This is a genomic window from Mycolicibacter algericus DSM 45454, assembly GCF_002086455.1.
GTDB classification, from domain to species: Bacteria; Actinomycetota; Actinomycetes; order Mycobacteriales; family Mycobacteriaceae; genus Mycobacterium; species Mycobacterium algericum.
This window is the reverse complement of sequence record NZ_MVHC01000004.1, coordinates 171843-226934: the sequence shown is the minus strand read 5'-3', so window position 1 is coordinate 226934 and position 55092 is coordinate 171843. Positions and strand designations below refer to the sequence as shown.

Here is a 55092-nt window from a genome sequence, read left to right as displayed (position 1 = left end):
CGTTGCGCATCAGGTTGGCGGTCAGGTTGCCGGCGAACACCAGCGGGGCGAACGGGCCGGCCAGCAGCGGGAACGCGACGTAGTCCTTGAGGGTCTGGCGACGCACCTTCTGCCAGGTCTCCCGCAGCATTTCGCGTTTGTCGGCCAATCCGATCTCCCCGGCGCGGATGCGCTCGGTCTCCAACTCATGCACCGCCACCCCGTACTGGAACAGCACCATCAGCAGGAAGGCGTAGAGCGGGTTGCCCAGGAAGTAGGGCTCCCAAGGCTGCTTCTCGCTCATTCGCAGGATCCCGTAGCCGACGTCGCGGTCCATCCCGACGATGTTGGTGTAGGTGTGGTGCATGTAGTTGTGCGAGTGCCGCCACTGGTCGGCGGGGCAGGCGGTGTCCCACTCGAAGTGCTTGCCGTACAACGCCGGTTCACCCATCCAGTCGTACTGGCCGTGCATGACGTTGTGGCCGATCTCCATGTTGTCGAGGATCTTCGACAGCCCCAGCATCACCGTGCCGGCCAGCCAGGCCGGCGGGATGATGCTGAAGAACAGCAGCGCGCGCCCGCCGACCTCCAGCGTGCGCTGCGCCTTGATGATCTGGTGGATGTAGTCGGCGTCGCGTTCGCCGAGGTCGTCGAGCACACCCTGGCGGATGGCGTCGAGTTCGGCGCCGAAGGCGTCGAGGTTGGCCGGGAGGCCTGGGCGATCGCCGGCCTGCGGCTGTTCGGTCTGCGGCCGCTCGAGGACTGACTGCGTCATGGTTGGCTCCTTTACTGGTCGTTTCCCGCGACTCGGAATCTCCCGACGCAACACTCGGTGGTGGCGTCGTGTGATTCCCACTCACGGATGGTCATTGGTCCTACAGATCGATTTCGACGTCGCCGACGGGCACCGACACGCAGATCTGGATGTCTTCGCTCTCGGCGGTCGAGAGCGCCCCGGTGATCAGGTTTCGCACCGTGCCACCGGCTTTGCGGCAGGTGCAGCTGTGGCAGATGCCCATCCGGCATCCGCTGGCCGGTTGCAGTCCGGCCGATTCGGCCTGCTCCAGCAGTGACCGCCCGTCGTCGACCACCGCGATGGTGCTGCCGAGGAAGGTGACCCGGCCACCGGACGGGTCGGCGGTGAATTGCGGCGGCACGAAGCTCTCCGAGATCGCGTCGGGCCGCTCCTCGCGCACCGCGGCCACGAGTGCCGGCGGGCCGCACACGTACACCGCATCCGGCTCCGGTCCGGCCGCCCGCAGATGCTCGCCGTCGAAGTAGCCCCGCAGATCGCCGGCGTCCGGTGCGCGGGTGTAGCCGTGCAGCACCTGCACCCGCGGCATCCGGGCGAGTTCGTCGCGGTAGCAGGTCTCCTCGGGAGTGCGCGCGTAATGGATGAACGTCACCCGGCCCGCATAGCGTTCGGCGAGCAGGGTGCGCAGCATCGACATCACCGGCGTGATGCCGCTGCCGCCGGAGACCAACAGGATGCGCCGCGGGCGGATCGCCGGCAGCACGAAGTCGCCGCCGACGTTGTCCAGGCCGACGACCATGCCGGGCCGGGCGTTGCGGTAGAGGTACTCGGAGACCAGCCCGCCCTCGTGGCGCCCGATGGTGAGCTCGATGAGCCGCTGCCCTTCGGGGCTGGCCGGCGAGTAACACCGGGTGCGCCGCCGCCCGTCGATCTCGACGGACAGGTTGATGTGCTGGCCCGCCTTGAAACCGCCGAACGCGTCGTTGGGTTCCAGCAGCAGGGTCACACTGCGTGGGGTGGCGCGCCGCACGGCGACGACCCGGGCGCGGGCGTCGTTGCGGGTCCAGGTCGGAGACACCAGTTCGGTGTAGCGGTCGACCCCGTGGGGACCGGTGAGCAGGTCGACCAGGCCGGAGCCCAGTACCCGCCGCGTCAACGTTTGAGTGAACATATGTACACAGTGAACATCTGTTTACGATGCGTCAAGTGCTATCGGCCGGTTGTGTTACGCTTCACATCCAGTGAACAGTCGTACGCCCAATTCACGGTCGGGGAGAACAAGGCCACCGCGGCCGCCCCGTCCCGAGCGTCCAGCCCGGCCCGAACGGCCGGAGCGGATGTCGCGCGAGGAGCGCAAAGAGGCCACCCGCCGCGCCATCATCAGCGCGGCGCTGACGCTGCTGGAGGAACGCAGCTTCAGCGCGCTGAGCCTGCGCGAGGTGACCCGGGCCGCCCACATCGTGCCCGCGGCGTTCTACCGCCATTTCGAGTCGATGGACGCGCTGGGGCTGGTGCTCATCGACGAGTCCTTCGGGGCGCTGCGCGATACGCTGCGCGACGCCCGCACCGGCGGGGTCGACCCCAACCGGGTCATCGAGTCCTCCGTGGAGGTACTGGCCGACAGCGTCGCGTCGCGCCGCGAGCACTGGCGGTTCATCAACCGGGAGCGGTTCAGCGGAATGACAGTGCTGCGCTACGCGATCCGCACCGAGATCCGCTTGATCACCGCTGAGCTGGCCACCGACCTGGCGCGCTTCCCGGCGTTGAGCGCGTGGAGCACCGAGGATCTGAACATCCTGGCGGGGCTGTTCGTCAACGCGATGACCGTCACCGCCGAGGCCATCGAGGAGGCCCCTGACGCCGAGACCCTCGCCGAGATCAAACAAGTCGCCGTCAAACAACTCCGGATGATCGCGCTGGCTGTCGGCGGCTGGCGCAGCAAGCCCTGAGCGGTGAGCCTCGCAGCACGCCATGTTCCCGGCAAGCTGGCCGACGTCACCGGTCCGGGCATCACCGACCAGTGGGGCGTGACGTGTGCAGACCTGGGCGCCTCGGTGCTGGCACCCGACGGCTCGCTGGTATCGGTGTTCGGCGACACCTTCGCCGGCGACAAAGTCGGCCGAGGTGATTGGCGCTCCCCGGTGATCCTTATCGGCACCGGCGACGCCGGCCACCGGATTCGCTACCGGCGCGCGGGCGGCCCAGACGGCGACTACGCCCGGCAGCTGTGGCACTACCGGCACCGCGAGCCGGTCTCGCGACTGGACCGCAGCTCGATCAGCACGGTGATCCCCTCCGATCTGTTGCGGGTGGACCAGATGCTCTACTTGCACGCGATCGTCAACCGCGGCTTCGGCAACGTCGCCTGGACCGAGATCTGGCAGTCCGCCGACAGCGGGACCACCTGGCACAACATCGGGACGCGGTTTCCGGCGCGGCGACACCGCGGGCACGCGCAGTGCTGGTCCTGGGACTACGACCCCGACGACGGCTGGGTGTATGTGGTCTCAACCGGGTTTCAGCGCAACAAGGGCGTCATCTTGCGGCGGGTGCGCCCCGCCGACATCGGCAACCCCGCCAAGTACTCCGGCTGGGGATATCGAGGCGGCCGGCGGGCCTGGGGCCGCACCCCGGTGCCGATCACCCCGCCCGGCGAGACCTGGGGCGAGCTGTCGTTGCGGCGGCTGGCGGCCGGAACCTGGGTGCTCGGCGGGTTCGTGTCCTCGCGCTATGCGCTGGGTTACCGGGTGCTGGACTCCCCCGCCCCCGAATTAGCTTCTGTGCCATTGCAACTGCCGGTGATCGGCAGCAGCTGGGATCGCGAGGACCACGCCGGCTCCCGGGTCGCCCAGCTCTACGGCGGCTATGTCCTACCGGGTTCACGGGTGGACCGTACCGGAGGGGTGGGCCTGCTGGTGTCGCAGTGGAACACCGCGGCGGGCTGGCCCTACCGGGTGATGCAGTTCCGGGCGACGTTGGTCAGTGGCGAGGAGATTCGCTAGTCCCGGACGGCTGGTTCGGTGGCTTCAACCCGCGGCCATTCCACAGAATACTCAGTAACATCCTGGGTAAATAAGCGAACGAACCGGGAAATCTGAGTTTTTCCTGGGCTTCTGCTAGTGTCTCGCGCAACTGACCTGCGCAACTTCGACGAGGGACACCGAACGTGACGACAATCAAGCAGTTCCTGTGTGGTGCAACCGTCGCCGGCATGGTCGCCGCGACCGGAGCGGCCGTCGGCGCGCCGGCCGGGTTGTCCGCGGTGACCGCCGACTGGCTGCTCGCCGCCGAGCACGTGCTGCTGATCGGCCTCGACGGCGTCAACCTCTCCAAGGTCCTGGAGTACGCCTACGACGACGACAGCGGCTTCAAGACGGCGATGGACCAGGGCATCACCGGAGCGGCGAGCCTGACCAATCACACGACGCTATCCGGGCCGTCATGGTCGACGGTCCTCACCGGCGTGTGGGACGACAAGCACGGTGTCTTCAACAACCTGTTCCGGCCCGAGCCGTACAACCAGTGGCCGACGGTGTTCAACCTCATCGAGTACAACAAGCCGGAGGTCGACACCACGATCATCAGCAACTGGGAGTACCTCAACCAATTGGCCGGCGCGGGCGGCTACTCGGTCGACAACAACATCTTCGTCCCGGCGGGGGACAGCCCGGCCGACTCTGACGCGCTGGTCACCGCGCTCACCATTGCTCAGATCCTGGGCACGGAGGACAATCCGGATGACATCTCGAGTTTCCTGTTCTCCTACCAGTCGCAGGCCGACCACGCGGGACACTCGTTCGCCGGCGGGTCGGAAGAATACATGCAATCCATCATCAACCTCGGGGCCAATATCCAACAGATCCTGGCCGCGATCGCCCACGTGCAGTCGATCACCGGCGACGACTGGTCGATCATCCTCACCACCGACCACGGCCACCAGCAGACGGTGACCCTGCCCGGCCTCAGCATCGGCCACGGCTTCCAATCGCCCAATGAGACATCGTCGTTCGTCATCTTCGACCAGGCCGGCGATGACGCGAACGACGGCAGCCAAAGCTTGGGGTACTCCACGGTGGACATCACCCCGACGATCCTGTCGCTGTTCGGCATCCCGCTGCGCTCAGACTTCGACGGGGTCTCGCTGGTGAACGACCCGGCCGTGTTGGATGGCATCGTCGAGCCCACCGATCTCAAGCAGTCGCTGCTCGACGCTCTCGCGATGTACGGCTACCCGAACATCGGCAACGACATCACGCTGGCCATCCGGACGGTGATCGGGTCCGTGCCGTACTTCCTCGACAAGTTTGTGACCGAGATCGACACCTTCCTACAGTCGATCGTCGACCAGGACATCTTCCTGATCAGCGGGCTGGCCGAGGTCGCCCAGCAGATCAACGAGTTCTTCGGCGGTCTGACGGTGAACGTGACCAACACGGTGGCACACGGATTCGCGTATCTGCTCGGGTCGGGCGTGATCGCCCCGACCGACGCACCGCTGCCGCTGCCGGGGGCCGCCGAGTTCACCGGATCGTTGGAGTCGCTGTTGGCCGGCGACACCTTTACCGCCCCCGACATCGGGGACCTCGACCTGTCGCTGCTGCTCGACGTCGACGCGCTGCTGGGCTGACGCACCATGACAACGCTCAAGCAGATCCTGTGTGGTACCGCCGTCGCCGGCCTGGTAGCCGGAGCCGGCGCGGCGGTGGGGACGCAGGTGGGCTTGTCGACCGTAACCGCCGATTGGCTGCTTGCCGCCGAACATGTGCTGCTGCTGGGCACCGATGGCACCAACCTCGACAAGATCCTCGAGTACGCCTATAACGACGACAGCGGATTCAAGATGCTGATGGATCGGGGCGTCACCGCCGCCACGACCATCGCCGGCCATCAAACGATGTCGACGCCGTCGTGGTCGACGATCCTCACCGGGGTCTGGGACGACAAACACGGGGTGGTCAGCAACGTCTACCGGCCCGAGCCCTACACCACCTGGCCGTCGGTGTTCAACCTGATCGAGTACCACAAGCCGGAGGTCGACACCACGGTCATCTCCGGTCGGGGCCTGTTCACCGAGATGGCCTCCACGGGCGGCTATCCCGCCGACAACATCATCGGCATCACCGGTGGTTCCACCTCGGCGGAGATGGACGCGCTGGTCACCGACGAGACCGTCGCCAGGATTCTGGCGACCACGGAGAACCCGGACACCTCGACGTTCATGTTCTCCTACCAGTCCCAGGTCGACCACGCCGGACACTCCTACAGCGGCGGGTCGGAGGAGTACAAGGAAGCCGTCATCAACGTCGGCGCCAACTTCAAGCAGATCCTGGAGGCGGTAGCCCAGGCCGAGGCGGCCACCGGTGACCGCTGGACGATCATCGCCGTGACCGACCACGGCCACCAGCAGACGGTGACCCTGCCGGGTTTCAGCCTCGGCCACGGCTTCCAGACGCCCAACGAGACATCGAGTTTCGTCATGTTCTCGCTGGCCGGAAATGACGACCAGGCCGGAGGCCAGAACCTCAGTTACCAGACCGTCGACATCACGCCCACGATCCTGCAGGCCTTCGGAATCCAGATGCGCTCGGACTTCGACGGCGTCCCGATGCAAACCGACCCGGAGATTCTGAACGGCTTCATCATGCCGGTCGATCTCAAGCAATCCCTCACCGATGCGATCAACAGCTACGGCTACCCCGACATCGGCACCAACATCATGTTGAGCATCCGTGCGCTGGCCGGCGGAGCCGGTTTCTTCATCGGCAGCTACCTGCTTCCGCCCATCAGCAACTTCCTGCAGACGATCATCGACCAGGACATCTTCCTGATCAGCGGGCTGGCTCAGGGCGCCCAGTGGCTGCTCAACACCGTCGGAGGTGTGGTCGCAGACGTCGCGACGGACTTGGGCAGAGCGGTGGCCTACCTGACCGGGGCCGGCGTCATCCCGCCGGAAGACGCACCGCTGCCGCTGCCGGGCAGCGCCGAGTTCTCCGATTCGGTGGCGGCGCTGTTGGCCGGCCACACGGTCGCCGTCCCCGACCTGGTCGACGCCGACCTGCCGCTGCTGGTCGACATCGACGCGCTGGTGGGCTGATACGGACCCGTTTCGTGCACCGGGCACTGCAAAGCCTACGCGTGATATCGTGTAACTGATATCGCGTTGGAGGTTCCGTGAATCTAGAACAGATCCTTATCCGGAATCTGCCCGCCGGCACCAAAGCCGCACTGCGGGAACGCGCCCGGCAACACCGCCGCTCCGTTGAGGCAGAGGCCCGGGCGATCCTCAGTCAAGCACTCGAGCAATCAGGCGCCACGATGGTCGACATGCTCAGCAGCGACGAAGGCTCGGAGATCGAGTTCGAGCCGCAACGCTTGCCCCTCACTGCGCGCACACCCGACCTATGAGATACGTCCTCGACACGAACGTGGTGTCCGCGCTACGGGTCCGTGGCCGCAATCCGTCGGTCGAGGCGTGGGCGATTTCCGTGCCGGTGGGCGATCAGTTCGTGGCGGCGGTGTCCATCGCCGAGATCGAGCGCGGTGTGGTGGCCAAGGAGCGGTCGGACCCGGCGCAGGGACAGGTTCTTCGACGATGGTTCGAGAACCGTGTGCTTCCTGCCTTCGCCGATCGGGTGTTGGCCTTCGATCTACGGGCGGCGCGCATTCTTGCTGCGTACCCGGTTCCCGAGCGGGCACCCCTGGATGACGCTCTTATTGCGGCGGTTGCAGAGTCGACCGGCATGGTCGTGGTGACGCGAAACATCAAGCATTTCCGGGAGCTGGGCGTCCCCTGTATTGACCCCTGGGCAGTGGGGGCGACCAGCGAGTCCCGAGGCCCCGAGTGACCATGCCCAACGAAGGAGCGGACCCGTGAAGACTCCCATTTGCGAGCAGTACGGCATCGACTTCCCGCTGTTCGCCTTCAGCCACTGCCGCGACGTCGTGGCCGCCGTGACGAATGCGGGCGGTTTCGGCGTCCTCGGCGGTGCCGCCTACACCCCTGAGCAACTCGATCAGGAGTTGAGCTGGATCGACGAGCAGGTGAAGGGCAAGCCTTACGGCATCGACATCATCGTGCCCGCCAAGTTCGAAGGCAAGGGCGAGAGCTTGTCCGGCCGTCAACTGTCTGACCGGATCCCCGATGAGTACCAGACGTTCATCGCAAACCTGTTGGCCGAGCACGACATCGAACCCGATGACAAGCCACGTTTGGGGCCGGCCATGCTCGCCGGCAGCGCCGGAGAGCAGTTGCTCGAGGTCGCCGTCGCTCATCCCATCAGGCTGATGGCCAACGCACTCGGCGTGCCGCCGGACTACATGATCAAGTCCGGTCGGGACCACGGCATCCCGGTCGCGGCCCTGATCGGTGCCAAGGAACACGCCCTCAAGCAGGTGACTCACGGTGTCGACCTCATCGTCGCCCAGGGCACCGAGGCCGGCGGCCACTGCGGCGAGGTCTCCACGTTGGTGCTGGTACCCGAAGTCATCGACGCCATCGACGACGCCGTCCCCGTGCTCGCCGCCGGCGGGATCGTCACCGGCCGGCAGATGGCCGCGTGTGTGGCCCTGGGTGCGGCCGGAGCCTGGACGGGTTCGGTCTGGCTGACCACCGAGGAAGCCGAAACCGCCCCGCACACCAAGCAGAAGATGCTCGCGGCGACCTCGCGCGACACCATCCGCTCAACCGGGCGCACCGGCAAGCCTGCCCGGCAGCTGGTCTCGGAGTGGACCGACGCCTGGCGACCCAACGAAGCCGGCCACCCGACACTGCCGCTACCGCTGCAATCCATGCTGGCCGAGCCCGCGCTTCGCCGCGTCGACGCCCTCGCCGCCGCCGGGCACCCCGGCGCGCAAGCCCTGGCCACGTATTTCGTCGGCCAGGGTGTCGGCCTGATGAACAAGGTCAAGCCCGCGCGCGAGGTGGTGTTCGAGTTCGCGCAGGACTACCTCGCGGCCGCCGAGCGGCTCGGCGACTCGGTCGGGGAGTGACTACTACGGGTTCTGGGGCGCCCGCCACATCTTCCACAGCGTCGGCCCGCCGTTGGGCAAGGTGATCTCCCCGATCACCCGGAAGCCGAACCGCTCGTAATACGGCACGTTTTCTTCCTTGCTGGACTCCAGATACGCCGGGCAGGACTCGGCGTCGCAGCGCTCCAGCCGCGGCTGCATGACGGCCTGCCCGAAGCCGCGCCCCCGCACCGATGGGTCACTGCCGATCACCGCCAGATACCAGTGCGGCTCCTCAGGGTGGTTGGCATCCAACAGATCCGACAGCGCCCGGCCCTGCGACAGGCGGAAGCCGAAGGACCGGATCAGCGACGGCACCATCCGCAGCTGCGACCAGGTGGACTGCTTCCAGCGGTTGGGCGGATCCCACAGCGCTGCCGCCCCCACGGTCGCACCGTCGTAGGCCACCTCGACCCCACCGCCGGACAGATGGTGCACCCGGGTCGAGGTGCCGAAGAACGCCGTCAGCTGCGCGGTGCGAGAGGCGTCGTCGGGCAGCATCCACATCGACACCGGGTCGTCATAGAACGCCCGTCCCAACGTCTGCGCCAGCGGTGCGATGTCGGGCTTGTTCGCGGGCCGTACGTCAATCAACATCTGGCCAGATTAGTGGCGCCCGCAACGGCAGGTTCGGTGGCTATGAGCAGCTTGCTGTGGGACCAGCACAGCCTGGCGCGGGATATGAGCCTTATGACCCTGTGGCGGCGCGGCGCTTCGGCTTAGGCTGCAAGGGACGTCCGACGACAGGAGTCCACCGTGAGCGACCACGACATTCGGATGATCGTCTTGTCCACCGACGACCTGGATGAATCGATCCAGTTCTACAGCGAGACGCTGGGCATGCCGTTGAAGTTTCGCGACGGCACCCACTTCGCCGCCCTCGACGGCGGGTCGGTGACGCTGGCGTTGGCCACCGCGGTCGATCATCCCATCCACGGCCAGGTCGTCGTCGGCATCAAGACCGACGACGTCGATGGCGCCGCCAAGGCCATCGAGGCCAGTGGCGGTGGGATCGTCAAGGGCCCCTACGACGACGCACACGAGCGTCGCGCCGTGGTCTATGACAACAAGGGCAACGGGCTGGTGTTCTACAAGCCGCTGGCACGGTAGGGGTCAGCGTCGCGCACCGGGGGATCTCGCCTGCCGGCGACACCGACTCGGTAGCCTTTCCCGCTATGCGGCGGTACACAGGCGACGCCGATGACCGACGGGGGTGGCGATGTTCACCGCCGGGCAGGTAGTCGCCGGGTACCGCATCGAGCGGGTACTCGGCACCGGCGGCATGGGGACGGTGTACCTCGCGGCCAATCCGACACTTCCCCGCCGCGAGGCGCTGAAGATCCTTTCCGCCGAGCTGTCCCGCAACCCTGATTTCCGCGCCCGTTTCGTTCGCGAAGCCGAAGTAGCCGCCGGCCTGGACCACCCCCACATCGTCTCGGTCTACAACCGCGGGCAGACCGCCGACGGCCAGTTGTGGATCGCCATGCAGTTCGTCGACGGCACCGACGCCGACGCGGCCCAACTCGGCGGCACCATGACACCGCAGCGTGCGGTGCACATCGTCAGCGATGTCGCCAACGCCCTCGACTACGCCCACGCCCGCAACGTCATTCACCGCGACGTCAAGCCCGCCAACTTCTTGTTGACGGGCACACCCGGCGCAGACGAGCGCGCCCTGCTGGCTGATTTCGGTATCGCGCGGGCCCTCGACGACGTCGGGCTGACCGCGACCGGATCAGTGCTGGCGACCATCGCCTACGCGGCACCGGAAGTCCTGTCCGGCACCCACCTCGACGGCCGTGCCGATATCTACTCGCTGGGTTGCACGCTGTTTTCCCTGCTGACCGGCTACGCGCCGTTCTCGTCGGCCAACGGGATGGCCGCGGTGATGATGGCCCACCTGCATCAGCCGCCGCCGCGGCCCACTGATTTTGTCCCCAGTCTGCCGCCGGCACTCGACGTCGTCATCGCCACGGCCATGTCCAAGGACCCTGCTGCTCGGTTCCCCTCGGCAAGCGCGCTCGCCCAGGCGGCGCGGGCCGCACTGTCCAACCAGTTGCCGGCCGGGTTGCACTACGCCACCCCGCAGTCGACTCCGGTGCGCCAACCTGAGCGGCCGTCCTCGCCGCGGCGGCGTACGTGGGTGCTGGCCGGCGGCGCCGCGGCAGTTCTGGTGGTGGCCGGATCGATAGCCGCCGCCACGATGGCGGGCCGAGAGCGCCCCCCTGAGCCGACCACCGTCGTCACGTCGGATGCACCGGCGCACTCCACGATTCCCCTTGCCGGGGCCGAGCCCGGTGCCCCGCAGGGAGCGGCGTCCGACGACGTGCAACCGGAAGCGTTGCGTCCGATTCTGTTGCCGGCCGGCCAACTCCGCAGCACCGAACACGAGTTGGTTCTCGAAGAAGACGTCAGCACCCTGCTCGATGACGCTGCTGCCGTCTCTGCCCCGGACTGCGTCGGCACCTGGGCTCCCGTGCAGGAGCGCGCTATGGGCGGTCACGGACAGACCGGGGTCGCCGTGCAGGTTCTTCGCGCGATGAACCGCAAGGCCACCGAGGAAGGCGTGGTGCAGGCCGTGGTGTCCTATCCGACGCACATGGCGGCGGTGCAGTCGCTGCAACGACAGCAGCGGCAATGGCAGGGCTGCGCCGGCCAGTCGATAACCGTCGCCGCCCCCGGCAGCGGGCCGCAGACGTGGGACTTCGACCAATCGCAGACCTTCGCCGGTACCGTCACCTCGGCCGCCAGGCTGCGCGACGGCACCGCGGTCTGCCAGCACGGGATCAACGTGCGCGGCAATGTGCTCATCGATATCCGGCAGTGCCTTCCACGTGGCGGCAACGATGTATCCGCGCTGGTCAACGCTACCGGCGACCGCGTGCCCCGCCGATAGGCCGCCGGGAATAGCCTGAATTGCTACTACCCACCAGGAGGTCCAGTGATCGCATCCAGGCGCTGGTATGCGGGCATCGGTTCGTTACTGGTCACCAGCGTGCTGGCGACGTCGTGCAGCTCATCGCTGACCGCGGGAACTCCGGTTGCCGAGCACTCCGCCTCCCCCGCACCATCGGCCGTCGCACCGCCTGCCCCGCCGGCTCCGGAACCGCCTCCTCCGCCCTCCGATGAAGACCAGATCCGCCAGACCATGCAGGCGTTTCAAGACGCCTACAACACGCAGAATTGGGATGCCTACAAAGAGCAGATGTGTCCGGCGATGCGTGACCAATTCACCGATGGCCCGGTCATGGACCTGCTGAAGAAAACCCGAGCCGATGGTGGGCTGACCCGCGCCACGGTCAGCGCGGTCGACATCGACGGCGACGTCGCCACGGTGACCCTCGATTCGCAGAATGAGGCGTCGGGAAACCTCGCTCCCACACTGCGACTGGAGCGTGGCGACGGCTGGAAGATCTGCGTGCGATAACGCTCCTGCGCGGTTCAGCCCGGGCTCTTCAGGTGGGGTTCTATGATTTTGTTGTTCACTAGGACGGCAACCCACCGCTCACACAGTCTACGACTGGGATTCTGAAAACCGTTGGCGTTGGGGGTCAAGATCGAGTCGGAAAGGCCTCGGGACGGGCTACCCGTAGCTTGTCGGCGGTCAGATGGACCTCCCTGATCTTGACGTCGAACCTGCCGCTCGCCCGCTGGCACCTAGTACCGGGTGCGGCACTCCACACCCGCAATCCGATTATCCGCGCGGACCGGCCCCGACATGGTGGAGGCGTTATGAACAAGACCCAGCGGCATCACGCCTGCCGCAGCTCAGCCGATGAAGCAGCAGTGTAAGCGAAGAACTGCCCCACGGGTCTACCATCCGCAAGGTGACCATGACACAGCCCTGGCCAATACCGCCGCCTGTTCAGCCGCACCGTCGGACCGCGATAACACCCGCGGCAGTAACTGGCTTGCTGGCTCTGGCTGCCTTGATTGTGGCGATCGTTGCGCTCGTCCGCCCGTCGCCCCGACCCGACTATACGGCGGCTGAGAAAGCCGCTGCCCAGGCACAACTGTGCGACAACTACAAGCTCGCATCACGCGCTGCTCACATCGAGACTGCGCCGGACGGCGACACTGCACTGGCAAGAATCTCAATGATCAACGGGGCACTCATGCTCGAAACCGCGGCCCGAGACCCGGCGCTAGCTGGGGAGTATCGCGATGCTGCGCGCGCTTTAGCGGCCGCTTATCAGAACATGGCAGCTACGGGAAGCTTGGCGGATCCCGCAAAATACCAAGTCGCTATCGACGCAACGAACGCCAAGGTTGGAAAGATGGAAGAGCTCTGCGGTGAGTGACCTTCCGCCCGGGAAATGGTCAGCCTGGCTGGTGGGTGCAGCGTGGCCCGCGCCGCCGACTCAACCGACGTTCGGAATCGGCTTCTGGTCCGGCCATGCCGACGTCAAAGAACAAGAAGCTAGCGAGTTAGACAAAGTCCTCACATTCTTTGGGCAAAACAACAGCGGCCATACCGCTGATGACATGATTGCCAAGCTGCGGACGGGCATAAAGCGGCTAAGGAAAGTTCGTGACGACTGCCGCGCCAAAAGCGCCGCCAACAGCAGAGTTGCCGACGCTGTGAATAATCTCCGTGACCGCCTGACCGAGATTGCCCGTCAAGGCAACCAAGAGATCAATAATATACTCTCCCGCCAAGGCTCGGTGGAATCCAAACTGCCTGAGATTAACCGGGTGGTCGCCGAAGCCAACGCCTTGGCGACGAGTGCCAGCATTGACGCCAATGGTGCGATCGTCAGCGCAACCCAGGCGATGTTCAACGGTATGGACGTCGACGAAGACGCCCAGGAGTGGCTTGAGAAGCACGGCGCAAGCTTTGGCACACCGCCGACACCGCACATCAGCGCGGACGACGTGAACCGGACACGGCGTAAGGGCGGCGGTTCCGACGGCGGAGCAGGCGCAGCAGGAACCACCGGCGACAGAACAGGCGAGACCGGCTCTCCTGGGGGAGTCGGCCCGACCGGCACCGCACCCGCCGACTCCAAAACCGCACCCGGCGGCGGCACGGTCGGCCCAGCAGGCGCCACACCCAGCGGAGTCGGCCCAGCAGCCCCCACGCCCGCCGGCTCCAAAACCCCACCCGGCGGCGGCACGGTCGGCCCAGCAGGCGCCACACCCAGCGGAGTCGGCCCAGCAGCCGCCACGCCCGCCGGCTCCAAAACCGCACCCGGCGGCGGCACGGTCGGCCCAGCAGGCGCCACACCCGGTGGCACCACTACACCCGCCGGAGGCGCCCCAACCGGTGGCACAGCGACTGCCAGCGGCGGAAGCACCGGCAGCGGCGACCCGGGCGCCACAGTCGGCAGCGGCGGAAACGGCGGAGGTAACGGCGGCCCGAGCGGCGGCGCTAACGGTGGCTCAGGCGCCACAGTCGGCAGCGGCGGAAACGGCGGCCCGAGCGGCGGTGCTAACGGTGGCTCAGGCGCCACTGTCGGGGGTGGCGGAAACGGCGGAGCCCACGTCCTCGCCGGCGGCAGCAACGGCGGAGGTGGTGGGCCGCTCAACGGTGCGGCAACAACCGCCGGAAGCAACACGGGCTTCGGAGTTCCCTCCACGCCTTCAGGGGGAGGCGGCGGATCGTCAGCTCTGTCATCCATGCCTGGCCTCGGCGGGGGAAGCGGTGGCTCCATGCCGCCCGGACTCCAAGGCGGTGGCCTGAGCCAACCTTTCGGCTCCGGCATGCCAGGCGGCCCGTCTGGGCCGGGCGCGCTGGGCGGACCGCAATCACCGTTGTCACACAGCGGGATGGATGGCTCCGGGCTCTCCCAGTCCTCTGCTCCGCAAGTTCCGCCGTCCCCGTCGTCGACGCCGATGGCAGGCGGCCTACTCGGCAACCTGGGTCACTTGGCCGGCTCAAGCCAAGAAGTGGCCCCAACGGCCCCGACCACGGGCGCGACGCCCACTCCAGCGCCACCATCCGTGACCACCGGGCCGGCCGCGGCGCCATCGGCGCCGATCAGCGCCGCTCCTGCTGCACCCTCGGGGCCGTTGCCCGGCTACGGAGCGGATCTACGCCCGGCGACCGGCACAGCCCCGGGAGTTCCCGCAGCGACTGCTGGTGCGCCGGCGGCGCCGACGTCGCCGCCGCCGGGTGGCCCCACCACCCCGGCTTCTAGTGGAACGACGGTGGCTTCCTCAAGCGATCGCTCGACCCCGGGGAGACCATCTCCCGGTCCCGCCGGGCAGTCGGGCGCGGCGATGGCCGGCGGTATGGCTGCCGGGGGTACCGCCGGCGCCGGGGCCGGCACCGCCGCTAAGCGTTTGGCCGAACACCAGGATCTGCAGCGCAAGGTTGACGCCGTCGCCCGCCAGGCACCGAACCTCGCGTGGGCGGCCGGATTACGTGATGACGAGACCACGACGGTGGTGGTGACCGATTTGGCCGGCGGCTGGATTCCCTCCACCGTCACGCTTCCGCCCGGGGTCACTCTGCTTGATCCGGCGCACCGCCGCAGTGGCACGAGCGCGGTCGATCTACTCGGGGCAGTGATTGCAGCGGCGACTCATGAGCCGAATACCTACATCACCGAGGCCGATCCGCACGATCCGCCGGTTCCCGGGACCGGGGAACGTGCCCGCTACGGCCAGCATGTCGACGAACTGGGCCCGACCTTGATCGATGTCGCCGGGTCCAGTACCCGGTTGCCACGCATCGTGCAGACCGTCGCGCAAGCGATGGCCCGTAGATCCGGCGTCGCCGACAACGAGGTCGAGCTGTTCCGGCAGGTAGTCGCCGACACCGCTGCGCGGGTACTGTCGGCCTATCCCGAGCACGCCCCCAGAGATGTCGCCGACTGGATGCTGCTGGCCGCCGTCGACGCCCTCATCGACGGGAGCGAGGAACTGGCCCGCTATCACCTGGCGTGGCATGAAACGGTGGCGGTGCGGCATGGAGGTGTACTGCGATGACGGGCGACAAAATCGAAGTCAACCCCATGGACTATTGGGACATTCTGCGTGGCCTGCCCCCTGAACCGATCCCGACAGGTCCGGCGCACTTGGGTGGACAAAGCCCGGTCGACTTGACCGCCGCCGCGTTCGGTTTCACGACTAATACGGACCTGCCCGAAACCAACACTCAAATCGCCACTGACACCACCGAACGCAAAGCTGGTGCTAGCGACGCCGCGCGCAAGTTCGCCACCAACGAAGCCGACGCGGTATCGAAGTTCGAGGGCGTCGCCGGCGAAGGCGACGCCGCCATGGCGCAGCAGGGATCGCAGGAAGCGATGGGCGGAGCGATGCAGGGCATGACCGGCGCGATGCAGGGCATCACCGGCGCACTAAGCGGTGCGCTCGGCGCGGCGAGCAGGTTGCCGCAGGGGCTGATGCAGGCCGGCCAAGGCGCGTTGTCACCGCTGATGGGCGCAGCGCAATCCTTGGCAAAGGGGGGCCTCGGCGGCACCACCCTCGCCTCGGACATCAGCCCGGACCCCGGATTGGGTGGCGGTGACTTCGGCTCTGGTGGAGCTGGCGGCGGCGGTCTGGGCATGGGCACCACCCCCGCCAGCAACCTCGGTCCGCCCCCGGTGCCGGGCACCTCGACACCGACGACTCCCGCCAGTTCGCTGGCGAACACCGGCGCCGCCGGTCCCAGCGGTGGCACGCCCGCCACCGGCGGTGCGGGCGGCGGCGGGATGATGCCGATGATGCCGGGCGGCGCCGCTGCCGGCGGCAAGGGCGGCAAGGACGACAAGGCCGGCGAGAAGCGGATCGCCGCCCCCGGCGTTCCCAACGGCCAGCCCGTCAAGGGCCGCACCACAGCCCCGCCGAACGTGCCCGTGACGAAGTCCGTCGCGAAGGACACCGGCCCGACCGGTCTGACACCGCTGAGACGCATCGTGGACAAGGACGACTCGTCGAAGTAGCGCCGTAGCACCGCCCCGGACGCATGTGTGTATATTTGTGTGTATGGCTCGGCTGAACGTGTACGTCCCGGACGACTTGGCGGAGCGAGCCAGGGCGCGCGGGCTGAACGTATCGGCGCTGACCCAGGCTGCCATCACCGCCGAGTTGGAGAATTCTGCAACTGATACCTGGCTTGGCGGCTTGGAGACCAGGACCACCGGCGCTCACCACGACGCCGTGCTGGATGCGCTCGACGCTGCCCGCGATGAGTTCGGAGGGTGAGGAGCTCCGCCGCTTCACCGGCCGATCAGGTAGTCCTCGACGCCAGTGCCATGGTGGACTTACTTGCCCGCACCGATCGGTTCCCGGCGGTGCGTGCGCGACTGATCGGCACGGTGATGCACACGCCGGCACACTTTGACGCCGAGGTGTTGTCAGCACTCGGGCGCATGCATCGTGGCGGTGTCCTCACCGCTGCGGAGGTGGAGGCGGCGTTGGATGAGCTTGGGCGGGCACCGGTGACTCGACACGCGCTCTCTCCGTTGCTTGCTGGAGCCTGGGCCCGCCACGATGTTCTGCGCCTCACCGATGCCCTCTACGTGGAACTCGCCGACACCGCGAACCTGGTGTTGATCACCACCGACCAGCGGCTCGCGCGTGCCTGGCCCGCGGCCGACGCCATCGGCTGATTACCGAGCCTCAACTCTTCTTGGCCGGATCGGCGGTACACGTCGCCAAGAAGGTTCTGCCGTCCTGCGCAGCCACCTGCGCGGGGTTGAGCCAGCCGACATCCTGGAACCAAAAGGTGTCCTCGGGGTGGGTCCCGGATCCCTCGATGACTTCGGTCAGATCCGTGCTCGTGCCCCAGCGGCTAGATCCGCCGTAGGTGGAGAAGCCCATGGTCTTCTCGTTGCGCCATTCAAAGTCGGCGGGCAAGGGCTGGGACTCGGTCATGCCCACCGGGTACGGTCCGCCGAGCGTGAGGCGCTCGATATCGACGCCTTCCGGCGAGGTCAGTGTCAACTCGGCCGTACCGGGGCCGAAGTAGAGCGCAATACGAGTGACGCCGACGCAGGGTGAGCCCGTCCAGATCTGTAGCTTTCCGTTGGTTACCCGGGCGCCGAAGGCCGGCGGCAGCGACGGGGCCCACGGGGCTTTGGCCGGGCATCCGGCCAACAGGGCTACGACCAACGTGCCCAGTGCGCCAAGCCGGCGAATCATTCGTATCCGCCGTCGTGTAGGCCCGCGTTCTTCTCAAACCAGTTGTCTCCGCCGAAAATCCGCGTCCGGATCGCTTCCTCACCGTAGGCGACGCCCATGCGAACTGGCCCGAGTTTTGCGTATTGCTGAGAATGCCGCTCCTCGTGGTGAAGCAACCGATCAAGATCTAGTTGCGCGTTTTGGACGGGATCACCGTTGCTGTCGGGACCCCAGGCCACACCGGAGTGGACGATTTTGCGAAGTTGCTCGGCCGGATCGGCGGATCGATCGATGTTGACCATGAAGACGTCGCCATAGGTGGTGCCGCCCTGGCAGCTCAACGTGTCCTGAACCTTGCCCCCGAGACCCATCAACATCCCGTTGGGCGCCGTGACGACGCTCCCGCCGCTGACCTCGGATGCCCACGCGGCGCCGTAGCTCCAGAGGTTTTCCGCTTCCCGCGCCCGCGCCGCGTCGGCGAACGCCCCCATCACCTCCGGCATAGCGCAAAACTACGCGCACCGGCGTCATCGCGTATTCCACACCGACTGGTTCCCGCGCTGGCTAACGTCGTCGACCACCCGGCGCGGCACCACCGCACCGACGAACGTGCGGTGACCAAGTTCGTGGCCTGGAACCCTTGCGGGGAGCTACGCTCCCGCCGATGGCAACGTCAGCTGCAGATACCCGCCACAACACGGTTGCAGCATCACGTCGGCGGGCCAACTCACGCGATGGTCCTGCCCACGTAGGTAGTCGGCGGCAATACCGACGGCCTTGACGGGCTTCCCGTGGTCCTCGAAGACCAACAGACTGGCTTTGGATTCAAAGAAATTCGACCGGATCACCGGCGCGCCGACGGTTTTCTCGATGAACTCCCGCTCGGTGTATTCATGAAACAGATGCACCTCATCCCAGGGCCACGAGGTGAAGTCACTCAGTCTGCCCGACTTGCCTTGATGCAGAAGGTTTGCCAAGCCCTCGTTGAGTCGTTGATCGTTGTAGTCGATGTCCATCGATTGCCTCATTAGCCCGCAGCTCGTCACCAACATGCACAGCAATAGGACACTAAGCGCACTGCGTATCGGCGCTGCTCTGCTCACCACGTTCAGTACCCTCCTGCCGACGTTCCGTAGCCGCCGGGTTGACCGGGGTCGTAGACCCCACCGGGCCCCGCACCGGTTGGCGTTGGCGTCTGACCCGGTAGCGTCGCATTCGTCGTCGTGCCTGCCTCACCCCAGGCGATGCTGTTGCTCCAGGCCAGCTTCTCGCCGCCGGGCGCGACCACGACGGTGTCGCCACTGTCGACGGCCCGTTGCACCAGGTCCGCTAGCTGCGCCGGAGTGGCGCGTGGGTTAGCTGTTGCGATTTCTCGGCCAAGTTCGTTGTTGTACAGATCCATCGCCTCGGCGGTGGCGTGGTTGTTGGGCAGCCGTTCGTGCGCGGTCGCAAAGTCGCGGGTCCAGTTCTCGCCGAATCGTTGCGTCATAAGGGCATTCCAGTATGCGTGCCGGAAGGCGTCGGTGTGGTTGTCGGCTGTGTCGTTGGGACCATTCTGGGGCGGAAAACGCACCTTGGCTTCGGTTGCGGCGGCTTCTTTGATTTGGTTCAGATCCCGCAGCGCAAACGGTGAAAGGTCTTCGAGCATGCGCGCCTCGCCCGCGGTCACGTGTACTGGGTCGGTGGCCAAGCTGAGCGGCCACGGCGGCTCCCAATCGAGTTCGCCATCGGGATCCTCCGATACCTGGTATGTCTTCAAGATCTGTTCAAGCGGGTCGACGGGCGGCGGGCCCTGTTGCGGGAAATCGACTGATTGGATGGTTCGGTCCCCACGAAGCGGATACCGCCCGGTCAGTGCCTGCACCTGCGCCGCCCGCTGCTGACTGTCGGCGGCGGCATCGGCGACGACCTTGTGAATCTCGCGGGTCTTGCCGGTCAGGTACGCCTGGAACTGTCGCGCGTTGGCCGGGGTGTTCAGGGCCGGCCAAGCGGCGGCGGCCTGGCGGATCTCGGCTTCAAGCGCATCCAGTCGCTGCCGCGACTGCGCGTTGAACTGGTGGGCGCCGCGCAGGATCTCCTGGAAAGACCGGTCGAGTTCCACCGACGTCGCCAACCGCCGCGTCAATTCCGCTTCCCGCGCCCGCGCCGCGTTCGCGAATACCCCCATCACCTCCGGCATAGCCCAAAAGCTACGCGCACCGGCGTCATCACGTCACCGCTGGTGACTGGTTCCCGCAGGCCGGCGCCAGTATTGTCGTCGGGTGCGGTTGTCGATCAAAGGAGCAGCCAGCTCATGCCGCTGAGTCTGTCGAACCGGGACCAGAACTCCGGGCACCTGTTCTACAACCGCCGGTTGCGTGCGGCCACCACCAAGTTCTCGGTGCGAATGAAGCACGAGTTCTATTCACTCGTGGAACGCCACCAGGACGGGACACCCGACATGATCGGCATGGAGGCCGTCAACCAGCTGCTGATCGCGCTGGAGAAACACCGCTTCGACTTCTGTTTCCTCGCCGCCGGTTACGAGGACCAGGTCGATGAGTTCCTCACCGTCAACCCCGGCCTGGCGAGCCGTTTCAACCGCAAGATCCGGTTCGAGTCCTACTCGCCGGAAGAGATCGTCGAGATCGGTGAGCGCTACGGCTCCAGCCGCGCCACCGAGCTGAACCCTGAGGCGCGGCAACGCTTCCTGGAGATGGCGACCGCCATCAGAAACTATTTCAGTCCGCGCGGCGAGCACGGCATCAACATCATGCACAACGGCCGGTTCGCGCGGAACGTGATCGAGGAAGCCGAATTGGCCCGCGACACCCGGGTGGCTGCCCAGAAGCGCGCCGGTCACCCGGTGACGATCGACGACCTCAAGACCATCACCGCCGTCGACATCGACGCCGCGGTGCGTGCGGTGTGCGACACCAAGCGCGAGATGGCCGCCATCAGCTGGTAGGTCGCCTCAGCGGTGGCTGCTGCCGTATCTGGCCTCGAAGTCGGACTCGGCCTCTTCGCGCAGCGCGGTGAAGACGACGTTGAGCCGCTCCGACAGTTCGCTGTAGGTGTAGTCGCTGACCACGCACGGATGCAATGTCAGCTCGAGCAGTCGGCCGTCCGAATTCGCGACGGCCCGGACGTCTCCGAGATCGACGCTGTAGGTGGTGTTCTCGGCCTCGGCGACCAGGGCTTCCCATTTCTCGGCGGCCTCACGCAGATCCCGCAGGACGGACTCAACGAGGTCCTTATCGCTGAGTTCCGCGCGGCTATCCGGCCCCGACATTGGCTAAGTATGTCGAGCCGGTGTGAGCAGCGTCAATTCATCATCGCCCGTTAGGCCTGCGGATCCCATTGGCTGGCCGGCGGCGCGCTGAGCGCCCGGAACCAGCTGTAGTGGTAGTTGGCCGATACCGTGTCGCCGGTCGCGACGCCTTCGGTGGCAGCCAACAGCATGCAGTTCAGCACCAACGTGAGGTCGGTGTCGGGGTACTGCGCCAGCAACTGGTAACGCAACGTGTCCAGATGAACCCGGAGCAGGTCTATTTCGGCGTCGAGCACGCCGGTTCCGGCGGATCCGGCCTTGGCCAGGGTGTTGGCCATCCGCGGCAGCCCGTCACGCCAGTGCGTGGCCTCGGTGAGCTGCCAGCCGAGGTCGTCGATGGGCTCCAACTCGCGAGGCTGTACCGAAGCGTCCGTCGCACCGAAGTCGCTGGCCCAGCCCAGTCGGTCGCCGGGGCTGTAGGAGGCCGAATCCGCCGGGGCGCCCAGCATCGCGGTGGCGGTCCCGCTCCGGCGGCCGGGCTCCAGCAGGTGCACGCCGGCCGGTACCTCGATCCCGGACGGGACCCAGCCGTTGGCGACATCGGTGACCAGAAGCGTTCTTCCGTCGGCGAAGGTGCCGATGGCCCAGCGCAGGCCGGGTTCCTGACGGGCGACGAAGGCCAGCAGGCGCTGCAACCGCTGCTCGCTGGACTCGGTGACCGCCGGCGGAGCGGGTGTCGCCGGAATGGGTTCGGCGGGCACGGGTTCCGGAGACGACGCCGCAGTGCCCAGTTCGGGGGCCGCAGGAACGGCGGCGGTCACGGCGTCCACCTCGGCCAGCGGTACGACGCCGGGTTCAACCGGCGAGACGACGACAGGCTCAGCCGGGACAGCCGGTTCCGCCGCGAACCCGGTGATGCTCGACGATTCCTGCTCGCCACCGCCGACGCCCAGCGCAGCGGGCCGAAACGAAGTTGCGGGCCGCTCCGGCTCGACCGTGTCGAACATCCCAGCGGACTCGGGAACTGATGGCGATGGTGGAGGTGGAGTTGGAGGCGGTGGCGGCGGTGCGGGCGGCAGCACTTCCGGGGTCGGCGGTGTCACGTCGGTCGGCGCGTCCACGACGACCGGTTCGGGCATTCGATGGCGTGCCCGTCCGCCGCGTTTGCCCGCGATGTCGCGGGGCGGCTCGGCGGAGCGGGCCGGCTCGGCGGAGCGGGACTGCTCGGGCTTCGCCGGAATCCGCTCGGGCGCCTCGACGGCCACCGGTGCCGCGTTCAGGCTGACGTACTCAGTGCCGAACTCCAGGGCTTCCTTGTGAAGTTGCCGAACGGTCGACTCCACCCGAAGGACCGCGAACGCCCGGGCGACGTTGATGACCCTGGCCTCCGCGGTCTGTCGTGCCTGCCCGACAAGGTCGGATCGACCGATCGCATGCAGTTTCTCGTTCGCCGAATTCGCGATGCGCTGCAGATCCGCGCTCAGGTAATCGGCGAGCGGGGCCGTCTCCGGGGTGATCGTCGCCAATTCGGCCGGCCACAGCCCCCCGAGTACCCAAGCACTACAGTCGACCGGAGCGCTGAAGGCCGGGATCGCCAGTGCTTCCCGAGCCGCGTTCCGGAGGCGCTGACGCGCCGACCGCCGACCGAAGATAGCCACCGCGCAAGCCTACCGTTGCCCGCCCAACCGCCCTGCCGGAATTCGGCGCGCGTCGAACCCGCCGCGCAACACCGCGCGGCGCTCATCAACAACCTCGTTGCGTCGTGAATTGTCAGCCCCACAGCAGGTCGGTAGCGTGCAAACCATGGCCGACGCCGGGTCCCCCGCAACGGGGTGTGCAGCGCAGCTCCGCGAAGTGCTCGCGCTGCTCGAGCGAGCACGAAACCTCTTCGGCGACATGGTCGTTGATCCGCCAGCCGACATCGCGCCGCGGACCGACGCCGCCGGCCGCTGGGTGGTTTAACGTCCGGTGCCGTCCTCGGCCCGGTGGCCGGCGTGCAATCGGTGGTTCAGCAGCCGCTCGGTGGCCACCCGGAGATCGTCGGTGGTCGGCACCGCCGCCGACGGGGAGTGGCCCGTGCTGACGATCTCGCCGCGGATCTCCAACGCGGCCTTGAGATACGACACGTCCGCGGCCAGCACGATGGCCTCCGCCAGCCGGTCGGCGTCGGCTGTCATGGCCGCCTCGCTGAGCGCCACACTGTGCAGATACCCGCCGCGGCAAGACCGGAACAGCACATCACCGCTCGGGTGGGTGGTGTCGAACGCGGGGTTCGGCTCAGTCATCAGCGCCCGTCGGTGAGACGCCGGAAGGACGTGGCGGCGTCGTCTTCATGCTGGTTCCACGTTGTCACGGCCAGGTTCAGGTTGTCCGACATCTCGGCATGTTCGTTCGACTGGTCGTCGTAACAGTTCTTCCGGGCGTCGAGCAAGGCGCCGGCCGCCCGGCGAAAGTCGCCGTAGATCGGCCCGAGTGCACTCAGCGTGGTCTGGATCGCCTCGTGAGATGCCGGGACGGTGGCAAGGTAGTCCGACGCTTCCCGGTGGTTCCCGGCGGCGTTGGTCAGAACGCCCTGATCGACGTGGATGTTCTCTGGCATCTGGTACCTCCCTGGCTAGTCGACGATGACGGTTGCAACGCGGATTTTCAAGCTCACGGGCCCCGAACCGACATCGCGGGCCTGGTGGGGGCCGGTTCGCCGGCCGCGGTGGGCTCCGCGATGCGCACCGGCGGATGCTGCCAGCCCAGGAAGCCCGGCCCGCGCAGGTTGGCGGCGAGGTGGAGTTGCCCGTCGAGCAACGCTTTGCCGTTCCCGACCGACAGGGCATGGCGGTCGGTGAACACCCCGATGTCCCCCGGCCGCAGCTGTGCCTGGTCGACCGGTGACATCACCGGTGTTCCGGCGGGCGGGATGTCAATCCCCTGGCGGCGGAACGCCTCTGCCACGGGCGTCCCGTCGGCGGCGGCCTGCATCGCGGCGGCCAACTGGGGATCAACAACGGTGGTGGTCGCGCCGTCGGGCAGTGTCACGGTGACGGGGCCGTCGGGCGGGGGCTCCGCTGCCGCGTCATCGCGGTCATCGTCGCGGTCGCCCCCTGCCGGGGCGGTGTCGTCATCGGCCGGTGCCACCGCATCCGGCAGCCCCTCGTCGTCGACGGGTTCGGTGCCGTAGCCGGGCCCCGACAGTGATCCGGCCGGCGGCATCCCTGCCACGGGCGGCATCGCACCGAAGCCGGGGCCCTCGCCCCCGAAACCTGGGAACGCGGGCATCGGTGGCGCCGCTGACGGCCGCTGGGCGGAGATCCGGTAATCGTCTTCCGGTTCCTCGTCCGGCAGTGCATCGAGGTAGCCGTCCTCGGCAACGCTCGGGGCAGCCTCGGCAAGGCTCGGGGCGACGGGTGTCGGGGACGGGCCGCCGTCGGGTTCCGGATTCTGTTCGACCGGTGCGGGATCGTCGCGTTGCGCCGCGGGTGCCGCATACAGCGCGGTCAACGCGGTGGTCAGTTCCTGCTTGGAGGTGTCGTCGTCGTTGGCCTCTTCGACCACCCCGATGATCTCGCCGAGTTTGACGATCAGGAATCGCTGGAACTCCCGCGCGCCCGCGGCGGTGCTCAGGTCCCAGTGTTGCGTGGCGCCGACGATCTCCGTCTGCACGTTGTCGAGGCGCCGCCGGCCCTCCAGGGTGGTCTTGTGCGCATGCCGCAGTGCGGCGATGATCTGTCGATCGAATTCCGCCGTCGCCGACAACTGTTGCGCCAGAGCTGATTCAGCAGTCCTCATGGCCCGCACGGCGCTGCCCTGCTGCGTATCGGCCGGCGCCAGCCGGTGCAGAACCCGGTCGTAGCCGTCCGGCGGCAGCGGAAGGGTCAGCGCCGCCTGCGCGGCGCGGGTCGCTTCGCCCGCACCACCGGTGTTTTCGATACGATGGATCGCGTCCAGCACCTCGTCGCGGGTCGCCATTCCTTCAGCCCAACATCGTTGCGCCGGCCCGGCGTTCATGCGCTGACCGCTCCATGGCCGGTGACTGTACCGACGGCGCTCGGAGCCGACAATTCACCTGACGTCCCGGTGGGGACACCCGGGTCATGGCACCGGGCGCCGGATCGCCACGTTGGCGCCCAGCGGGCTGATCTGGACCGTTGCCCCGGCGTGTGGTGCCTCGACCACCATATTGTTGCCGATCGCCAGCTGGACGTGGCCGATGCTGGGGAACACCAGATCGCCGGGCCGGATCTGGGAGCGCGCCACCGGAATTCCGTCGTGGATCTGGGTGTAGGTGGTGCGAGACAGTGGCACTCCGGCCTGGGTGTAGGCCCACTGCGTCAGCCCCGAGCAGTCGAATCGGTCCGGGCCGGTGGCCCCCCAGACATAGGGCTTGCCGAGCCTGGACAACGCGGCGCGGACCGCCGCTCCGGCGCGAGTATTGGGCAGCCGCAACCCATCAAGGCCCGCTGTCCGGCGGCGCGCGCCCCGGTAGCGCAATCGCCGCAGCCGCCGCCGATGCGCCTGCGCGCGGTGCCGGGCCGTCAGCACGTGGGCGCGCTGGGCTCGCAATCGTGCCGCTCGTCGGCGCATCGCCTCTCGCTGTGCCAGTGGGGTGTCGGGAACGACGGCCGCGTCGGCGCGGGCAGCCGCGACCACGCCGTTGGTCTGCTGCCCCGCCCGGGCGTGGTCGGCAACCGCGGCGGAGAGTACGGCGGTGGCGGCGGCATCGGTACGGGCGTTCCGCGACAACAGCTCTCGCTGAGCGAGCACGGTCTGCCGGTAACGGCCGTGCCCGGGGCCGGTCGGTGAGGCGGCGGTTCGCTCGAGCAAGTCGATATAGCGTTCCAGCCGGGCGTTCAGTGACACCGGCTGCGGGTGTCCCGCGAACAGTCGGTGGGCGCGGTCCAGCAATTCCAGATCACCATCGCTCACGGTTGCCTCCTTCGTCGGCTCGCTCGGGCGTCTCCGCGGCCCCGTCGGCGAACGCGCGCACCCGGGCCAGCGCGCCCGGCGGGATCACTCCCCTGTTGCGGATATCCCACATCTCCTCCGCACTGACACCGAGCAACGCTGCGATCACCGGCTCGGGCAGCGACGACCGCGCGCATGCGTCGTCGAACCGGGCGGGAAGGCTGCTGGGCATGCGTTGCAGCAGGTCGCTGCGGATCGCCTCCAGAGACTGCAGATGCGCCATGAGGTTGGCGGCGTGCTCCGCGCCGGCGTTGACCGCCACCCGCCACGAGCTGGCAGCCAGCATCTCCGCCGTCACGCACTGCGTGATCACGGAAAGAATATAGGTCTCGTATTCGTCTGATGTTTCCGAGGGAAGCCGCGCGATCACCGAACGCAGCGCCTCGAGCTGCGCCTCGGCGTATCCCTCCAAGACTTCGGTATCGCTGTGACGGTCGACGACGACGGCCCCGGCCGGCCGCACGGGCGACGTACGCGGCACGGCCAGCAACTGCGCCAGCTCGGCGGCCGCGTCATCGGCAACCAGCAGCCGGGAATAGGTTCCCGGCGGTAGGCCCAGACCGTTCTCCACCTTCTGAACTGTGCCTTTATGTGGTTTACGGGCGCCTCGCTCCAAGTAGCTCAAGCCCATGATGCTTACTCCGGTGACTGCGGCCAGTTCCGCCAGCGACCAGTCCCGCGCCTCGCGCAGGGCTCGGATGGCCGCGCCCGCCGACTCGCGGCTCACCGTTGCGCCCCGACCATGACCGGATAGTACACAGCCTCGGCCTTCACGACTTACATATATGTTTTTATCCACTTCTCTTGCGTCCGCGTTATTCGTTCATATACGTTTCCATCCACGTTATCTGATTCGCTTTCAAGAGGAGGCCCCGATGGCACCGCCCTGCGCCACCAACCCCGAACTGTGGTTCGGTTACCCCGACGCTGACGGAGCCGACGGCGCCGCCAAGGCTCGGGCCTACGAACAGTCCGCCACCGAGGCGCGGCTGCTATGCCTGCGCCGCTGCCCCCTGGCGCAGCAGCGTCGCTGCGCCGCGCTGGCGGTGGAGCGCGGCGAGGAGTACGGCGTGTGGGCCGGGGTCAAGCTTCCCGGCGGTCAGTACCGCAAACGCGCCGAGCTCGCGCAAGCCCACGCGGTGCTGCGCGAGATCGCCGCCGGCAACATCAATTCCCGCGAGCTACCCGATAACCAGGTGTTGCTGACCAACCACGAACGGCAGCAGCTGCCGGTGGCCGTGGCGGTTTTTCACCTGCCCACTGACCGGTTCGGTTCCCCGTCGGCAGCGTGACCGGTAGTGTCACCGGCGCGGCTCGGTGCACGGCACGGAGGTGGGCGGTTGAGCAACCTGGAGACCACATCGGCTGAATTCGCCTGTGCGGCAGCACCGGCCGACGGTATCGAGGTGTTACACCCGCGGGAGGTGCCGCTGGGCGGGCCCCGCGCCATGCGGGTTCGCCGCACGCTGCCGCAGCGGCAGCGCTCGCTGATCGGCGCCTGGTGCTTCGTCGACCATTACGGGCCGCATGACATCGGCCGCGCCGGGGGGATGGACGTCCCGCCACATCCGCACACCGGACTGCAGACCGCGACGTGGCTGTTAGACGGCCGCGTCGAGCACCGCGACAGCGGCGGAGTGCACGCGCAGGTGCGCCCCGGCGAGTTGAACCTGATGACCGCCGGCGCAGGCATCTGCCATTCGGAGGTCTCGGTGGACGCCGACGCCGCACCGGTGCTGCACGGTGTTCAGCTGTGGGTGGCGCTGCCGGATTCCGCCCGCCACACCGGCCGAGCCTTCCACCACTACGCACCCGAACCGGTGCCGCTGACCGGTGCCACCGCGCTGGTGTTCCTCGGTGAACTGGCCGGTCACCGCTCCCCCGTTCCGTCGTTCACTCCGCTGCTGGGCGCCCAGGTCGACATGCACCCGCGAAGCGAACTCGCGCTGGAAATCGATCCGGCGTTCGAGCACGGCGTGCTGTGTGATCGGGGTGCGGTCGGGCTGCACGGGGCCGCGCTGGTGGTCGGCGAGCTGGGCTACCAGGGCCCGGGCCGCACGGTGCTGACACTGACCAACACCGGCGACTCCCCCGCCCGGGCGCTGCTGCTGGGTGGGGTGCCGTTCGGCGAAGAGCTGGTGCTGTGGTGGAACTTCATCGGCCGTAGCCACGACGAGATCGCCGAGTACCGGCGGCGGTGGCAGGACGGCGACGATCGGTTCGGCGCGGTCAGCGGCTACCGGGGCCGGCTGGAGCGACTGCCCGCACCGCCACTGCCACCGGTGCGGCTGCGGCCTCGCCGGGCCGACCGTGGCTAAGGCTGCTCCAAGAACACGGTCCGGTCGGCGAGATCTTCGGCTTGCACGGCGGCGACAGCCGCGGCGAGCGGCGCGACCCCCGACGGACGCCGAGAAAACCGCGTGGCCAAGGCGATCAATAGCCCACCGTGGTGCCGACCTCCGGCAAGGTACTCCGCGGCGATCCGCGTGAAATCACCGACGTTCTCGGTGAGCACCGTGTAGCCGCCGGCCACAGCCGCTGCAAACACGGTCGGGTCATCGTGGCCGGCGAGACCGAGGCCGGCCACCGTGCTCACCGTGAGACCGGCTGCTTCCAGACGCTCCGCCAAGGCGGCCGGATACATCTCATCCAGAAGTACCTTCACCGGTTGTCGGCGACGGCGGTCTCACTGCGATGCAGATCGATGCGGGCCTGAATCTCGTCGGGATACGCACTTCGGTACGCCAACGCTGCGTCGATCTGGGGTCGGGTGGCGGTCCCGTCTGCCGCTAGTTCGGCCGTCGGATCGTCGACCGGCCCGAGGTCGTCGATCCACATGGCGATCTCCCAGACGTCGGGCCCGCCGATGACGCCGGCCCGCCGGCCGTTCGGGCCATCGCGAAATGTGATCAACGGATGCTCGTCGCGCCGGGCGCCTTCGTCAGCGTAGCGCCGAAGCCGCTCCGACAGGCTTTCCCCGGCTGCGCGGGCACGCAATCGCAGCCGCTCAGCCAGGCGGTCATCGAGGCGGACAGAGACATTCACCGACATGCCTACAGTGTTGCACGTTGTAAACAATCGTGGGAGCGGCCGTCCGCTACGGCGTGAGCAGCACCTTCACCACGTCCCCGGATCGGGCGGCGACCGCACGGTAGGCGTCGGCCGCGGCGTCCAGCGGCATCTCGGTGGTGAAGATGCCGGCCACCGACAGCCGCCCGGATTGCAGCAGCGGCACCAGTTGCGGCCAGGTCTGCTGAACCGGCGCGGTCGTCATACGCAGCGTGATGCTGCGCACCAGGGCAGCCAGCGCGGGGAAGGGGAAGGGCTGCAGGTCATGCACGCCGACCACCGACACCGTGCCGCCGGCGCGCACCGCGGTCAGGGCGTCGGCCATCGTGGTGTCCGAGCCGACGGCGTCGATCACCGCGTCGACGCCGCGACCGCCGGTGTGTTCCATCGCCGCGACCGTCGCTGACGGCGGTGCGGGTGTGGCGCCCATCGCTGCCGCACGGTCCCGACGCTGGGGGACCGGGTCGATGCCGAGAACCGTTGCCGCGCCGAGGAACAACGCACTTTGTGCCGCACACAGGCCCACCGCTCCCAGCCCGATCACGGCCACGGTGCCACCCACCGGGATGTCGGCACGCAACGCCGCCGCCCAGCCGGTGGCGAGGTTGTCGGTGAGCAGCAGGGCTTCCTCGTCACAGAGCCCGTCGGGGATGGGGGCGAGCTGAAAGTCCGCGCCGGGCACGGCGAGCAGCTCCGACTGGGCCCCGCCCAGGGCGCCGGAGCCGAAGATCAGCGGGCCGGCGTGGCATCGGATCGGGTCGCGGGTGGCGCAGCCGGCGCAACGCCCGCACCCGGCGACCGAGGAGACCATCACCCGGTCGCCGGCCTTGACCGAGGTCACCTCGGGGCCGGCCTCGACGACGGTGCCGATCGCCTCGTGGCCGAGCGGCACCGGATCGACGATGGGGTAATCGCCCTCGTAGAAGTGCAGGTCCGAGCCGCAGATCGCTGTCGCGCTCACCGCGACCACGGCACCGTCGGCGCCGGGCAGGCCGGGGTCGGGGCGGGTGTCGACGCGGACCGATCCGGGCGCATCGATTACGACACTGCGCATCTCGTCATCCTTCTTGTAGGGCTTGGATCTTGCCGAGCAGGTCGGGGTAGCGCTTCATGTGGGCGCCGCCGTTGATGTCGAAGGCCGACCCGGTGATCCACGAGGCGCGCTGCGAGGTCAAGAACTCCACGGCGTCGGCGATGTCGCCCGGGGTGCCGGCCCGGCCCAGCGGGGTGTTCTCGAGGTACTCGTCGGTGAGGCCGGGCACCATGGTCAGCCCGGCGACCAGGGGAGTGTCGACCAGGCCGGGGGAGACGGCGTTGACCCGGATACCGCGGGAGGCCAACTCCAGGGCAGCCACCTGGATCAGCATCAGCACACCGGCTTTGGCGCTGCAGTAGGCGGCCATCGCGGTCCCGGGCTGGCGTCCGTTCAGCGACGAGACCGCCACGATGCTGCCGTCGTCCGCCATGGTGCGGGCCGCGTGCTTGATCACCAGCATGGTGCCGGTCAGGCAGACATCGATGGTGGTCTGCCAGCCGGCCAGGTCGATGTCGGGGATCGCGCCGATCACCGACAGCCCGGCGCAGCTGACCACGCTGCGCACCGGTCCGCGCCGCGCCGCGGTTGCGAATGCCGCGGCGACGCTGTCCTCGTCGGTCACGTCGGCGGTCACCGCACTGGCTGTCTCGCCGAGCTCGGCGGCCCGCTGCTGCGCCGCCTCGGTGTTGATGTCGGCGATCACCACGTGGTCGCCGCGGTCGGCCAGCGCATGCGCGGTGGCCAGCCCGATGCCGGAGGCGCCGCCGACGATCAGCGCCACAGCTTGTGTCATCGGTGAGCTCCTGCTGTTGTGCCGTAGTTGTATTCACGCTCCGGCCGCACCCACAGCGGGTCCGCGCCGACATCACTACCCTCGGCCACCAGCACGCGTTTGAGGATCTTGTTGGTGGCCGTCGCGGGCAGTTGCGCCATGATCCGGACGTAGCGTGGCCATGCCTTGGGCGACAGGTCCTCTTGGGCGGCAAGGAATTCGGTGAACTCGCTCCGGGCCAGCTCGGTGTCGTCGCGTAGCACCAGGGCGGCCATCACCTGGTCGCCGACGTTGTCGTCGGGCACCGCGTACACCGCGGCCTGGTTGATCTTGGGGTGGCGCATCAGAACGCGCTCGATCGGGGCGGCAGCCAGATTCTCGCCGTCGACGCGCATCCAGTCGGCGGTGCGCCCCGCCAGGTAGATCCAGCCGTCGGCATCCTTGTAGGCCAGGTCGCCCGACCAGTAGATGCCGTCGCGCATCCGCTCGGAGGTGGCTTCGGCGTTGTTGTAGTAGCCGGTGAAGAACCCCGAACCGGCGGTGTTGACCAGCTCTCCGATCGCCTCCTCGGCGTTGGTCAGCGCACCGTGCTCGTCGAACACCGCGGTCGGGCATTCGGCGACCGGGTCGCTCTTGTAGATGGCCACACCGGGAAAGCCGCGCCCCACCGAGCCGGGCGGGGTACCTTCGTCGCGGGTGATGGTGACGGCGTTCTCGGTGGACCCGAACGCGTCGACCACGTGGACGCCGAACCGGCGGGCGAATTCGGCGATGTCGCGTTCGGAGGCCTCGTTGCCGAACGCGACGCGCAGCGGGTTGTCGGCGTCATCGGGTTGTTCGGGATGTGCGAGCAGGTAGGCGAACGGCTTGCCGACGTAGTTCATGTAGGTGGCGCCGTAGCCGCGGATGTCGGCCAGGAATCCCGAGGCGGAGAACTTCGCCGGGGCCATCGCCGCACCGGCGGCCACCGCGGGCCCGAAGCCGGCGGCGATCGCATTCGAGTGGAACAGCGGCATCGACAGGTAGACGACGTCGTCGGCGCCCAGTTCGAACCGTTCGGTCAGGCTCTGCCCGGCGACCAGCACCATGAAGTGGCTGACCAGCACCGCTTTCGGGTCGCCGCTGGTGCCCGAGGTGAAGATCAGCATGAACGGGTCCAGCGGCTGCGCCTGCCGGTGCGGTTGCAGCTCACCGGCGCCGGCGCACTGCTGCTCCCAGGCCGGGGCGTCGACGTCGATGACGGTGATTCCGGTCAGGTCCACCCCGTTCAACAACCCGCGGTGCGCGGCATCGACGAGCAGGATCTGCACGTCGGCGGTGCGCAGGTCGCCGGCCAGCGCCGATCCGCGCCGGGTGTCGTTGACGCCGCACAGCACGTAGCCGCCGAGCCCGGCGCCGGCGATCGCAGTGAGCATCGCCGGGGTGTTGCCCAACAGGGCGCCCACGTGCACCGGGCGGCCGGTGTCGGCGCGAGCGAGCAGTGCGGCGGCATGGCGGGCCGCCCGGTCGAGGTACTCGCGCCAGCTCCAGCGGATCTGGCCGCCGCGGGCGTCGTTGTAGAACACCGCCGACCCGTCGGCGGCCGCGCGGTCGGCAAGCAGTTGCTGCATCGTCTCGGCCATGGTGCCCTCCTAACCCGTGACGGTAGCGGCCGGTGCGGTCAGGTGCCGGCTCAAGAATGCGATCTGGTGCTCGACAACATGATCGAACCACTCGCCGCCGGAGAAGACGTCGAAGTGGTCGCAGGGGTAGTGGCGTACTTCGGCGCGCGCGGCGAACGCCGCCTTGGCCGCGGCCTGCGGGGGAGCGCCCCGGTCGAAATCGGCGATCTGCACCAGCATCGGGCAGCGGATCGCCGCGGCGTGCTTGGCGGCCGGTCGGTAGCCGCCGAGTTGGACGCCGACCTGCGCGTCGACCTCGTTGCGCCAGGTGGGGCCGGCCATCGCGAGGTAGGCCTCGTAGTAGCCGTCGGCGGTCAGCGTTGCCAGTTCACCGGGCCTGCCCACCAGCGGGATCGTCGCCGGTGGACGGCCGGCCCGCTGGGCCAGCGCGCTGCGCCAGCCGGTCACCGTCGAGCGCAGCAGGTTTGCCGGGCGGTGGTGGGGTAGCGCCGCGGCCGCGGCGGCCGGTCCGCTGACCAGCGGCGTCAGTGCCACGGCGGCCGCGACGCCGGGGGCGGTTGCCGCCACCTCGAACACATGGCCACCGGCCAGCGAAACACCCCACACCACGACCCGCCGCGGATCAACACCGGGTTGACGTGCCGCGGCCGCACACGCGGCGCGGAAGTCGGCTACTTGCTCCTTGACCGAAATCCGTTGCCGTGGCCGGCCGTCGGACTCCCCGAAGTAACGGTAATCGAAGGCCAACGCGGCGAAGCCGGCCGAACTCAACCGCTCGGCGAAGGGAACCAAACCCGAGTCGACGGTGCCGCCGAAACCGTGCCCGAGCACCACCACCGGCGCGCTGTCGTCGTCGTCGCCGGCGGCGGGGAAGAACTGCCCGACGCAGCTGGTGCCGTCGCTGTCGAACCGGATCCGGTTCATGCCGATACCCCTTCCTCGCCCGCCTCGACCCCGGCCCAGCGGGGGGCACCGAGGACGGCGGCCCGCCGTGCACCGCGCGGGATCTCGGCGGTGCGCAGGTCGTGCTCGTAAAGGAAGTAGTCGAGCTGCTGGGTGTGCCGCGGGGTGTCGAGCATGTGGCCGGTGAACTTGCGCATGTCGGCGTCGATCACCCGGCGCATCTCGGCGAGCGGCGGCGGCCGGTAGCGCCCGACCGCATAGGCACCGATCAACCGGGCTTGTGCCTCGACGAACGGGAACAGCGTGGGGGTGGGCTGGGCGAAGCCGGCGAACACCAGGTCATCGATGCCGGGATAGAACATCCGCTTGTACAGGTCGATCCGGTTGTCCGGTGCGCTGATGAACTCCGGGTCGAAGAACGGGAAGGTGATGTTGTAGCCGGTGGCGTAGATGATGACGTCGAAGTCACTGCTGGTGCCATCGGTGAAATGCACGGTGGCGCCGTCGAATCGGCTGATGTTGGGCTTGGGGATGACGTCACCGGACCCGAGCCGCAGCGGCAGCTCCACCGACTGGGTGGGGTGGGCCTCGAAGAACTTGTGGTTGGGCGTCGGCAGGCCGACATCCTCGGGCTGCCCGGCGATCAGCGGCTGGGTCCACTGCAGGAACCTGCGCTGCCAGGAGAACGGCAGATACGGACTGGTTCGGTAGTACTTGTCGGCGGGCTTGCCGGCCAGGTACTTCGGCACGATCCAGGCGCCGGAGCGCGTCGACAGCGTCAGTTCGTTGTCCAGGGCCTTCGACGACAGCTCGACGGCGATGTCGGCCGCACTGTTGCCCAGGCCGACGACCAGGATGCGCTTGCCGCTGAACTCCAGCGGCGTCTTCGGGTCGATGTAGTGGTGCGCGTGCAGCGTCTCGCCGCTGAATTCCCCCGGGAAGTCCGGGTAGCGCGGATCCCAGTGGTGGCCGTTGGCGACCACCAGCAGGTCGAAGCGGCGGCGCGCACCCCCGGCCAGCTGCAGCTCCCAGCCGCCACCGGGCAGCCGCTGCGCGTGTACGACCTTCGTCTCGAACTCGATGTTGCGTTTGAGTTCGAAGGCGGCCGCGTAGCCCTCCAGGTACTCCTTGACCAACGTGTGGTGCAAGAAGTCGGGGTAGTGGGCCGGCATCGGAAAGTCCTTGAAGGACAGCTGATGTTTCGAGGTGTCGATGTGCAGCGACCGATAGGCACTGGAGTGCCCGTTGGGGTTGCCGAAGGCCCAGTTGCCGCCGATCCGGTCGGAGGATTCGAAGCAGGTGTAGTCGACCGCGTAGTCGGACAGCATTTTCCCGGCCGTCAGCCCGCTGATGCCGGCCCCGATGATCGCGGTGCGGGGTGCGGACATGGCTGGACCTCCGGCGTCGGGGGAATAGACAGGCTGAGCGGAAGTGTCTACGCAATGAGTCGCAATAGTACACAGATCCTTGAATCTGTCTACCGTCTTGCTAGGCTTGCCGGCCAGGAGGTGGGCCGTGAACGCAAAGCCGGCAGTCGCGTCGTCGACAACCGACCGACTGCTGGACGCGACCGAGCAGCTGCTGGCCGACAAGGGGATCCGGGCCACCACGATGATCGACGTCGCCGAGCGCGCCGGCGTGTCGCGGGCCTGGCTGTACCGGAATTTTCCGGACAAGCCGACGCTGGTGGGCACGGCGATCATCCGGCTGGTCGAGACCAGCTGGGCGCAGACCCGCGCCGAGCTGTCGACGCTGTCCGGCTTCGAAGACCAGCTGGTGGCCGGGGTGCAGATCGGCCGACGGGCCTACGACGACCCGGGCACGCTGTTGATGCGGCTGCGTACCTCCGAACCCGACGAGTTCACCGCCTGCGCCGGGGCCGGCGTGCGCGGCCTGGTCCCGGATCTCGCGGGGTTCTGGCAACCCTTCGTCGAAGCCGCCGCCGCGGCCGGGGACATCCATCCCGACACCGACATCGGCGAGGCCAGCGAATGGATCGCCCGGGTGATGATCAGCCTGGGCAGCGTGCCGGGCAGCCACATCGACCCCGATGACCCCGCCTCGCTGCGGCGGCATCTGCGCCGCTACGTGCTGCCGGCGCTGCGGGTTGCACCGAGCCCGACCTGACCGGGGGCCACCAGCGGGCAGACGCTGCCGCAATCGCCGACCAGAATCCACTGGGATGTCAGCTGCGCCGTCTACCATTCCTGCGGCACCTCACCCGGCATTGATGGAGAACACGAGCAGTGAGCTACACCGCGGCCGACATCACCGAGCTCGACGATGTCCAGCACACCCGCCTGCGACCGGCGGTCAACCTCGGCCTGGACGTGCTCAACACCGCTATGCGGGAGCTGGTGGACAACGCGATCGAAGAGGTGGCTGATCCCAGCCACGGCGGGTCCTGCGTGACGATCACCTTGCACGCCGACGGATCGGTCAGCGTCGCCGACGACGGCCGGGGCCTGCCCGTCGACTCCGACCCGGTGAACGGCAAGAACGGCATCGTCAAAACCCTGGGCACCGCGCGGGCAGGCGGCAAATTCTCGGTCCATGCCGACGCTGCCAGCACCGGCGCCGGCCTGAACGGAATCGGCGCCGCGGCAGCCGTCTTCATCTCCGCGCGTACCGATGTCACAGTGCGCCGAGCCGGCAAGACCTACCTGCAGAGCTTCGGCCGCGGCTATCCCGGGGTGTTCGAGGGCAGCGATTTCGACCCGGACGCCCCGTTCACCCGCGCCGACACCCAGAAACTGCGCGGCACTGCCAACCGCAAGCCCAACGCACACGGCACCACCGTTCGGATCCTGTTCGACCCGGCCGTGGTGCCCGATTCCACCGTGGATATCGGCGAGGTGCTGTTGCGGGCCCACGCCTCGTCTCGGATGTCGCCCGGCGTGCACCTGGTCGTGGTCGACGAAGGCTGGCCCGGCGAGGAGATTCCCCCGGCATTGACCGCGCCGTTCAGCGGCCCCTGGGGCACCGACACCCTGTTGGACCTGATGTGCACCGCCGCGGGCACACCCAGCCCCGAGGTCCGCGCCGTCGTTGAGGGCCGCGGCGAGTACACCACCGGCCGGGGGCCGACCCCGTTCCGCTGGTCGTTGACCGCAGGCCCGGCCGAGCCGGCGACGGTAGCCGCGTTCTGCAATACCGTACGCACCCCCGGCGGCGGATCGCACCTGACCGCCGCGGTCAAAGGGCTGACCGAAGCCCTGGCCGACCGCGCCTCCCGGATCCGCGACCTGGGCCTGGCCAAGGGCGAAGAGGGCCCGGAGCCACAGGATTTCGCCGCCGTCACGGCGCTGGCCGTCGACACTCGTGCACCCGATGTGGCCTGGGACTCCCAGGCCAAGACCGCGGTCTCATCGCGGTCGCTGAACCTGGCGATGGCCCCGGATGTGGCGCGCAGCGTCACCATCTGGGCGGCCAACCCCGCCAACGCCGACACCGTGACGCTGTGGACGAAGCTGGCGCTGGAGTCGGCCCGGGCCCGGCGCAGCGCCGAAGGCGCCAAGGCCCGATCCCGCGCGGCGTCCAAGGCCAAAGGCCTGGGAACCAACCTGTCGCTGCCACCGAAACTGCTGCCCAGCAAGGAAACCGGCCGCGGATCCGGTGCCGAGCTGTTCCTGTGTGAAGGCGATTCGGCGCTCGGCACGATCAAAGCAGCGCGCGACGCCACGTTTCAGGCGGCCTTCCCACTCAAGGGCAAGCCGCCCAACGTCTACGGCTTCGCCTTGAGCAAGGCGCGGGCCAAGGACGAGTTCGATTCGATCGAACGCATTCTGGGCTGCGGGGTGCGCGACAACTGTGACCCGGAACTGTGCCGCTACGACCGGATCCTGTTCGCCTCCGACGCCGACCCCGACGGGGGGAACATCAACTCCAGCCTGATCTCGATGTTCCTGGACTTCTACCGCCCGCTCGTCGAGGCCGGGATGGTCTACGTCACCCTGCCGCCGCTGTTCGTCGTCAAGGACGGCACGCAGCGGATCTACTGCCAGGACGAGTCCGAACGCGACGCCGCGGTCGCGCAGCTCAAAGCCTCCTCGAAACGCAAGATCGAAGTGCAGCGCAACAAGGGCCTCGGTGAGATGGATGCCGACGACTTCTGGAACACCGTGCTGGATCCGCAGCGGCGCACCGTCATTCGGGTGCATCTCGATGACGGTGAGAGCACGCTGCACCACACCCTGTTCGGCGGACCGCCCGAGGGCCGGCGCACCTGGATGGCCGATGTCGCCGCCCGGGTCGACACCGCCGCGCTGGACCTGACGTAGCGGACCGCTAGGAGAATCGCCGTGACCGCCACCCTGGACATTCCCGAACAGAACCCCGACCTGGTGCTCGACCAGAGTGCCGATGACTATTGGAACCACTACCAGCTGACGTTCGCGCTGTACAGCGTCAGCGACCGCGCCATCCCTTCGGCGTTCGACGGGCTCAAGCCCGGCCAGCGTCGGCTGCTCTATCAGATGCACGACTCGAAACTGCTGCCCGGCAACAAGCCGCAGAAGTCCTCGAAGGTCTGCTCGGCCGTCACCGGCAACCTGCACCCGCACGGTGGCGCCTCGATGTACGGGGCGGCGGCGCTGCTGGCGGCGGACTTCCAGCGGGTGAAAGTCATTGACGGCCACGGCGCCTTCCCCCGCATTCAGGGGGATATCCCCGCCGCCGACCGCTACACCGAGATGCGCCTCTCGGCGCCCGGGGCAGCGCTGACCGCCGAACTCGACGATCACGCGGTGCCGATGATGTCCACGTTCGACGGTGAGTGGACCGAACCCACGGTGCTGCCGGCCCGGTGGCCGGTGCTGCTCTGCAACGGCGCCGTCGGCATCGCCGAAGGCTGGGCGACCAAGGTCCCCGCCCACAACCCGCGCGAGATCATGGCCGCCTGCCGGGCGCTGCTGGCCACGCCGAATATGACCGACGACAGACTGGTGAAACTCATTCCCGGGCCGGACTGGGGGTGCGGCGCCACGGTGGTCGGCACGGCCGGGCTCCGTGAATACCTGACCACCGGCCGCGGCGCGTTCACGGTACGGGGCACGGTTTCCGTCGAGGGCAAGGATGTGATCGTCACGGAGCTGCCGCCCGGGGTGGCGAGTAACACTGTGCAGGAACGGATTCGGTCGTTGATCGAGTCCGGCGAGCTGTCGGGCGTCTCGGATATGTCAGATCTGACCGACCGGCGCAACGGGCTTCGCATCGTGGTGACCGCCAAACGCGGACACAGCGCCGAACAGATCCGCGACCAACTGTTGGCCCTCACGCCGCTGGAGTCGACATTCGCCGCCAGCCTGGTCGCACTCGACGAGAACCGGGTGCCGCGCTGGTGGTCGGTGCGTGAGTTGATCCGGGCGTTTTTGTCGCTGCGCGATTCAGTGGTGCTGCACCGCAGCGAGTACCGGCTGGAGAAGGTCGCCGCGCGCCGCCACCTGGTGGCCGGCCTGATGGTCATCCACCTCGACATCGACGCCGCGGTCGCGGTGATCCGCGGCTCCGACACCGTCGACGAGGCCCGGCAGGGACTGCAGCAGCGGTTCGAGATCGATGCCGAGCAGGCCGATTACGTCCTGGCGCTGCAGCTTCGCCGGTTGACCAAGCTCGACGTCATCGAACTGCGGGCCGAAGCCGAAAAATTGGACGCCGAGTTCGCCGAACTGACCGAGCTGGTGGCCAACCCCGACGCCCGCCGCAAGGTGATCGACCGGGAGCTGGTCGAGACCGCGAAACTGTTCAAAGGCCCCGAGTTCGACCGTCGCACCGTGCTGGACTCCGAGGCCACGCCGGTGACGTCCGGCGTCGACGAGGACGGGCCGCGCGAGCGAAAGGTCAACGCCGCCTGGCGCCTCGATGAGCGCGGCGTGTTCTCCGACAGCCACGGCGACCTGCTCACCCCGGGTCTGGGGTGGGCGGTGTGGACCGACGGGCGGATCAAATTCACCACCGGCGCCGGGCTGCCGTACAAGATCCGCGACATCCCCGTCGCGCCGGACATCACCGGGCTGCTGTGCTCCGGCGTGCTGGCGGACGGTCACCACCTGGCCTTGGTGACCCGCCTCGGAAAGGTGCTGCGCATCGACCCGGCCACGGTGAACCCGCAGGGCGCGGCCGGCAACGGGGTGGCCGGGATCAAGCTCGCCGGCGAGGGCGATGAAGTCATCGCCGCGCTGCCGCTCAGCTGCGGAAACGGCGAGGCCATCCTGTCAAGATCCGAAAAAGGCTGGAAAGTAACCGAAGTCGCCGATATCCCGGTCAAGAAGCGCGGCGGCGCCGGCGTCGGGTTCCACCCGTTCGTCAAGGGTGAGGAGGCGCTGTTCTCGGCGTCGGTCTCGGCGACCGGGTTCGTGCGCGGGAAGCGGGCGGTGCGGGCCGAGCCGCGCGCGAAGGCGTCGATCAAGGGTTCCGGTGATGGCGTGACGCCGGCGTCGTAACCGGCGGCTGTGGATAAACCGCGGCGACGGCACAGCCGAGAGGCCGCCCCGGCGTACGCTGCACTCATGCCGTCGGAGAACCTCGAGGAATAGAAGGCATGCCTCCCCCTCACAGGGGTTGAAAGCGACGAGACGACCGTGGCCGTCCCCACCGCGACCCGACCTGCCCCGGTACTTCTTCCCGTAAGCCAGCGAGTGTTTTACCGGTATGAAGTGCATCGCCGCTGTTCAGAGGCATGACAGATACCCCGTTGCATTGTGTGCCCGATAGGCACACAATGGTTGACATGGCTATGAAGACGGAGCGGTTCGCGGTGCGCCTGACTGCTGAGCAGGACGCGCTGATTCGTCGTGCCGCCGAAGTGGAGGGGACCGATCTGACCAACTTCACAGTGACTGCGACGCTGGCGCATGCCCGCGAGGTGCTCGCCGATCGGCGGCTGTTCATGCTTGATGCGTCGGCCTGGTCGGAGTTCGTGTCGGTGCTGGACCGCCCGGTGTCGCAGCAGCCGCGGCTGGAGAAGTTGTTCGCGGAGCCTTCGATCTTCGACGAGTGAGCGGTTACAGCGCGCCCCGGCCGATCAGCGAGGGCGATGCGGTCGCCGAGTTCGACAGCGGCGAGCCCACCCTGGACGAGTACCTGCGGGGGCGCGCCCTGGCCAACCACGTCGAAGGTGCCTCCCGGTGCTTTGTGACGTGCCGGGACGGCCGCGTCGTCGGGTTCTACGCGCTGGCCTCGGCGGCGGTGGAGCGCGCCGGCACACCCGGGCGGGTGCGGCGCAACATGCCCGATCCGGTGCCGGTGATCCTGTTGTCGCGGCTGGCGATCGACCGCAAGGAACAGGGCAAGGGGCTGGGCGCGCAGCTGCTGCGCGACGCGATTACTCGCGCGGTGGCCGCTGCGGAGATCATCGGTGTGCGGGCACTGCTCGTGCACGCCCTGCACGAGCAGGCGCGGGCGTTCTACGCGCACTTCGATTTCGAGCCCTCACCGACCGACCCGCTGCACCTGCTGCTCCTGATCAAAGACGCCCGCGCCCTGCTCGACCCGCCGCAGAAGTGACGGGCTGATTCCCGACGACATGGAGAACGCACCCGGGGACCGGCGGTGGCGATCAGCAGAGACCTTCCAGGAGTTTCTGAATCACATGGAGGAGTTCCGGCGTTCACCGCATGGCCAGCAGCTTCAGGCCGATCAACAGGCCGCCGAGGCCGACCTGCAGGCCTGGTTGGCCGGTCAGCCGGGCGTCGCCATCGGCCGCCACGGCGGGCAAGTTCCCGAGCAGTGGGTGGTAGCGGACTCCGATGACCGAGGAAAGCATCGACGTCGAGTTGCTGGGACAGTCGGCGTTCCACAAACTCACACATAGCTTCGCGATCCGCGACCGACTGCGCGACGTCCTTGCCGAGCGGCGGGCGATGGAGCGGCAGTACCGCCGGCGCGACAACAGCGACGAGTTCACGTCGCGCACGGCGTGGACTGAGTGGGTGCTGGAGTCCGATCTCAACTACACCGAGGCAGCGCTGCTCCTGGGGGATTTGATTCACAATCTGCGTGCCGCGCTGGATCACGCCGTGTGGGCAATCACCCCGGTACACCTCCAAGAGAAGCGACCGACCGAGGTGGCGTTCGCGCTGCGCTCGACCGAGCCGGCATCGGACGCGCCCACGCCGGCACCCGCAAAACCGGCCACCACGTCATCGCCCACCACCACATCGACCCCGACCACAACTACTGGCCCAACAAACAGAAAAACCCCGGCACAAACCGGGGCAATCTGTAACCGATGACGCGACTCAAGTGTCACCTATGACGCGACTCATCACAATTGTGGGCGAAGGGGGACTTGAACCCCCACGTCCCGAAGGACACTGGCACCTGAAGCCAGCGCGTCTGCCATTCCGCCACTCGCCCGAGCGACCGAGGGAGCCTATCACGGTTGCCGAAGGGTGCCTTCGACACGGTTCGGCGACCGCAGACCACCGTAACGCAGGCCCTCGTGACCCCACCGTGACCTGGTCTTATCCGATTCTCCGCCGTACAAGGGTGCCGCGGTGACACTCCGGGTCGATACCATGTCCAAGCGGATGCAGCGCAGCGACACGCCGCGGCGACGCGTCCCCGGCTGAATTGACGGCGAATTGACGGCGGCGAGTGAGGCAGGCAGCGGATGGACAGCCAGCGCGGGCTGGTTCAGCGCATCGAGCGCAAGCTCGAATCCGCCGTGGAGGATGCGATGGCCAGGGTCTTCGGCGGGGAGGTCGTCCCCGAGGAGATCGAGGCGGCGTTGCGCCGCGAAGCCGCCGCGGGGGTGCGGGCATTGGCCGGAAATCAGCTTTTGGCACCCAACGAATACGTCATTACCCTCGGTGTGGACGACTACGAGAATGTGGGCGCCGACCAGGATTGGACGTCGAAGGCCTTCGCCCGGCATTTAGCGGGATATATCGGCGAACAGGGGTGGCAAACGTATGGTGATGTGGTTGTCCGGTTCGAGCAGTCGCCGAGTCTGCGTACCGGTCAGGTCCGCACGCGGGGCGCTGTCAATCCGGATGCCCGCCCCAGCCACACGGTCAATGAACCCCGCCCGCCACAATCAGATCATGCGTTTTTCGCAGAATCAGGAGTGCCACCGATGACCGATAACCCGAGCTACCGCGGCGCCCATGGGCAGCAGGACCGTCCCGGCGATGACTATTACGACCCGCGCTACAGCCGGCCCGCCGATGACCCCCGCGGCGGCCAAGAGCCCCGCGGCCAGTATGCCCCGGAACCGGAGCCATACCAGCCGGACCAGCGCGGTGGCGGCTACCCCGACCAGGGTCCGGGCGGCCAGGGCGGCCAGGGCGGCCAGGGCGGCCCCGGCGGCTACGCCCCGCCCCGTCGGCCCGAGCAGGGCGGCTACCCCGAGCACGGTGGCTACCCCGAGCAGGGCGGCTACCCGGAGCAGGGCGGTTACGCCGGCGGCCAGGGCGGCTACCCCCAGTCCTACGAGCCCCAGCCCTACGAGCAGGGGCCGCCGAGCGGCTACGGCGCCCCCGCCGGCTACGAGCCGGGCTACCCGCAGCACCAGCAGCCAGCGGCGCCGGGCTACCCGGGCGGCGGAGGACAGCCCGGTTACGGCGACTACGAGCGCCCCCCAGCCCGCCACGACGATTACTCCCAGCTCGGGGGATACCCCGAGGCGCAGCCCGAGCAACGGCCCGCCTACCCCGACCAGGGCGGCCCTGGCTACCCCGACCAGGGCTCGCCGTCCTACGGCCGCCAGGAGTACGGCCAGCCCGACTACCGCTACGGCGAGTCCCAGGGCGCCCCGAGCGGCTATGACTACGGTCCGGACTACGGCCAGCAGGCTCCCGGCGGCTACGGCGACGCGCAGGGCGGCGGCTACGACTACGGCCAGCAGCCCGCGGGTGGTTACGAGGCTCCGGGCGGCGGCTACGGCCAGCGCGCCTACTCGGCTCCGGCCTCGGTCACGCTGCATCTCGACGACGGCAGCGGCCGGACCTACCAGCTGCACGAGGGCACCAACGTGGTGGGCCGCGGCCAAGACGCCCAGTTCCGGCTTCCGGACACCGGGGTGTCGCGGCGTCATCTGGAGATTCGCTGGGATGGCCGGGTGGCACTGCTGTCGGACCTGAACTCCACCAACGGCACCACGGTGAACAACGCTCCGGTTCAGGAGTGGCAGCTGGCCGACGGCGACGTGGTCCGGCTGGGTCACTCCGAGATCATCGTTCGAGTCCACTAGGGGGCGACCGAGGGCCACGCCGAACCGGCCGGAACAGCAAAGCCCTGCCGCTTTGCCCTACGGTCACTCACGTCCAAGTATCGTGACTTTGCCGAAGTGCTCCGCCATGGGGAGCACGACATGGACGGCGCAAGGACGGAGAGGACGCCGGATGCAGGGACTGGTGCTGCAGCTGACGCGAGCCGGTTTTTTGACGTTGCTGTGGCTGTTCATCTGGTCGGTGCTGCGGATATTGCGGACCGACATCTACGCGCCGACCGGTGCGGTGATGGTCCGCCGCGGCCTGTCGATCCGGGGCGTGCTGCTGCCGTCGCGGCAGCATCGCGCCGGCGCACGCCACCTGGTGGTGACGGAGGGGCCCCTCACCGGGGCCCGGATCGCACTGAGCGACCAGCCGGTTCTGGTCGGCCGCGCCGACGACTCCACCCTGGTGATCAACGACGACTACGCCTCCACCCGGCACGCCCGCCTGTCTCAACGAGGGTCGGAATGGTATGTCGAAGACCTCGGCTCGACCAACGGCACCTACCTTGACAGGGTGAAGGTCACCACAGCGGTACGGGTTCCCGTCGGGACGCCGATACGAATCGGCAAGACCGCGATCGAGCTCCGCCGGTGAGCCTGGTGCTGCGCTACGCCGCCCGCAGTGACCGCGGCCTGGTGCGCTCCAACAACGAGGATTCGGTGTACGCCGGTGCCCGGCTGCTGGCGCTGGCCGACGGCATGGGCGGGCACGCGGCCGGTGAGGTCGCTTCCCAGCTCGTTATCGCCGCGCTGGCCCACCTCGACGACGACGAGCCGGGTGGCGACCTGCTGGCGAAATTGGAATCTGCGGTGCAGGAAGGCAACTCGGCGATCGCGGCGTACGTCGAGGACCATCCCGAGCTCGAGGGCATGGGCACCACCTTGACCGCGATCCTGTTTGCGGCCCCCCGGCTGGGGCTGGCCCACATCGGCGACTCGCGCGGGTATCTGCTGCGCGACGGCGAACTCACCCAGATCACCAAGGACGACACCTTCGTTCAGACCTTGGTCGACGAGGGCCGCATCACCTTGGAGGAGGCGCACAGCCATCCGCAGCGTTCCCTGATCATGCGGGCGTTGACCGGCCACGAGGTGGAGCCGACGCTGATCATGCGCGAGGCCCAGGCCGGCGACCGCTACCTGCTGTGCTCCGACGGATTGAGCGATCCGGTGAGCACCGAGACCATCCACGAGGCGCTGGAGATCCCCGACGTCAATGAGAGCGCGCTGCGGCTGATCGAGCTGGCGCTGCGCGGCGGTGGGCCCGACAACGTGACCGTGGTGGTGGCCGACGTCGTCGACGTCGACTACGGCCAGACCCAACCGATCTTGGCCGGGGCGGTCTCCGACAGCGACGACGATCACCTGACCGCCCTCAACACCGCCGCCGGCCGGGCGTCGGCGATCTCCCCGCGCAAGACCGTCGCCAAACGGGTGCTGCCGCGGATCGAAACCCTGTCGCGGCCGCCGCGCTCCCGGCGCCGCAAATTCGTCATTGCGATGTTGCTGCTGATCCTGCTGGCCGCTGCCCTGATGATCGGGCGGGCGATCGTCCGCACCAACTATTACGTCACCGCCTACGGCAACACCGTGGCGATCATGCGCGGTGTGCAGGGTTCGATTCTCGGGCTGCCGTTGCAGGAGCCCTACCTGCTGGGTTGCCTCGACAGCCGCGGCGACTTGGTGCAAATCAGCTTCAGCCAATCCGGTGACAAGCTGTCCTGCCGCCTGATGACGTTGCAGGATCTGCGTCCACCAGCGCGCCAGCAGGTCAGCAACGGCCTGCCGGCCGGGACCCTCGACGACGCGATCACCCAGCTGCGCAACCTGGCCCGTGACTCGCTGTTGCCGCCGTGTCCATCGCGGAGCACCACCGGGAAGACCGGCGGCGGTGGTTCGGCGCCCTCGCACGCACCGGATCCCGGCCCGGCACCGACCGGTCCGCGGCCCGGCCCCGCTCAACGCACGCCGACCTCCGGGGTGCCGCACCTGCCCACGTTGACCAACCTGCCGCCGGCCCCGCCAGAACCGGGGACCGACTGCCGGGCGGCCTCATGACCCGCGCCAGCGACGATGCGGTGAGCACAGAGCCGCAGCCGGCGGTGACGCTGACCCCGGCGCTGCCGGATCGACGCAACGCCGAATTCCTGCTGCTGTGCTTCGCGACCATGATCGTCGCGGTAGCGATGCTGATCGTCGAGGCCGGCCACGAACAGGGGCTGCGCTGGGATCTGGTCGGCTACGGGACGGCGTTTCTGGTGCTGTTCAGTTTCGCGCACCTGGTCATTCGGCGCTCGGCACGTTACGCCGATCCGCTGCTGCTGCCCGTGGTCGCCCTGCTCAACGGGCTCGGACTGGTGATGATCCACCGCATCGATCTCGGCGTCGGCGCCGACGCCGCTGACGGCCGCCCGGGCGCCGGCTCCCAGATGCTGTGGACGCTGGTCGGCGTCATCGTCTTCGCCCTGGTGCTCGAGCTGCTCAAGGACCACCGCCAGCTCGCCGGCAGCGGCTACATCTGCGGCCTGGTCGGCCTGGTGCTGCTGGTGATCCCCGCCCTGTTGCCGGCCTCGCTGTCGGAGCGCCAGGGCGCCAAGATCTGGATCCGCTTGCCCGGCTTCTCGATTCAGCCCGCGGAGTTCTCCAAGATCTTGCTGCTGATCTTCTTCGCCGCGGTACTGGTCTCCAAGCGCCGGCTGTTCACCAGCGCCGGCAAGCACGTGTTGGGCATGAACCTGCCGCGGCCGCGCGACCTGGCGCCGCTGCTGGCCGCCTGGGTGATCTCGGTGGCCGTGATGGCCTTCGAGAAGGACCTCGGCACCTCGCTGCTGTTGTACGCGTCGTTTCTGGTGGTGGTGTACCTGGCCACCCGGCGGTTCAGCTGGATGGTGATCGGGATGCTGCTGTTCGCGGTCGGCAGTGTCGCGGCGTACTTCCTTTTCAGCCATGTCCGGGTGCGGGTACAGACCTGGTTGGACCCTTTCGCCGACCCCGAGGGCGCCGGCTATCAGATGGTGCAGTCGTTGTTCAGCTTCGCCACCGGCGGCATCTTCGGCACCGGACTGGGCAACGGTCAGCCCGGTTACGTGCCCGCGGCGTCGACGGACTTCATCATCGCCGCGTTCGGAGAGGAGCTGGGTCTGGTCGGGCTCGCCGGTGTGCTGATCCTGTACACGATCGTGATCGTGCGCGGCATGCGGACCGCGATCGCGGTCCGCGACAGCTTCGGCAAGCTGCTGGCCGCCGGCCTGGCCGCCACCCTGGGCATCCAGCTGTTCATCGTGGTCGGGGGAGTGACCAAACTGATTCCGCTGACCGGGCTGACCACGCCGTGGCTGTCCTACGGCGGGTCGTCGTTGCTGGCCAACTACGTGCTGCTGGCGATCCTGCTGCGCGTCTCGCACGCTGCGCGTCGCCCGCTGAGCACCCAGCCGCAGCGCACCGCCCCGATCGGCGATACCGGCACGGCGGTGATCGAGCGCGTATGAACACCTCGCTGCGCCGCGTCACGATGACCCTGATGGCGCTGATAGTGCTGCTGTTGGGCAACGCCACCCTGACCCAGGTCTTCGCCGCCGACGGGTTGCGCGCCGACCCGCGTAATCAGCGGGTGCTGCTCGACGAATACTCCCGCCAGCGGGGCCAGATCACCGCCTCCGGGCAACTGCTGGCCTACTCGGTCGCCACCGACGGCCGGATCAAATACCAGCGCATCTACCCCGACCCGGCGGTGTACGCGCCGATCACCGGATTCTATTCGCTGCGCTATTCCAGCAGCGGGCTCGAACGCGCCGAGGACACCGTGCTCAACGGATCAGACCCGCGGCTGTTCGGGCTGCGGTTGGCGGACTTCTTCACCGGCCGCAGTCCCCGCGGCGGCACCGTGGAGACCACCATCCGCCCGCGGGTGCAGCAGGCCGGCTGGGAGGCGATGCGCAGCGGCTGCGACGGCGGCTGCCGAGGAGCCGTGGTGGCGCTGGAGCCGTCCACCGGCAAGATCCTGGCGCTGGTGTCCACGCCGTCCTACGACCCCAACCTGTTGTCCTCGCATGATTCGGTACAGCAGGGCCAGGCCTGGCAGCGGCTGCGCGACAACCCCGACTCGCCGCTGACCAACCGCGCCATCAGTGAGACCTACCCGCCCGGGTCGACGTTCAAGGTGATCACCACCGCGGCCGCGTTGCAGGCCGGTATCAGCGAGAACGAGCCGCTGACCAACGCCGCGCACATCGCCCTGCCCGACAGCACCGTCAAGCTGGAGAACTTCGGCGGCAACACCTGCGAAGGCACTGAACAGACCGTCCCGTTGCGGGTGGCGTTCGCCCGGTCCTGCAACACCGCGTTTGTCCAGTTGGGTATCCGCACCGGCTCCGACGCGCTGCGGAACACCGCCCAGGGGTTCGGGCTCGACATCACGCCCGAACCCATCCCGCTGCAGGTGGCCGAGTCCACCATCGGCCCGATCCGCGACGCCGCCGCCCTGGGGATGACCAGCATCGGCCAGAAGGACGTCGCGGTGACGCCGCTGAAGAACGCGGTGATCGCCGCGACCATCGCCAACGGCGGGTTGACGATGCAGCCCTACCTGGTCGCGGGGTTGGAGGGCCCGGATCTGGCCGGTATCGCGACAACGCAACCGCGCGAACAGCGCCGTGCGGTGTCTTCGCAGGTCGCGGCTAAGCTAACTGAACTGATGATCGACGCCGAGAAAGTGACCCAGCAGGAGGGGGCCATCCCGGGCGTACAGATCGCGTCGAAGACCGGTACCGCCGAGCACGGCACCGATCCGCGGAACACTCCGCCGCACGCGTGGTACATCGCTTTCGCCCCGGCCAGTGCCCCCAAGGTGGCCGTCGCCGTTGTCGTAGAGGGCACAGCGGACGGTGACGCTCCGCTGTCGGCCACCGGCGGGGCGCTCGCCGCGCCGATCGGGCGTGCCGTCATCGAAGCCGCACTGCAGGGGCGATCATGAGTCCGGCGGTCGGGGCGGCGTTGGCCGGGCGCTACCGGTTGCAGCGGCTCATCGCCACCGGCGGCATGGGCCAGGTGTGGGAAGCCGTGGACAACCGGCTGGGCCGGCGCGTCGCGGTCAAGGTCCTCAAACCCGAGTTCTCCTCCGACCCGGAGTTCATCGAGCGGTTCCGCGCCGAGGCGCGCAACACCGCCATGCTCAACCATCCCGGCATCGCCAGCGTGCACGACTACGGTGAGACCGACCTGGACGGCGAAGGCCGCACCGCGTTTTTGGTGATGGAGCTGGTCAACGGCGAGCCGCTGAACTCGGTGCTCAAGCGCACCGGGCGGCTGTCGCTGCGGCACGCGCTGGACATGCTCGAGCAGACCGGTCGGGCACTGCAGGTCGCGCACAGCGCCGGGCTGGTGCACCGCGACGTCAAGCCCGGCAACATCATGATCACGCCCACCGGCCAGGTGAAGATCACCGACTTCGGGATCGCCAAGGCCGTCGACGCCGCCCCGGTCACCCAGACCGGCATGGTGATGGGCACCGCCCAGTACATCGCGCCGGAACAGGCACTCGGGCAAGACGCCACCGCGGCCAGCGACGTGTATTCGCTGGGTGTCGTCGGCTACGAGGTGCTGTCGGGGCGCCGCCCCTTCACCGGCGACGGCGCGCTGACCGTGGCGATGAAGCACATCAAGGAGCCGCCGCCGCCGCTGCCGGCCGAACTGCCGCCTAACGTGCGGGAGCTCGTCGAGATCACGCTGGCCAAGAACCCCGGTATGCGCTACCGCAGCGGCGGCCCGTTCGCCGATGCGGTCGCCGCGGTGCGGTCCGGCCGGCGGCCGCCGCGGCCGAGCCAATCCCTGCCGCCCGGACGCGCCGCGCCGTCGGCGATCCCGTCGACGGCGGCGACCCGGGTCGCCCCACCGGTGTCGGCGCGAGCCACCGCGGCGCGGCGGGCCCGGACCGGCACCGGTAACCACCGGCCGCCGGCGCCCCGGCGCACCTTCACCGCCGGGCAGCGTGCACTGCTGTGGGCGGCCGGGGTGCTGGGCACGCTGGCGATCATCATCGCGGTGCTGATCGTGGTCAACGCCAAGAGTCCGGGAGGCTCGCTGGCCCCGGCCACCGTCACCGACACCGGCGGGCCACCGGTCGAGTCGTCCAGCGTCGAGTCGCCGCCGGCGGCTCCGCCCGCGCACTCCTCGGGCTGGACCTGGTCGAAGGTTGCACGATGACCACCCCGCAGCGGCTCTCCGACCGCTATGAACTCGGTGAGATCCTCGGCTTCGGCGGCATGTCGGAAGTGCACCGCGCGGTCGATACCCGGCTGCACCGCGACGTGGCCGTCAAAGTGCTGCGTGCCGACCTGGCCCGCGACCCGAGCTTTTATCTGCGGTTCCGCCGGGAGGCGCAGAATGCTGCCGCGCTGAACCACCCGGCGATCGTCGCGGTCTACGACACCGGGGAAGCCGACACCCCGGCCGGCCCGCTGCCCTACATCGTGATGGAACTCGTCGAGGGCGTGACGCTGCGCGACATCGTGCAGAACGACGGCCCGATGCCGCCCATCCGCGCCATCGAGGTGATCGCCGATGCCTGCCAGGCGCTGAACTTCAGCCACCAGCACGGCATCATCCACCGCGACGTCAAGCCGGCCAACATCATGATCGACAAGCACAACGCGGTGAAGGTGATGGACTTCGGCATCGCCCGCGCGATCGCCGACGCCGGCAACAGCGTCACCCAGACCGCGGCGGTGATCGGCACCGCCCAGTACCTGTCGCCCGAGCAGGCCCGCGGCGAACCCGTCGACGCCCGGTCGGACGTGTACTCGCTGGGCTGCGTGCTCTACGAAATCCTCACCGGCGACGCACCTTTCATCGGTGATTCACCCGTGGCGGTGGCCTACCAGCACGTCCGCGAAGACCCGGTGCCGCCGTCGCAGCACCAGCCAGGGTTGCCGGCCGACCTGGATGCGGTGGTGCTCAAGGCGCTGGCGAAGAATCCGGACAACCGCTACCAGACGGCCGCCGAGATGCGCGCCGACCTGGTGCGGGTGCACAACGGGGAGAAGCCCGAAGCTCCCCGGGTGCTCACCGAGGCCGATCGCGCCGCCATGCTGGCCTCGCGGGCGGGTGGCGGCTCCGGGGCTCCCACCGATCCGCTGCCGCGCCAGGAACTCGACTTCGGCCACGAGCGGCCGGGTTCGGTGGGCCGGTGGCTGATCGCGGCGATCGTGCTGGCGGTGCTGACGGTCATCGTCACGGTGTCGATCAACAGTTTCGGCGGCCGCACCCACCAGATCCAGGTGCCCGACGTCAGCGGCCGGGCGTCGGTCGACGCGATCGCCGAACTGCAGAACAAGGGCTTCAAGACCCGCACCGAGCAGCGCGCCGACTCCGACGTGCCGCCCGATCATGTGATCAGCACGGAGCCGCCCGCCGGCGCGCCGGCGAACAAGGGCGACAAGATCACCGTCAACGTGTCCTACGGCCCCGAGCAGCGTCAGGTGCCCGACGTGGCCTCGCTGAGCTACGCCGACGCGGTCAAGAAACTCACCGCCGCCGGCTTCGGCAAGTTCAAGCAGGTCGACTCGCCCTCCACACCGGAACTCAAGGACAAGGTCGTCGGCACCAACCCGCCGGCCAACCAGACCACCGCGATCACCAATGAGATCGTGATCGTGATGGGCTCCGGCCCGGCCACCAAACCCGTCCCGGACGTCACCGGCCAGACGGTGGAGCTCGCGCAGAAGAACCTGACTGTCTACGGCTTCACCAAGATCACCGAGGTGGCGGTGGACAGTCCGCGCCCGGCCGGCGTGGTGATCGGCACCAGCCCGCCGAGCGGTGAGACCGCACCCCTCGACGGCGTGGTCGAGCTGCAGGTGTCCCGCGGCAACCAGTTCGTCATGCCGGATCTGGCCGGGATGTTCTGGACCGATGCCGAACCGCAGCTACGGGCGCTGGGCTGGACCGGGATGTTGATCAAGGGCGCCGACGTCGACGCCGGCGGCTCCGGCCACAACCGGGTGCTCTACCAGAGCCCGTCGGCCGGCCAGGGTGTCAACACCGACGGCAACATCACGCTGCGCTTCGGTCAGTAGCTGACTGCCGGCGACACGGCCCGCGCGCTCTGCACCGTGGCGGCGACCTCGTCCTCCAGCCGCTGAACCAACGCCTCGTCGCACGGATAGCCGCAGCCCTCCAGCCAGTTGGCCAGCATCCGGTGACCGCCCTCGGTGAGGATGGACTCCGGATGGAACTGCACGCCGTGGATGGGCAACCCGGTGTGCCGCACACCCATGATCACCCCGCCGCGGGTGCGCGCGGTGACCTCCAGGTCGGCGGGCAACGTCTCGGGGAGAATCGTCAACGAGTGGTAACGGGTGGCGGTGAACGGGTCCGGCAGACCCTTCAGCACCCCGGTGTCGGAGTGGAAGACGGTACTGGTCTTGCCGTGCAGCAATTCCGGCGCACGCCCCACCGTGGCGCCGAACGCGACACCGATCGCCTGATGGCCCAGACAGACCCCCAGCACCGGGATCCGGGCCGCGGCGCACGCACCGACTACCGGGATCGACGCCCCGGCGCGCTCCGGGGTGCCCGGTCCGGGGCTCAGCAATACGCCGTCGAAGTCGGCCACCACCTGGTCCAGCGCGGCCGGGTCGGCCAACCGGGCGTCGTCGTTGCGCCAGACGGCAGCCTGCACCCCCAATTGGCCCAGGTACTGCACCAGGTTGAACACAAAGCTGTCGTAGTTGTCGACGACCAGGATCCGCACGCTGACAGGCTACCGTCGTGTTGCCGGCCCGCGGGGCTCAGTAGTCGATCGGGCCGGCCGGGACGGCGTAGCGCATCCGGGCGGGTCTCGGCGTCTCGACCACCTGCAGATCCGTGCTGACCTGCTCGCTGTAGCCCAGGCCGAACCGGATCACGTACTGCTTGTACAGCGTGACCAGGGGAGCGGCGGCCAGCGCGGCCTGCATCGCATCGGGGTCGCCGATCGCGGTCATCACATAGGGCGGGCTGTAGGTCCGGCCGCCCAGCAGCAGCGTGTTGCCGACGCACCGCGGCGCCGACTCCGCGGTGATCCGCTGATCCTGCATCTGGATGGCTTCGGCGCCGGCGCTCCACATCGCGTTGAGCACGGCGGAGATGTCCTGTTGGTGGACCACGAGGTCGTCGGGGGAGGCGTCTCGGGGGAAGCGACCGTTGGCGTCGCGCTGGGCATCGGTGAGTGTCACGACCAGGCCGGGCCCGTGGACGGCCGCCAACCCGGCGGCCTCGGCCAGTTGATCGGTGCGGTTGCGCATCGCCGACAGCGCCGCACCGGCGCCCCGGCCGTGCACCGAGCCCACCGCCTCGGCCAGCGTGTCCCGTTTGTCGGTGAGCTCTTCGACGGTGAACTGGGTGGCGCGGACCAGGTCGACCAGGCGGGGCGCGTCACCGCGGCGGATCTCCTTGCCCCCCGAGACCCCGTGGGTGGCGGCCAACAGCAGTCCAGCCGACAGACACACCAGCGGAACGCCGACCCGCCATGCGGAACTGCGGCCCGGGGACGCGCCGTCCATCGGCTCTCCAATTCTCGGCTGGGTGCTCGGCTGGGTTAATCTCGTACGCGACCCATACTCGCAGCTTCACCGCCGCACTGTCCCGAGGTATCGATGCCCAAGTCGAAGGTTCGCAAGAAGACCAGCTTCACCCCCTCGTCGGTGAGCCGCACCCCGGTCAAGGTCAAGGGCGGCCCGTCGAGCGTATGGTTCGTCGCGCTGTTTCTGGGGCTGATGCTCTTCGGGCTGGTGTGGCTGATGGTCTATCAGTTGGCGGCCACCGGGTTGGATACCCCGGCGGCGCTGAACTGGATGGCAGAGCTGGGCCCGTGGAATTACGCGATCGCGTTTGCTTTCATGATCACCGGGCTGTTGCTCACCATGCGGTGGCGCTGAGCGGGTCCGGCCTGGGATTTCGGTTATGTCATGTCGTCGGCGATGCCAGCTGGGTAACCAAGCGGTTGCTCAATCACAACGATGTGATTCATCCCCATTGTGGACAACCCCTGTAGATAACCTCAAAACCGCAGGTCGCATTGACTGACGGACACCGCCAGCAAACCCAGTGGGCGCCTCCCGCCCGCGGAATCGCTGGTTGCGCGCTTGCCGGCGCGATGTTAGCTATCAGTGCTGTGACGCTCGCCACAGACCTGCCGGGGCGGCTGCTGGCAGGCCTCGCCGGAATCGGCATGCTGGTGTTTGCCGGTTTCTCCTGGCGGTCGCGGCCACGGCTGGCACTAACCGGTCAGGGCTTGGTCCTGCGCGGCTGGTGGCGCACCCGGCTGCTGACCCCCGGCGACCTCACCCGGGTCCGCGTCACCGACTTCCAGCGGATCGGGCGGACGCAACATCTGCTGGAGATCGAGACGGATGATGACGATCTGCTCATCCTGTCCCGCTGGGATCTCGGCACCGATCCCCGCCACGTGTTCGCTGTGCTGTCGGCGGCCGGCTACACCGGCCCCTGACAGCGTCCGGACAACCGGGCTCTAGGAGACCGTGACCGACTCGATGACCACCGGCTCGGTGGGCCGGTCGCCCCGGTCGGTCGCCGTGTTGGCGATGGCGTCGACGACGCCCCGCGAGTCCGGATCGACGACCTCACCGAAGATGGTGTGCTTGCGGTTCAGGTGCGGGGTCTGGCCCACGGTGATGAAGAACTGCGAGCCGTTGGTGCCGGGACCGGCGTTGGCCATCGCCAGCAGGTAGGGCTTGTCGAACACCAGCTCGGGGTGGAACTCGTCCTCGAACTTGTACCCGGGTCCGCCGCGACCGGTGCCGGTCGGGTCGCCGCCCTGGATCATGAAGCCGCCGATCACCCGGTGGAACACGGCGCCGTCGTAGAACGGGCCCGACGAGCCGCCGGAGGCGTTGGTGGTGGAGTACTCCTTGGTCCCCTGCGCCAGGCCGACGAAGTTGGCGACGGTCTTGGGGGCGTGGTTGCCGAACAGCGCGATCTTGATGTCGCCGCGGTTGGTGTGCATCGTGGCGGTTGCGGTGGCGATAGGGCTGGTGGTCATGGCATCACAGTGTGCCATTCCCGGCGGCGTGGGCTGCGTCACGGGTAGCGTTGGATCATGCGCCTGTCCAAGGAGACCCAGCTGACCCACCGAGAGCGCCTGACCCGGGGCCTGGCCCACACTGCGGGCGGGCCCGTCGATGTAGCACGCGGCGCCGTCGGCCTCGGCGGGGCCGCGGTGCAGCGTGGCGCGGTGCAACTGCGCCAGCGCTACCGGGATAGCCGGTTGGCCGACCATGTGGCCGACGCCGCCGATGCCGCCGCCCGGGAGTTGGCGGCCGCCCAGGAGGCGGTCTCCGGGCTGCCCGATGTGCTCGAGGGCCGGTCGTCGCGGCGCCGGCTCCGCCGGTCCTGGGTGATCGCCGGGGCGGTCGGCACGGCGCTGCTGGTGGGCGGTGCGGTGGCGGTTGCGATCAGCC

General features: G+C 68.3%; 60 protein-coding genes, 1 tRNA gene and 1 pseudogene (2 of these 62 running past the window's edge). 35 read left to right on the top strand and 27 right to left on the bottom strand.

Annotated elements, in window-relative coordinates; all coding sequences use genetic code 11:
* Both BST10_RS06115 and BST10_RS06110 read right to left on the bottom strand, forming a co-directional pair.
* Positions 1-754 carry the 5' portion of a fatty acid desaturase family protein gene (locus BST10_RS06115; protein ID WP_083037090.1) on the bottom strand. Its footprint begins 347 nt before the window's first position, so 754 of the gene's 1101 nt are visible here — the first part of the coding sequence; the start codon lies at positions 752-754; the stop codon falls past the left edge of the window.
* Between the two features lie 100 nt (positions 755-854).
* Complete coding sequence (locus tag BST10_RS06110) at positions 855-1904, bottom strand: flavin reductase family protein (RefSeq protein WP_083037088.1); 1050 nt, start codon at positions 1902-1904, stop codon at positions 855-857.
* Positions 1905-1974: 70 nt separating this feature from the next.
* Here BST10_RS06110 and BST10_RS06105 point away from each other — a divergent pair, with 70 nt between their 5' ends.
* The 7 genes from BST10_RS06105 to BST10_RS06075 all read left to right on the top strand — a co-directional run bounded on the left by BST10_RS06105 (position 1975) and on the right by BST10_RS06075 (position 8722).
* Positions 1975-2682 (top strand): TetR family transcriptional regulator, encoded by a 708-nt coding sequence (locus BST10_RS06105; RefSeq protein WP_083037086.1) that lies wholly within the window; start codon positions 1975-1977, stop codon positions 2680-2682.
* Positions 2683-2685: 3 nt separating this feature from the next.
* A complete protein-coding gene (locus BST10_RS06100) occupies positions 2686-3735 on the top strand; it encodes a DUF4185 domain-containing protein (RefSeq protein WP_083037083.1) in 1050 nt (349 codons plus the stop codon).
* Positions 3736-3899: 164 nt separating this feature from the next.
* On the top strand, positions 3900-5360 hold the full coding sequence (locus tag BST10_RS06095) for an alkaline phosphatase family protein (protein WP_083037080.1): 1461 nt from the start codon (positions 3900-3902) through the stop codon (positions 5358-5360).
* A 6-nt stretch (positions 5361-5366) separates the two neighbouring features.
* On the top strand, positions 5367-6827 hold the full coding sequence (locus BST10_RS06090; RefSeq protein WP_083037078.1) for an alkaline phosphatase family protein: 1461 nt from the start codon (positions 5367-5369) through the stop codon (positions 6825-6827).
* A gap of 77 nt (positions 6828-6904) precedes the next feature.
* Positions 6905-7138, top strand: coding sequence for a FitA-like ribbon-helix-helix domain-containing protein (locus BST10_RS06085; protein ID WP_083037076.1), 234 nt, complete (start codon positions 6905-6907; stop codon positions 7136-7138).
* Entirely contained in the window at positions 7135-7578 is a 444-nt protein-coding gene (locus tag BST10_RS06080) for a type II toxin-antitoxin system VapC family toxin (protein WP_083037073.1), read from the top strand. Before BST10_RS06085 ends, BST10_RS06080 begins: the two co-directional genes overlap by 4 nt.
* A gap of 25 nt (positions 7579-7603) precedes the next feature.
* The gene (locus BST10_RS06075; protein ID WP_083037070.1) at positions 7604-8722 is read left to right on the top strand and encodes a nitronate monooxygenase; all 1119 of its coding nucleotides are present in this window, start codon (positions 7604-7606) and stop codon (positions 8720-8722) included.
* Positions 8723-8725: 3 nt separating this feature from the next.
* Here BST10_RS06075 and BST10_RS06070 read toward each other — a convergent pair whose 3' ends face one another.
* Positions 8726-9337: a GNAT family N-acetyltransferase gene (locus BST10_RS06070; protein WP_083037068.1), complete on the bottom strand. Its 612-nt coding sequence runs from the start codon at positions 9335-9337 to the stop codon at positions 8726-8728.
* Between the two features lie 180 nt (positions 9338-9517).
* Here BST10_RS06070 and BST10_RS06065 point away from each other — a divergent pair, with 180 nt between their 5' ends.
* From BST10_RS06065 to BST10_RS06050, 4 genes are all read left to right on the top strand, one after another.
* Positions 9518-9850, top strand: coding sequence for a VOC family protein (locus BST10_RS06065; RefSeq protein WP_275987725.1), 333 nt, complete (start codon positions 9518-9520; stop codon positions 9848-9850).
* A gap of 109 nt (positions 9851-9959) precedes the next feature.
* The gene (locus tag BST10_RS06060; RefSeq protein ID WP_235673670.1) at positions 9960-11636 is read left to right on the top strand and encodes a serine/threonine-protein kinase PknH/PknJ; all 1677 of its coding nucleotides are present in this window, start codon (positions 9960-9962) and stop codon (positions 11634-11636) included.
* A gap of 45 nt (positions 11637-11681) precedes the next feature.
* Positions 11682-12167: an Rv0361 family membrane protein gene (locus tag BST10_RS22935; RefSeq protein WP_133054408.1), complete on the top strand. Its 486-nt coding sequence runs from the start codon at positions 11682-11684 to the stop codon at positions 12165-12167.
* Positions 12168-12573: 406 nt separating this feature from the next.
* Positions 12574-13041, top strand: coding sequence for a hypothetical protein (locus BST10_RS06050; protein ID WP_083037159.1), 468 nt, complete (start codon positions 12574-12576; stop codon positions 13039-13041).
* Positions 13042-13258: 217 nt separating this feature from the next.
* On the opposite strand, the gene BST10_RS23730 is transcribed toward BST10_RS06050, so the two are convergent.
* A complete protein-coding gene (locus BST10_RS23730; RefSeq protein ID WP_133054407.1) occupies positions 13259-13567 on the bottom strand; it encodes a hypothetical protein in 309 nt (102 codons plus the stop codon).
* 1407 nt (positions 13568-14974) lie between these two features.
* Here BST10_RS23730 and BST10_RS23725 point away from each other — a divergent pair.
* Genes BST10_RS23725 through BST10_RS06030 form a run of 4 tightly spaced genes read left to right on the top strand, consistent with a single transcriptional unit; the run spans position 14975 to position 17301 of the window.
* Positions 14975-15673 carry a DUF5631 domain-containing protein gene (locus BST10_RS23725; RefSeq protein WP_083037158.1) on the top strand — a complete coding sequence of 233 codons (699 nt, stop codon included), beginning with the start codon at positions 14975-14977 and terminating at the stop codon, positions 15671-15673.
* Positions 15670-16632, top strand: coding sequence for a hypothetical protein (locus tag BST10_RS06040; protein WP_235673668.1), 963 nt, complete (start codon positions 15670-15672; stop codon positions 16630-16632). Before BST10_RS23725 ends, BST10_RS06040 begins: the two co-directional genes overlap by 4 nt.
* Before the next feature lie 43 nt (positions 16633-16675).
* On the top strand, positions 16676-16894 hold the full coding sequence (locus BST10_RS06035) for a type II toxin-antitoxin system CcdA family antitoxin (RefSeq protein WP_083037056.1): 219 nt from the start codon (positions 16676-16678) through the stop codon (positions 16892-16894).
* Positions 16891-17301, top strand: a complete 411-nt coding sequence (locus BST10_RS06030; RefSeq protein ID WP_083037053.1) for a type II toxin-antitoxin system VapC family toxin — start codon at positions 16891-16893, stop codon at positions 17299-17301. The genes BST10_RS06035 and BST10_RS06030 overlap by 4 nt, the downstream gene beginning before the upstream one ends.
* Positions 17302-17311: 10 nt before the next feature.
* Here the strand turns inward: BST10_RS06030 and BST10_RS06025 are convergent, their stop codons facing one another.
* The 4 genes from BST10_RS06025 to BST10_RS06010 form a co-directional block, all read right to left on the bottom strand.
* Positions 17312-17833, bottom strand: coding sequence for a hypothetical protein (locus BST10_RS06025; protein WP_013827006.1), 522 nt, complete (start codon positions 17831-17833; stop codon positions 17312-17314).
* A complete protein-coding gene (locus BST10_RS06020) occupies positions 17830-18315 on the bottom strand; it encodes a hypothetical protein (RefSeq protein WP_083037051.1) in 486 nt (161 codons plus the stop codon). The genes BST10_RS06025 and BST10_RS06020 overlap by 4 nt, the downstream gene beginning before the upstream one ends.
* Positions 18316-18462: 147 nt before the next feature.
* Complete coding sequence (locus BST10_RS06015) at positions 18463-18828, bottom strand: hypothetical protein (protein WP_013827004.1); 366 nt, start codon at positions 18826-18828, stop codon at positions 18463-18465.
* 92 nt (positions 18829-18920) lie between these two features.
* Positions 18921-19991, bottom strand: a complete 1071-nt coding sequence (locus tag BST10_RS06010) for a DUF4226 domain-containing protein (protein WP_235673667.1) — start codon at positions 19989-19991, stop codon at positions 18921-18923.
* A gap of 216 nt (positions 19992-20207) precedes the next feature.
* Here BST10_RS06010 and BST10_RS06005 point away from each other — a divergent pair.
* A pseudogene (locus BST10_RS06005) lies at positions 20208-20759 on the top strand (type VII secretion AAA-ATPase EccA); the annotation flags it as partial.
* A 6-nt stretch (positions 20760-20765) separates the two neighbouring features.
* Here BST10_RS06005 and BST10_RS06000 read toward each other — a convergent pair.
* A complete protein-coding gene (locus BST10_RS06000) occupies positions 20766-21083 on the bottom strand; it encodes a DUF2710 domain-containing protein (RefSeq protein ID WP_013826990.1) in 318 nt (105 codons plus the stop codon).
* Positions 21084-21133: 50 nt separating this feature from the next.
* Positions 21134-22720 carry a DUF5631 domain-containing protein gene (locus BST10_RS05995; RefSeq protein WP_165757180.1) on the bottom strand — a complete coding sequence of 529 codons (1587 nt, stop codon included), beginning with the start codon at positions 22718-22720 and terminating at the stop codon, positions 21134-21136.
* Positions 22721-22865: 145 nt separating this feature from the next.
* On the opposite strand from BST10_RS05995, the gene BST10_RS23225 reads away from it, so the two are divergent.
* Complete coding sequence (locus BST10_RS23225; protein ID WP_013826988.1) at positions 22866-23024, top strand: hypothetical protein; 159 nt, start codon at positions 22866-22868, stop codon at positions 23022-23024.
* Here the strand turns inward: BST10_RS23225 and BST10_RS05990 are convergent.
* The 5 genes from BST10_RS05990 to BST10_RS05970 form a co-directional block, all read right to left on the bottom strand.
* Positions 23021-23347 (bottom strand): DUF2694 family protein, encoded by a 327-nt coding sequence (locus BST10_RS05990; RefSeq protein ID WP_013826987.1) that lies wholly within the window; start codon positions 23345-23347, stop codon positions 23021-23023. The genes BST10_RS23225 and BST10_RS05990 overlap by 4 nt on opposite strands.
* On the bottom strand, positions 23347-23661 hold the full coding sequence (locus BST10_RS05985) for a type VII secretion target (protein ID WP_013826986.1): 315 nt from the start codon (positions 23659-23661) through the stop codon (positions 23347-23349). The genes BST10_RS05990 and BST10_RS05985 overlap by 1 nt, the downstream gene beginning before the upstream one ends.
* A 53-nt stretch (positions 23662-23714) precedes the next feature.
* Entirely contained in the window at positions 23715-25022 is a 1308-nt protein-coding gene (locus BST10_RS05980) for a DUF4226 domain-containing protein (RefSeq protein ID WP_083037046.1), read from the bottom strand.
* A gap of 123 nt (positions 25023-25145) precedes the next feature.
* A complete protein-coding gene (locus BST10_RS05975; RefSeq protein ID WP_083037044.1) occupies positions 25146-25979 on the bottom strand; it encodes a C40 family peptidase in 834 nt (277 codons plus the stop codon).
* Positions 25966-26745 carry a helix-turn-helix domain-containing protein gene (locus tag BST10_RS05970; RefSeq protein WP_083037041.1) on the bottom strand — a complete coding sequence of 260 codons (780 nt, stop codon included), beginning with the start codon at positions 26743-26745 and terminating at the stop codon, positions 25966-25968. Before BST10_RS05970 ends, BST10_RS05975 begins: the two co-directional genes overlap by 14 nt.
* Before the next feature lie 148 nt (positions 26746-26893).
* On the opposite strand from BST10_RS05970, the gene BST10_RS05965 reads away from it, so the two are divergent.
* Entirely contained in the window at positions 26894-27310 is a 417-nt protein-coding gene (locus BST10_RS05965) for a WhiB family transcriptional regulator (protein WP_083037039.1), read from the top strand.
* 48 nt (positions 27311-27358) lie between these two features.
* A complete protein-coding gene (locus BST10_RS05960) occupies positions 27359-28336 on the top strand; it encodes a pirin family protein (protein WP_083037036.1) in 978 nt (325 codons plus the stop codon).
* Here BST10_RS05960 and BST10_RS05955 read toward each other — a convergent pair.
* Genes BST10_RS05955 through BST10_RS05925 form a run of 7 tightly spaced genes read right to left on the bottom strand, consistent with a single transcriptional unit; the run spans position 28333 to position 34808 of the window.
* On the bottom strand, positions 28333-28683 hold the full coding sequence (locus tag BST10_RS05955) for a DUF5615 family PIN-like protein (protein ID WP_083037034.1): 351 nt from the start codon (positions 28681-28683) through the stop codon (positions 28333-28335). The genes BST10_RS05960 and BST10_RS05955 overlap by 4 nt on opposite strands.
* The gene (locus BST10_RS05950; protein ID WP_083037033.1) at positions 28680-29069 is read right to left on the bottom strand and encodes a ribbon-helix-helix protein, CopG family; all 390 of its coding nucleotides are present in this window, start codon (positions 29067-29069) and stop codon (positions 28680-28682) included. The genes BST10_RS05955 and BST10_RS05950 overlap by 4 nt, the downstream gene beginning before the upstream one ends.
* Positions 29070-29115: 46 nt before the next feature.
* Positions 29116-30141: a zinc-binding dehydrogenase gene (locus BST10_RS05945; RefSeq protein ID WP_083037032.1), complete on the bottom strand. Its 1026-nt coding sequence runs from the start codon at positions 30139-30141 to the stop codon at positions 29116-29118.
* A gap of 4 nt (positions 30142-30145) precedes the next feature.
* Positions 30146-30916 (bottom strand): SDR family NAD(P)-dependent oxidoreductase, encoded by a 771-nt coding sequence (locus tag BST10_RS05940; RefSeq protein WP_205277443.1) that lies wholly within the window; start codon positions 30914-30916, stop codon positions 30146-30148.
* Complete coding sequence (fadD1, locus tag BST10_RS05935) at positions 30913-32517, bottom strand: fatty-acid--CoA ligase FadD1 (protein WP_083037031.1); 1605 nt, start codon at positions 32515-32517, stop codon at positions 30913-30915. Before fadD1 ends, BST10_RS05940 begins: the two co-directional genes overlap by 4 nt.
* A 9-nt stretch (positions 32518-32526) precedes the next feature.
* Complete coding sequence (locus BST10_RS05930; RefSeq protein WP_013826974.1) at positions 32527-33441, bottom strand: alpha/beta hydrolase; 915 nt, start codon at positions 33439-33441, stop codon at positions 32527-32529.
* The gene (locus tag BST10_RS05925) at positions 33438-34808 is read right to left on the bottom strand and encodes a flavin-containing monooxygenase (protein ID WP_083037030.1); all 1371 of its coding nucleotides are present in this window, start codon (positions 34806-34808) and stop codon (positions 33438-33440) included. Before BST10_RS05925 ends, BST10_RS05930 begins: the two co-directional genes overlap by 4 nt.
* A gap of 127 nt (positions 34809-34935) precedes the next feature.
* Here BST10_RS05925 and BST10_RS05920 point away from each other — a divergent pair, with 127 nt between their 5' ends.
* The 5 genes from BST10_RS05920 (at position 34936) to BST10_RS05900 (ending at position 40923) form a co-directional block, all read left to right on the top strand.
* Positions 34936-35547 carry a TetR/AcrR family transcriptional regulator gene (locus BST10_RS05920; RefSeq protein WP_083037029.1) on the top strand — a complete coding sequence of 204 codons (612 nt, stop codon included), beginning with the start codon at positions 34936-34938 and terminating at the stop codon, positions 35545-35547.
* A gap of 119 nt (positions 35548-35666) precedes the next feature.
* A complete protein-coding gene (locus BST10_RS05915; protein WP_013826971.1) occupies positions 35667-37700 on the top strand; it encodes a toprim domain-containing protein in 2034 nt (677 codons plus the stop codon).
* A gap of 21 nt (positions 37701-37721) precedes the next feature.
* Positions 37722-39860 carry a DNA gyrase subunit A gene (locus BST10_RS05910; RefSeq protein WP_083037028.1) on the top strand — a complete coding sequence of 713 codons (2139 nt, stop codon included), beginning with the start codon at positions 37722-37724 and terminating at the stop codon, positions 39858-39860.
* Positions 39861-40153: 293 nt separating this feature from the next.
* On the top strand, positions 40154-40417 hold the full coding sequence (locus tag BST10_RS05905; protein WP_013826969.1) for a type II toxin-antitoxin system TacA family antitoxin: 264 nt from the start codon (positions 40154-40156) through the stop codon (positions 40415-40417).
* Positions 40414-40923 carry a GNAT family N-acetyltransferase gene (locus tag BST10_RS05900; protein ID WP_083037027.1) on the top strand — a complete coding sequence of 170 codons (510 nt, stop codon included), beginning with the start codon at positions 40414-40416 and terminating at the stop codon, positions 40921-40923. Before BST10_RS05905 ends, BST10_RS05900 begins: the two co-directional genes overlap by 4 nt.
* Positions 40924-41026: 103 nt before the next feature.
* On the opposite strand, the gene BST10_RS23220 is transcribed toward BST10_RS05900, so the two are convergent.
* Positions 41027-41182 (bottom strand): hypothetical protein, encoded by a 156-nt coding sequence (locus BST10_RS23220; RefSeq protein ID WP_163762394.1) that lies wholly within the window; start codon positions 41180-41182, stop codon positions 41027-41029.
* On the opposite strand from BST10_RS23220, the gene BST10_RS05895 reads away from it, so the two are divergent.
* The gene (locus BST10_RS05895) at positions 41166-41651 is read left to right on the top strand and encodes a hypothetical protein (protein ID WP_235673666.1); all 486 of its coding nucleotides are present in this window, start codon (positions 41166-41168) and stop codon (positions 41649-41651) included. The two genes, BST10_RS23220 and BST10_RS05895, sit on opposite strands and share 17 nt — an antisense overlap.
* Before the next feature lie 41 nt (positions 41652-41692).
* Here BST10_RS05895 and BST10_RS05890 read toward each other — a convergent pair.
* A tRNA-Leu gene (locus tag BST10_RS05890) sits at positions 41693-41775 on the bottom strand.
* A 256-nt stretch (positions 41776-42031) separates the two neighbouring features.
* Here BST10_RS05890 and BST10_RS05885 point away from each other — a divergent pair.
* The 7 genes from BST10_RS05885 to pknB all read left to right on the top strand — a co-directional run bounded on the left by BST10_RS05885 (position 42032) and on the right by pknB (position 51708).
* Entirely contained in the window at positions 42032-43612 is a 1581-nt protein-coding gene (locus BST10_RS05885) for an FhaA domain-containing protein (protein ID WP_083037026.1), read from the top strand.
* 151 nt (positions 43613-43763) lie between these two features.
* Positions 43764-44231, top strand: a complete 468-nt coding sequence (locus BST10_RS05880; protein WP_013826964.1) for an FHA domain-containing protein FhaB/FipA — start codon at positions 43764-43766, stop codon at positions 44229-44231.
* Positions 44228-45694, top strand: a complete 1467-nt coding sequence (locus BST10_RS05875) for a PP2C family protein-serine/threonine phosphatase (RefSeq protein ID WP_083037025.1) — start codon at positions 44228-44230, stop codon at positions 45692-45694. Before BST10_RS05880 ends, BST10_RS05875 begins: the two co-directional genes overlap by 4 nt.
* A gap of 20 nt (positions 45695-45714) precedes the next feature.
* Positions 45715-47124 carry an FtsW/RodA/SpoVE family cell cycle protein gene (locus BST10_RS05870; protein ID WP_041319304.1) on the top strand — a complete coding sequence of 470 codons (1410 nt, stop codon included), beginning with the start codon at positions 45715-45717 and terminating at the stop codon, positions 47122-47124.
* Positions 47121-48608, top strand: coding sequence for a D,D-transpeptidase PbpA (pbpA, locus tag BST10_RS05865; RefSeq protein ID WP_083037023.1), 1488 nt, complete (start codon positions 47121-47123; stop codon positions 48606-48608). The genes BST10_RS05870 and pbpA overlap by 4 nt, the downstream gene beginning before the upstream one ends.
* A complete protein-coding gene (locus BST10_RS05860; protein ID WP_083037021.1) occupies positions 48605-49837 on the top strand; it encodes a protein kinase domain-containing protein in 1233 nt (410 codons plus the stop codon). The genes pbpA and BST10_RS05860 overlap by 4 nt, the downstream gene beginning before the upstream one ends.
* A complete protein-coding gene (gene pknB, locus BST10_RS05855; RefSeq protein WP_013826959.1) occupies positions 49834-51708 on the top strand; it encodes a Stk1 family PASTA domain-containing Ser/Thr kinase in 1875 nt (624 codons plus the stop codon). Before BST10_RS05860 ends, pknB begins: the two co-directional genes overlap by 4 nt.
* On the opposite strand, the gene BST10_RS05850 is transcribed toward pknB, so the two are convergent.
* Both BST10_RS05850 and BST10_RS05845 read right to left on the bottom strand, forming a co-directional pair.
* Entirely contained in the window at positions 51702-52385 is a 684-nt protein-coding gene (locus BST10_RS05850) for an aminodeoxychorismate/anthranilate synthase component II (protein ID WP_013826958.1), read from the bottom strand. The two genes, pknB and BST10_RS05850, sit on opposite strands and share 7 nt — an antisense overlap.
* 37 nt (positions 52386-52422) lie before the next feature.
* A complete protein-coding gene (locus BST10_RS05845) occupies positions 52423-53175 on the bottom strand; it encodes a DUF881 domain-containing protein (RefSeq protein WP_013826957.1) in 753 nt (250 codons plus the stop codon).
* A 93-nt stretch (positions 53176-53268) separates the two neighbouring features.
* On the opposite strand from BST10_RS05845, the gene crgA reads away from it, so the two are divergent.
* Together crgA and BST10_RS05835 are read left to right on the top strand one after the other, a co-directional pair.
* Positions 53269-53550 carry a cell division protein CrgA gene (gene crgA / locus BST10_RS05840; RefSeq protein ID WP_013826956.1) on the top strand — a complete coding sequence of 94 codons (282 nt, stop codon included), beginning with the start codon at positions 53269-53271 and terminating at the stop codon, positions 53548-53550.
* 218 nt (positions 53551-53768) lie between these two features.
* Positions 53769-54122, top strand: a complete 354-nt coding sequence (locus BST10_RS05835; protein WP_083037019.1) for a PH domain-containing protein — start codon at positions 53769-53771, stop codon at positions 54120-54122.
* A 21-nt stretch (positions 54123-54143) separates the two neighbouring features.
* On the opposite strand, the gene BST10_RS05830 is transcribed toward BST10_RS05835, so the two are convergent.
* On the bottom strand, positions 54144-54692 hold the full coding sequence (locus BST10_RS05830) for a peptidylprolyl isomerase (protein ID WP_041316621.1): 549 nt from the start codon (positions 54690-54692) through the stop codon (positions 54144-54146).
* Positions 54693-54731: 39 nt separating this feature from the next.
* Here BST10_RS05830 and cwsA point away from each other — a divergent pair, with 39 nt between their 5' ends.
* On the top strand, positions 54732-55092 hold the 5' portion of the coding sequence (cwsA, locus tag BST10_RS05825; RefSeq protein WP_083037017.1) for a cell wall synthesis protein CwsA. It continues 68 nt past the right edge of the window; the window shows 361 of its 429 coding nt (coding positions 1-361); the start codon lies at positions 54732-54734; its stop codon lies beyond the right edge, outside the window.

Excerpts from the sequence above, each read along its gene's own strand:
- BST10_RS06110 (WP_083037088.1), bottom strand. The coding sequence starts at position 1,904 with ATGTTCACTCAAACGTTGACGCGGCGGGTACTGGGCTCCGGCCTGGTC.
- BST10_RS06090 (WP_083037078.1), top strand. The coding sequence starts at position 5,367 with ATGACAACGCTCAAGCAGATCCTGTGTGGTACCGCCGTCGCCGGCCTG.
- BST10_RS06080 (WP_083037073.1), top strand. The coding sequence starts at position 7,135 with ATGAGATACGTCCTCGACACGAACGTGGTGTCCGCGCTACGGGTCCGT.
- BST10_RS06070 (WP_083037068.1), bottom strand. The coding sequence starts at position 9,337 with ATGTTGATTGACGTACGGCCCGCGAACAAGCCCGACATCGCACCGCTG.
- BST10_RS06065 (WP_275987725.1), top strand. The coding sequence starts at position 9,518 with ATGATCGTCTTGTCCACCGACGACCTGGATGAATCGATCCAGTTCTAC.
- BST10_RS06060 (WP_235673670.1), top strand. The coding sequence starts at position 9,960 with ATGTTCACCGCCGGGCAGGTAGTCGCCGGGTACCGCATCGAGCGGGTA.
- BST10_RS06050 (WP_083037159.1), top strand. The coding sequence starts at position 12,574 with ATGACACAGCCCTGGCCAATACCGCCGCCTGTTCAGCCGCACCGTCGG.
- BST10_RS23725 (WP_083037158.1), top strand. The coding sequence starts at position 14,975 with ATGGCTGCCGGGGGTACCGCCGGCGCCGGGGCCGGCACCGCCGCTAAG.
- BST10_RS06040 (WP_235673668.1), top strand. The coding sequence starts at position 15,670 with ATGACGGGCGACAAAATCGAAGTCAACCCCATGGACTATTGGGACATT.
- BST10_RS06035 (WP_083037056.1), top strand. The coding sequence starts at position 16,676 with ATGGCTCGGCTGAACGTGTACGTCCCGGACGACTTGGCGGAGCGAGCC.
- BST10_RS06025 (WP_013827006.1), bottom strand. The coding sequence starts at position 17,833 with ATGATTCGCCGGCTTGGCGCACTGGGCACGTTGGTCGTAGCCCTGTTG.
- BST10_RS06020 (WP_083037051.1), bottom strand. The coding sequence starts at position 18,315 with ATGCCGGAGGTGATGGGGGCGTTCGCCGACGCGGCGCGGGCGCGGGAA.
- BST10_RS06015 (WP_013827004.1), bottom strand. The coding sequence starts at position 18,828 with ATGGACATCGACTACAACGATCAACGACTCAACGAGGGCTTGGCAAAC.
- BST10_RS06010 (WP_235673667.1), bottom strand. The coding sequence starts at position 19,991 with ATGCCGGAGGTGATGGGGGTATTCGCGAACGCGGCGCGGGCGCGGGAA.
- BST10_RS06000 (WP_013826990.1), bottom strand. The coding sequence starts at position 21,083 with ATGTCGGGGCCGGATAGCCGCGCGGAACTCAGCGATAAGGACCTCGTT.
- BST10_RS23225 (WP_013826988.1), top strand. The coding sequence starts at position 22,866 with ATGGCCGACGCCGGGTCCCCCGCAACGGGGTGTGCAGCGCAGCTCCGC.
- BST10_RS05990 (WP_013826987.1), bottom strand. The coding sequence starts at position 23,347 with ATGACTGAGCCGAACCCCGCGTTCGACACCACCCACCCGAGCGGTGAT.
- BST10_RS05985 (WP_013826986.1), bottom strand. The coding sequence starts at position 23,661 with ATGCCAGAGAACATCCACGTCGATCAGGGCGTTCTGACCAACGCCGCC.
- BST10_RS05980 (WP_083037046.1), bottom strand. The coding sequence starts at position 25,022 with ATGGCGACCCGCGACGAGGTGCTGGACGCGATCCATCGTATCGAAAAC.
- BST10_RS05965 (WP_083037039.1), top strand. The coding sequence starts at position 26,894 with ATGGCACCGCCCTGCGCCACCAACCCCGAACTGTGGTTCGGTTACCCC.
- BST10_RS05950 (WP_083037033.1), bottom strand. The coding sequence starts at position 29,069 with ATGTCGGTGAATGTCTCTGTCCGCCTCGATGACCGCCTGGCTGAGCGG.
- BST10_RS05945 (WP_083037032.1), bottom strand. The coding sequence starts at position 30,141 with ATGCGCAGTGTCGTAATCGATGCGCCCGGATCGGTCCGCGTCGACACC.
- BST10_RS05940 (WP_205277443.1), bottom strand. The coding sequence starts at position 30,916 with ATGACACAAGCTGTGGCGCTGATCGTCGGCGGCGCCTCCGGCATCGGG.
- fadD1 (WP_083037031.1), bottom strand. The coding sequence starts at position 32,517 with ATGGCCGAGACGATGCAGCAACTGCTTGCCGACCGCGCGGCCGCCGAC.
- BST10_RS05930 (WP_013826974.1), bottom strand. The coding sequence starts at position 33,441 with ATGAACCGGATCCGGTTCGACAGCGACGGCACCAGCTGCGTCGGGCAG.
- BST10_RS05925 (WP_083037030.1), bottom strand. The coding sequence starts at position 34,808 with ATGTCCGCACCCCGCACCGCGATCATCGGGGCCGGCATCAGCGGGCTG.
- BST10_RS05905 (WP_013826969.1), top strand. The coding sequence starts at position 40,154 with ATGAAGACGGAGCGGTTCGCGGTGCGCCTGACTGCTGAGCAGGACGCG.
- BST10_RS05895 (WP_235673666.1), top strand. The coding sequence starts at position 41,166 with ATGACCGAGGAAAGCATCGACGTCGAGTTGCTGGGACAGTCGGCGTTC.
- BST10_RS23220 (WP_163762394.1), bottom strand. The coding sequence starts at position 41,182 with ATGCTTTCCTCGGTCATCGGAGTCCGCTACCACCCACTGCTCGGGAAC.
- BST10_RS05885 (WP_083037026.1), top strand. The coding sequence starts at position 42,032 with ATGGACAGCCAGCGCGGGCTGGTTCAGCGCATCGAGCGCAAGCTCGAA.
- BST10_RS05880 (WP_013826964.1), top strand. The coding sequence starts at position 43,764 with ATGCAGGGACTGGTGCTGCAGCTGACGCGAGCCGGTTTTTTGACGTTG.
- pbpA (WP_083037023.1), top strand. The coding sequence starts at position 47,121 with ATGAACACCTCGCTGCGCCGCGTCACGATGACCCTGATGGCGCTGATA.
- BST10_RS05860 (WP_083037021.1), top strand. The coding sequence starts at position 48,605 with ATGAGTCCGGCGGTCGGGGCGGCGTTGGCCGGGCGCTACCGGTTGCAG.
- pknB (WP_013826959.1), top strand. The coding sequence starts at position 49,834 with ATGACCACCCCGCAGCGGCTCTCCGACCGCTATGAACTCGGTGAGATC.
- BST10_RS05845 (WP_013826957.1), bottom strand. The coding sequence starts at position 53,175 with ATGGACGGCGCGTCCCCGGGCCGCAGTTCCGCATGGCGGGTCGGCGTT.
- crgA (WP_013826956.1), top strand. The coding sequence starts at position 53,269 with ATGCCCAAGTCGAAGGTTCGCAAGAAGACCAGCTTCACCCCCTCGTCG.
- BST10_RS05835 (WP_083037019.1), top strand. The coding sequence starts at position 53,769 with ATGTTAGCTATCAGTGCTGTGACGCTCGCCACAGACCTGCCGGGGCGG.
- BST10_RS05830 (WP_041316621.1), bottom strand. The coding sequence starts at position 54,692 with ATGGCACACTGTGATGCCATGACCACCAGCCCTATCGCCACCGCAACC.